Source organism: Acidovorax sp. 100, assembly GCF_003688355.1.
Taxonomy (GTDB): domain Bacteria; phylum Pseudomonadota; class Gammaproteobacteria; order Burkholderiales; family Burkholderiaceae_C; genus Acidovorax; species Acidovorax delafieldii.
In genome coordinates this window covers 1,814,928-1,870,907 of the sequence record NZ_REFD01000001.1, presented here as the reverse complement: position 1 = coordinate 1,870,907, position 55,980 = coordinate 1,814,928, and the positions used below count along the sequence as shown (strand labels likewise).

Sequence of the window (55,980 nt, the reverse complement as noted above, 5' to 3'; positions counted from 1 at the left end):
CGTATCAGTACATCGTCGAATCGCTGGGTCTGGATGAAAGCGAAATCTTCAACGCCTACAACGAAGTCCAGTCGATCCGCGACAAGGACGAATTCCTGATCCCCTTCATCGAAGCGATCATGGATCCGTCGTTCAAAACCGGCACGCCCGAGACCGACCAGACCCTGCTCAAGTCGCTGATCGTTTTCGCGTGTCTGATGGAAGGCCTGTTCTTTTACGTGGGCTTCACGCAGATCCTGGCATTGGGTCGCCAGAACAAGATGACCGGCGCTGCTGAGCAGTACCAATACATCCTGCGCGATGAGTCGATGCACTGCAATTTCGGCATCGACTTGATCAATCAGCTCAAGCTCGAAAACCCCCACCTGTGGACTGCAGAGTTCAAGGCCGAGATCAAGGCACTGTTCCTCAAGGCCGTCGAGTTGGAGTACCGCTACGCCGAAGACACCATGCCCCGTGGCGTGCTGGGCATGAATGCTTCCATGTTCAAGGGCTACCTGCGTTACATCGCCAACCGCCGCGCCACGCAGATCGGGTTGGAGACGCTGTTCCCCAATGAAGAGAACCCGTTCCCGTGGATGAGCGAGATGATCGATCTCAAGAAGGAGCGCAACTTCTTCGAGACCCGGGTTATTGAATACCAGTCCGGTGGTGCGCTGTCCTGGGACTAGCGCCTTTTTTGCAGACCACACCACCATGGATTTTTACACCACGCCCAGCAACGACAGCGCCGCAGAGCGCTGCCCTGCGGGGCGTTCCCGTGTTCATGGAGATGGAGTTTTCATCCATCTCCATGGATCGCTCTCTGTCCACTGCAGACAGGAAGTGCTCTTTGCAAATTGACCCAAGGAGAACATGATGGCAACTGCGAAAAAACCGGCCGCTAAGAAGGCTGCTCCCGCGAAAAAGGCTGCAACGGCCAAACCCGTAGCCGCCAAGAAGGCTGCACCTGCCAAGAAGGCAGCAGCACCGGCAAAGAAAGCCGCTCCTGCCAAGAAGGCCGTAGCTGCGAAGAAGGCTGCACCCGCCAAGAAGGCAGCAGCACCGGCAAAGAAAGCCGCTCCTGCCAAGAAGGCCGTAGCTGCGAAGAAGGCTGCACCCGCCAAGAAGGCAGCAGCACCGGCAAAGAAAGCCGCTCCTGCCAAGAAGGCCGTAGCTGCGAAGAAGGCTGCACCCGCCAAGAAGGCAGCAGCACCGGCAAAGAAAGCCGCTCCTGCCAAGAAGGCCGTAGCTGCGAAGAAGGCTGCACCCGCCAAGAAGGCAGCAGCACCGGCAAAGAAAGCCGCTCCCGCCAAGAAGGCCGCAGTAGCCAAGAAGGCCGCAGCACCTGCCAAGGCAGCCCCCGCAAAGAAAGCTGCCCCGGCCAAGAAGGCCCCCAAGGCGCCTGCCCCTGCGGCCGCTGCCCCTGCAGCACAAACCACGCTGAACCCTCAGGCAGCCTGGCCTTTCCCTACGGGCAACAAGCCCTGATCCTGGCGCGCCACGCGCTCAACCCGGTGCAAACGCACCGGGTTTTTTTTCGTCTGTATGCAAGTCTGGGCACTCCCAAGAGCTACCTGGCAAGCAAGCTGCGTTGTACAGCACTGGGCAGCACAACGCAGACGACACTGGCTCGGAGGATTAACCCAACGGATCGAAATCCAGCGTGTAGTTCTGTGGGCCACGTTGCGCGATCTTGAGAGCGCCAACCCGGTTGCCCAGCTCCGCACAACGCACGAGGGACCAGCCCTTTTCCAGACCAAACAGCAGCGCGCCGCGCCAGGCATCGCCGCAACCCGTGGGGTCCACCACCGCTGCAGGCGCCACAGAGGGCACATGGGTTTTTTCACCATCCACCCAGACCTCGCAGCCCTCTGCGCCCAGCGTCACCACCAGCCCCTGCACCTTGCGGGAGATATCGGCCAAAGACCAGCCGGTGCGGTCGCAGAGCATTTTCCCTTCATAGTCATTGACGGTGACCCAGGTGGCCTGGTCGATGAACTGCGCCAGCTCCTGCCCATTGAACATGGGCAAGCCCTGACCTGGATCGAACACAAACGGGATACCCGCCGCCACGAACTGGGCCGCATGCTCCAGCATCGCGTCACGCCCGTCCGGCGCGATGATCCCCACGCTGACACTTTTGTCTGCACCAATTCGATTGGCATGGGCCTGCATCATGGCGCCAGGATGGAAAGCCGTGATCTGGTTGTTGTCACGGTCCGTCATGATCATCGCCTGCGCGGTGTAGGTGTCCTGCACCTGCCCGACGTGTCGGGCGCTGATACCCAGCGACTGCAGTCGCTGCAGATAGTCAGCACCGTCACTGCCCAACATGGCCATGGGCAGCGGCTCGCCACCGAGCAGCTTGAGGCTGTAAGCAATGTTGCCAGCACACCCCCCGAAGTCGCGGCGCAACGACGGGACAAGGAAGGACACATTCAGGATATGGAGCTGATCCGGCAGGATCTGCTCCGCAAAACGCCCCTCGAAAGTCATGATGGTGTCGAACGCCAGGGAACCACAAATGAGGGCAGCCATAGATAGTGAAACTCAGTAAGTTGTTGGGAGAAAAATCAGGGATAGAACGCAAGCAGCCGGTAGCCCGCCACGCGCGCACCGCCGGTGGTCACGAGCACCGACACCGAGGTGCCCCACTCACCTTTCGCGGGCAGCTCCGCTGGAGCCGCCATGTCGGTAGGCAGCAGAACCCGCCGCAATACGGCCTGATCCTGCGCATCTGTAAGGGTCAGCTCCACCGCAGGCATGGCCAGTGGAATGGTGGCGGTGCTCTTCATCGTCAGCGCTAGTTGGTAACTGTCACCCCGGGCTTTGTTAAAAGAAGAACTGTCGATGACCACATCGGCAATCTGGCGCACAGGGGCAAGTTCGCAGCGCAAAGGCTCGCACAGTTTCACCAACCAGGGCCGGGTACGCACATCCAGGGCTGCAATGCGGTCACGCTCCTGCACCGCAATCTGCAAAGCCAGCCCCAGCAAGGAGACGATGAACCCCAGCCACAAAACCATCCGCACGACCGGCTTGCGCCAAAACGCCTTGCGGCGCGCAGCCACCACAAAACTGACCTCGGGGTCTGACGCCTGGTTGTTGGCCTCATCGTCGTCGTCAACAGCGGGTCTGGGGCGCGCCTGCAGGATGGCGGCATGCGAATCGTCCTTCACCAACTCCATCGCCGGAGCCTCTGGCGCAACCTCCTTCGACACAAAGTCCACAGAAGGCAACGCGGGCGCAGGCGGGGTGGGCACAGCAACGGGCGACGCAGGCACAGATTTCTGAGCATCGCCTGAAAGTCCAGCACCGATATCGGATGACGGAGCGAGAGCAATAGGCGCTACCGGAGACTGTGCAAACTCTGCTGAGTGACTCGCGCGCTGCTCTGTGGCATCCACATCCATGGTTGCGTTCAGCGCTACCTCGGAATCGCGAAGTTCGGCAAACGGCAGTTCATAGCCTGCCAGGCTGGGGGACGCAGGAACCGGTGGCACAGCTCCACCAAACAAACTGCCGCGTCCATCAGCGACATCCTGCGCCACGTCGGATGGCATCGTGACGGCGGCATGCTCTTGCCTGGCCACATGAACGGCAGGGGAGTGATCATCCAAGCGGAGCGCCGTGTCCGGTATCACCACCGGCTCTGGAGCATCAGCAGGCGCTGTGACGGATGGCGATGCCCCAGCCTCCGCCGCTGTCGCAGTCCGCGATGCACTGTGGGCTTTCCATGCAAACGGCGCGGCGACCGCCTCGCCTAAGACATCCGACGAGACTTCCGTGCGAGCCGCGGCAGTAAGAAAAGCAGGTACCGCAGGACTGGGAATATCGAGCACCGGAGCAGCAGGTAAATCACTGTCCATGCCATACGGAAATGCGTCCATGGCGGCGGTTGCGGCAACCTCGGTGGCGGAGGTTGAAGCACTGCGGATGGCGGGAGTGCCTGACTTGTCCACATCCTGCGGGGCAGGCGGGGTACCGGTGGGCGACTTGCCTCCACCCCAGGCTCCCAGTGCATCCGGCTTGCGCGCTATGGGCGCAGTGGGCGCGCGCAGGTCCGTGAGCGATACATCGGGCAGTAGCGCAGCCGGTGCCACAGGCAGCAAATGGGCCGAGGCATCGAATACCTCCTTGCATTGGCCGCAGCGCACCCATCCTTCAGAGATGCGCAATTGGTCCGCCACAACCTTGAAGGTGGTGGCGCAGGACGGGCAGCGGGTGATCTGGCTCATCAGCGATGGATTGTAGAGGCCGTGCCACGGCTGCCAGAACGGCGCTCGCGCACCTTCAGCGGCGCGCAGTCATCAAGATCCAACCGTCCTCGGCATCCGCCACTTCCAGCGGCAGCCAGGGCGCGTAGGCCTCCTTGAGCTCATCCGCCTGGCGCTCCAGAATGCCTGCCAAAACCAGATTCCCACCCACAGCCACATAACTGCACAGCAGTGGGGCCAATACACGCAACGGAGTGGCCAGGATATTGGCTAGCACGGTCTGGTATTCGCCTTGCGCCTTGTCGGGCAGGCCCGCTTTCAGCGTGACCTGATTGGCCTGGGCGTTTTGCACCGTGGACTCCACGGCAGCCGGGTCGATATCCACCGCATCGATGTCCGTGGCACCGAACTTGGCAGCACCGATGGCGAGGATGCCGGAGCCACACCCGTAGTCCAGCACGCGCCCCAGCAGGTTGCCCTGCTCAGGTTGCGTTGCGCCATGGCGCGCAATCCAGCGCAGGCACATGCGCGTGGTGGGATGGGTGCCCGTGCCAAACGCCAAGCCAGGGTCCAGCCGGATGCTCCGCACTGCCTGGGCGGGCAACTCATGCCAGGTAGGCACGATCCAGAAATCCGGGGTGATGTCCACCGGCGCAAATTGCGACTGCGTCAGCCGCACCCAGTCCTGCTCGGGCACCTGGGTGACACCCAGCACCTGGCAGCCCACAAAAAAGTCCTGCACCACCAGCAACTGCTGCGCTTCACGGGCTGCCACCTCGGAGGGGAACAAGGCCACCACGCGGCTGCGTTGCCAGCCATCCTTGGGCGGGGGCATGCCAGGCTCGCCAAACAGCGCCTGTTCAGCGTCGGTCTGTGCATCGGCGTCTTCCACCGACACGGACAGCGCATCCAGCGCGTCCAGCGCATCGCTGACCGCTTCAATCCGGTCCTCGGGGCACATCAGACTCAGCTCAAACATAGGCATCTCTCAGAAAAAGTGAAATGCTGGCACCCGTTGCCAGGAGCCAGCATGTGAATGACCTGCTGCGTGCCAGCTCAGCGTTTGTGCTGCGACAGCCACTCTTCCAGGTAGTGGATGTTGGTGCCGCCCGCCATGAACTTGGCGTCCACCATCAGCTCGCGGTGCAGCGGCACATTGGTGTTGATGCCTTCGATCACCGTCTCGGACAGGGCAGTGCGCATGCGGGCCAGCGCCTGCTCGCGCGTGTCGCCGTGCACGATGATCTTGCCGATCATCGAGTCGTAGTTGGGTGGCACGAAGTAGTTGGTGTAGGCGTGCGAATCGACGCGCACGCCGGGGCCACCTGGTGGATGCCAGGTGGTAATGCGCCCAGGCGAAGGAATGAACTTGTACGGGTCTTCCGCGTTCACCCGGCACTCGATGGCATGGCCACGGATTTCGATCTGGCGCTGGGTGAAAGGCAGCTTCTCGCCCGCCGCCACCATGATCTGCGTTTTCACGATGTCCACGCCCGTGATCCACTCGGTCACGGGGTGTTCCACCTGCACGCGGGTGTTCATCTCGATGAAGTAGAACTCGCCGTTCTCATACAGGAACTCAAACGTGCCCGCGCCCCGGTAGCCGATCTTCTTGCAGGCAGCGACGCAACGCTCACCGATCTTCTCGATCAGCTTGCGAGGAATGCCTGGAGCTGGCGCCTCTTCGATCACCTTCTGGTGGCGGCGCTGCATGGAGCAGTCGCGCTCGCCCAAATACACCGCATTGCGGTGCTTGTCGGCCAGGATCTGGATTTCGATGTGGCGTGGGTTCTGGAGGAACTTCTCCATGTACACCGCAGGATTGCCAAACGCGGCACCCGCCTCGGCCTTGGTCATCTGCACGGCATTGACCAGTGCGGCCTCGGTGTGGACCACGCGCATGCCACGGCCACCGCCGCCGCCTGCGGCCTTGATGATCACCGGGTAGCCCACTGCCTTGGCGATGCGGCGGATCTGCACCGGGTCGTCGGGCAACTCGCCCTCAGAACCCGGCACGCAGGGCACGCCTGCGCGGATCATGGCCTGCTTGGCGGACACCTTGTCGCCCATGATGCGGATCGACTCGGGCGTGGGGCCGATGAACTGAAAGCCACTCTTTTCGACGCGCTCGGCAAAGTCGGCGTTCTCGGACAGGAAGCCATAGCCGGGGTGAATGGCCTCGGCGTCGGTCACTTCGGCCGCCGAGATGATGGCGGGCATGTTGAGGTAGGACAGCGGCGAAGGCGCTGGGCCGATGCAAACGGCCTCTTCGGCCAGCTTGACATACTTGGCGTCGCGGTCGGCCTCGGAATAGACCATGACGGCCTTCACGCCCAGCTCATGGCAAGCGCGCTGGATACGGAGCGCAATCTCTCCGCGATTCGCAACAAGAATCTTCTTGAACATGAGCGCCTTATTCGATGACGAACAGCGGCTGTCCGTATTCCACGGCTTGGCCGTTCTCGCCCAGGATGCGGGTGACGGTGCCCGACTTGTCGGCTTCGATCTCGTTGAGGATCTTCATGGCCTCGATGATGCAGATGGTCTCGCCTTCCTTGACCTGGCTGCCCACCTCGACAAAAGCCTTGGCGCCAGGGCTGGACGAGCGGTAGAAGGTGCCCACCATGGGCGACTTGACGATGTGGCCGGTGGGTGCGGCGGCCGCAGGGGGCGCGGGCAATTCCGCCACAGGCGCGGCAGCAGGCGCAGCGGCAGGCGCTGCAACCGGGGCGGGCACATACTGCTGAACCACGGCACCACCGCTCTTGACGATGCGGACTTTGCCCTCGGCCTCGGTAATTTCGAGTTCGGACACGTTCGACTCGGACACGAGATCGATGAGGGTTTTGAGTTTTCGCAGATCCATGGAAGCTCCAACGGCTATAAAACTGAATAGGGCGCGAATTTACTCCAATTTCACCCTATCGCAGTCTTCCACACCCATTTTTCATGAACTTCGGCATGGGAATTGCCATCTCTCAGAGAGAAAGACGCACCCAGAAGGTCTGAAAGGCAGCTGCTTTTCGACGCGAACCCTCAGCCCATACCTGCCCAAAGCTGCAAGTCCTGGGTGGTCACTTGCCCCATTTTACGATGCAGCACCTTTCCCTCCCCACCAAGGACCACGGTGAAAGGCAGGCCTCCCGTCAGGTTGCCCAGCGACCGGCCCAGATCCGTGCCACCCAGTCCCGCCAGCCCCACAGGGAAATCCAGCGGGATACGCGTCAGAAACTTGCGTACCGCTGACGGCTGGTCAATGGCCAAACCCAGCACTTGCCAGCCTTTGGCAGATTGTTCGCGATAGAAGGCGTTGAGCATGGGCAGCTCTTCCACACAAGGCGGGCACCAGGTGGCCCAGAAATTGAGCAGCAACGGCTTGCCTGCCAATGACTTCATGGCCAAGGTGCCACCGGCGGGAGTGTCAAATTCCAGCCCCCAGAGCGCCTGCTCGGCCCCTTGCTCCACGGCGTGGGGCTGAAACTTCCACCATGCCAGGCCCGCCCCCCCCAAAGCGGCGGCGCCTGCCACCCCGGCATACAAAAAGCGCCTGCGAGCGGCGGTGGGCACAACGTCGCCAGGAGTCACAGGTTCGGGAGATTCAGCAGGCTGGGTCATGGGGTCGTGTTTTCTTGAAGCAAGCGGCGCACTGCCGTGATGTCACCACGCGGGGTTCGGCCCTTGGTGTCGGGCCGGAGCGCACCCCGCAGGTCGTCAAGGTCGTAAATCAGCAGGTGCACGCCGATCATTTCGTTGAGTTCGGGCGATTTGCTGCCAAGACTCAATGCCTCCACCGATTCACCGTGGAAGCCAGTGACCGTGCGGGGTTCGTAGTCCATATGATGATCGATCAGAGCGATCTCTGCCGATTTGGGGTCATCGCAGAACAACTGCAGGTAAATATCCGACAGACGTGTGGCCGTTCCGTGCCACACCGCACCCGCCAGATGCGGCCGGAAAGCCGCCATGCGCTCCATCCACACCAGGGCCAGCTGGCGCAGTGCCCGCAGCTCGCGCGGCTGGGTGTCAGCACAGAAGAGCTGGATGTACTCGCGCACAGCCTCTTCCACCAAGTCGTTGTCCGGCAGCGGGGTACGGGCCGGCAAACCCATCTGCCGCAGCGCACGGCGCTTGGCGGGGCCCCATTCCAGCCCTTCTTCCACCACCAAGCGGGCCGTGGTGTGGGCGATTTCTTCGCTCAAAGGTGTGTGCATGGCAGACAGAGGCAACTAAGGACCCTGCATTGTGGCGCGAAGCCATGACAGCACGGGCGATGCCCCTCAGGCACCCCTGGCAACCCCAACAACCGCCGCCCCGAAAGACTATTGTTTTGAGAGCAGTTCAGGCAGATGGAACAGGCGCCAGCTGCCACTTTTGCTTTGAACAGTGCGCGGAACCCCGGCTTTAGAATCAGCGCCCATGCATATACACATTCTGGGCATCTGCGGCACGTTTATGGGAGGCTTGGCGGCCCTTGCGCGCGAGGCGGGCCACAAAGTGACGGGCTGCGACTCCGGGGTCTACCCCCCCATGAGCGACCAGCTCCGCGCGTTGGGCATCGACCTGATCGAGGGCTTCGACGCCGACCAGCTCGCGCTCCAGCCCGACATGTTTGTGGTGGGCAATGTCGTCAGCCGGGCACGGCTGGCCGATGGCTCCCCCAAGTTTCCGCTGATGGAAGCCATTCTGGACGCCGGACTACCCTACACCAGCGGGCCCCAATGGCTGGCCGAGCACGTATTGCAGGGCCGCCATGTGCTGGCCGTGGCTGGAACCCATGGCAAGACCACCACCACATCGATGTTGGCGTGGATTCTGGAGTCTTCCGGGCAGCAACCGGGCTTTCTGATCGGCGGTGTGCCGCTGAACTTTGGCGTGTCCGCACGCCTGGGCGCTGCACAGCGCCCTGCCCCCGCCGCCGCGCCGCTCGGGGCCGCGCCGCTGTTCGTGATCGAGGCCGACGAATACGACACCGCCTTTTTCGACAAACGCAGCAAGTTCGTGCACTACCGGCCCCGTACGGCTGTGTTGAACAATCTGGAGTTCGACCACGCGGACATCTTTGACGACCTGGCGGCCATCGAACGCCAATTCCACCATCTGGTGCGCACCGTGCCGCCGTCGGGGCGCGTGGTGGTCAATGGGCTGGAAGAAAGCTTGGCACGTGTGCTGCACACCGGCTGCTGGAGCGAAGTGACCAGCTTTGGCGCTGCAATCAGCGACTTTCACGCGGTGGGCGACCCACAGGCATTTGATGTGGTGCACCAGGGGCATACCGTGGCGCGCGTGGAGTGGACGCTGACCGGCGTGCACAACCAGCTCAATGCGTTGGCAGCCATGGCAGCAGCCCACCATGTGGGCGTGGCGCCCGAGCAGGCGGCAGCCGCGTTGGGCAGTTTTCAGAACGTCAAGCGGCGCATGGAGCTGCGCGGCACGGTGGGCGGTGTGGCCGTGTACGACGACTTTGCCCACCATCCCACCGCCTTGCGTACCACCCTGGACGGCTTGCGCCGCACCCTGGGCCCGGGTGCCCGCATCCTCGCTGTGTTCGAGCCCCGCAGCAACACCATGAAACTGGGCGCGATGAAAAGCCAATTGCCCTGGGCCCTGGAGCCGGCCGACCTGGCCTTTTGCCACACGGCTGGGCTGGACTGGGATGCCGAGCAGGCTCTGGCACCACTGGGCGTCGGCCCCGGACAGCGCGCCCAGACGGCCCCGGACATCGATACGCTGGTGGCCCTGGTCACCCAGGCCGCGCGCCCGGGCGACCATGTGGTGTGCATGAGCAATGGCGGTTTTGGCGGCATCCACGCCAAACTGCTGCAAGCACTACAAAAATAATAGCTGCCAGCACATATTCCACTAGCACTAGCAGCCGATTTCTAGCCAATGGTGGTCAAAATGTGACTGCCATGCCCGGCACGTCCACGCGCACGATAGGCTTGGCCAGCGCGGCACTGGAGGCACGCGCAAAGTCGCGGGACCACACTGGGTCCTGCATCAGCGCCGCACCGGCTGCGCGTGCCACGGTCAGCACCTTGTCGGCCAGCAGCACCTTGCCGCTGGCGCGCAAGGGCTCGCAGTCCAGCGCGATGAACTGGTCGTCGAGCCAGCGCCGACCCGCCTCGTGGGCCATGGGCTCGGCACCCTCCAGATCAAAACGGTATTCCTGATTCGCGGCCAGTTTGACCGACACTTCGCTGTGCATGATGGATCGCCTTTCTGCGTTTTTGCGGTGACTCGGGCCGGCAGCTGCACGTGGTGTGCAGCGATAGGCCCAAGTTTAGATCTTGCGACAGGTCTGACGATCAGCGGGCGCGACGCGCCTTGACGGAGTCCGACAGCTCGGCCAGCGCCTGCAGCGAAGCGTCCCAGCCCAGGCAGGCGTCGGTGATGCTCTTGCCGTATTCGAGTGCCGAAGGATCGTCCTTGCCGGGTGTGAACTTCTGGGCGCCTGCCGTCAGGTGGCTTTCGATCATCAGGCCGAACACGCTGCGCGAACCGCCCGCCACCTGAGCCGCCACATCGCGGGCCACGTCCAGCTGCTTTTCGTGCTGCTTGCTGCTATTGGCATGGCTGCAGTCCACCATCAATGTGGCGGGCAGCTTGGCGGCTTCGAGGTCTTTGCAAGCCGCGGCCACACTGGCAGCGTCGTAGTTGGGCGTCTTGCCGCCGCGCAAAATCACATGGCAGTCCTTGTTGCCCTTGGTGTTCACGATGGCGACCTGACCGTTCTTGTGCACCGACAGGAAGTGGTGTCCCCGGCTGGCCGACTGGATGGCGTCGGTGGCGATGCGGATGTTGCCGTCCGTGCCATTCTTGAAGCCGATGGGGGCCGAGATGCCGGAGGCCAACTCGCGGTGCACCTGGCTTTCGGTGGTGCGCGCGCCAATCGCGCCCCAGCTGATCAGGTCGCCGATGTACTGGGGCGAAATCACGTCCAGGAACTCGCTGCCGGCAGGCATGCCCAGGCGGTTGATCTCGATGAGCAGCTGACGCGCAATGCGCAGGCCTTCGTCGATGCGGTAGCTCTCGTCGAGGTAGGGGTCATTGATGAGCCCCTTCCAGCCCACGGTGGTGCGTGGCTTTTCGAAGTACACGCGCATCACGATTTCGAGCGTGTCAGCGTACTGGGCGCGCACAGCCATCAGGCGGCGGGCGTACTCGACAGCGGCGGCGGGATCGTGGATAGAGCAAGGGCCAATCACCACCAGCAGGCGGTCGTCCTTGCCAGCCATGATGTTGTGAATGTTCTTGCGGGTCTGGGTGATCAGCGTCTCGACCGGCGTGCCGCCGATCGGGAAGAAGCGGATCAGATGCTCGGGAGGAGGCAACACGGTGATGTCCTTGATACGTTCGTCGTCGGTCTGGCTGGTTTTTTCGACGCTGCGGTACCAGGCATCGCTGGTGGGATTGGTAGTGGCCGTCATGGTTGCTTCCTCGTGGAGTCGGTTGGAGTGGATGGAAAAACGGGAGGGCTGAAAAACAAAAACCGCCGGGCTTTGCAGCGTCGGCGGTTGGTATGGGGAGGTTGTGTGTGCTTGCGCGTTTTCCTCTCATCCGCCGGGGACCGAGATAAAAAACCAAAAATAAAACGCGCTGCGAACTTGCATGGAAAGCAATGTAGCACAGGAGTGCGGCAGTTCAGCACCCTCGGCATGTTGCAAATGCACGACATCCACTCGCCCCAAAAGCGCCAGACCAGAGCGATTCACCGGCGCCCCCCCCGAAACCATGCACGCAAGCGCTGCAATGCCGAGGGCTTGCGCGGCGGCTGCACGTCTTGCAAGTCGCTCGCAGGATTGCTCTGGTGCTCGTACATGTCGATGAGCAGCAGCGCTTCGCCCAGGGTCCGCCAGGCCAGCAGCTCGAACTGGTCAAAGCTTTCGCTTTCCTTAGTGCTGCGCCGCTCCAGCATCAGTTGCCAGTCTGCAATGGCGTTGCGCAGCTCCCGCAGTGCACGCTGGTAGGCGCCAAACTCGTACAGCGCGTGCCACGCTGAGCCCAGGCCAGTCAAAAAAAGCTGGTGTTCCCGCGCGCTGTGCGACAAGGTCACCACGCGGCGCGTGATCTCGGTGGTGTCCGTGCTGGTGCGGCGGATGCGAACTGCCTCGTCGATCTGCGAGGACAACGCACCAAGGCTGTCACGCAGCTGGCGCGAGTCCTCGTCGGCAACGCCCTCGCGCAAAAAGCGGCTGATGTCTCCAAACGACTGGAGCGTCAGCAATTGACTGGGGCGCGTGGCAGGCATGGTGTCACCCATTGTGCGCTGGCCGACGCGCAGTACAAGCCCCGAAAAGCGGGTGAAAACGCGAAGTCACGCACCACCCCAGGTCTGCCGGCAGGCTGCCAACGCAACCCTCAGGCCGTACCGCCCACCGTCAAGCCTTCGATGCGAAGCGTGGGTTGCCCCACGCCCACAGGCACGCTCTGGCCTTCCTTGCCGCAGGTACCCACGCCGCTGTCGAGGCGCATGTCGTTACCGATCATGGTCACCTTCTTGAGCGACTCAGGGCCGCTGCCGATGATGGTGGCGCCCTTGACGGGATACTGGATCTTGCCGTTTTCCACCCAGTACGCCTCGCTGGCCGAGAACACGAACTTGCCCGAGGTGATGTCCACCTGCCCGCCGCCGAAGTTGCTGGCGTACAGGCCCTTCTTGATGCTGGCGATGATCTCTTGCGGGTCCTTGTCGCCGCCCAGCATGTAGGTGTTGGTCATGCGCGGCATGGGGATGTGGGCATAGCTCTCGCGGCGGCCGTTGCCGGTGGGTGCCACACCCATCAGGCGTGCGTTCAGCGAATCCTGGATGTAGCCCTTCAAGATGCCATCCTCGATCAGCACATTGCGCTGGCTGGCATGGCCTTCGTCATCCACGTTCAGCGAACCTCGGCGGTCGGCAATGGTGCCGTCGTCCAGCACAGTGACACCCTTGGCAGCCACGCGCTGGCCAATGCGGCCACTGAACGCACTGGAGCCCTTGCGGTTGAAGTCGCCCTCCAGTCCGTGGCCGATGGCCTCGTGCAGCAAGATGCCCGGCCAGCCTGAGCCCAGCACCACGGTCATCTCCCCCGCTGGAGCGGGACGCGATTCCAGATTGACCAAGGCCGCATTCACGGCCTCGTCAACGTACTTACCCATCTGCTCGTCGTCGAAATAGGCGAGGCCAAAACGGCCACCGCCGCCAGCAGAGCCCATCTCACGTCGGCCGTTCTGCTCGGCAATCACCGTGACCGACAGCCGCACGAGCGGTCGCACATCGGCCGCCAAGGTGCCATCGGCGCGCGCCACCAGCACCACGTCGTATTCACTGGCCAGCCCCGCCATCACCTGCGCCACGCGCGGGTCCTTGGCCCGGGCGCGCTGCTCCAGCCGCTCCAGTAGCGCCACCTTGGCCGTGCTGTCCAGCGAGGCAATCGGGTCCACGCCCGGGTACAGGCTGCGGCTGGATGCTACCTTTTTAGGAGCTACCCGCACTTTGCCAGCGTCCGCTATAGACGAAATAGACCGTACGGTGCGCGCCGCGTCCAGCAGCGATGCCTCGGAGATGTCGTCCGAATAGGCAAAGGCCGTCTTCTCGCCACTGACAGCACGCACCCCCACGCCCTGGTCGATGCTGAAGGAGCCTGTCTTGACGATGCCCTCTTCCAGGCTCCAGCCTTCACTGCGGGTGTACTGAAAGTACAGGTCCGCATCGTCCACCTGGTGGGTGCGGATCTCGGCCAGTGCGCGGGCGAGGTGGCCTTCGTCCAGGCCAAAAGGGGTCAGCAGCAGTTCACGGGCAACATCAATGCGCTGGCTGGTGGCCGCACGCTGGGGCGCGGCAGTGGTGGAGCGAAAAGTCATCGAAGCATTTTAGGCGCCTGACCAGCCCCTGCCCGCGTGGAGCCCACATGTCCCTATTTGACCCTGGCGCCCCGTCAGCCCCGCCCGCCGCCTTACGCTGCGGTCTGGTCATCCAGGCCGGCCTCGGCCGCATGGACCTGCACCGACTCGATGCCCGCGTCCCGGGCCTTGGCACCGGAGTACATCTGGCTTTGGCCAATCACCTGGCCATTGGCGGCTTTCAAGGTGAAATATGGCGCTCCGTTCTTGGCACTGAGCCTGCCAAAACGGCCATCGTTCGGAGCGTTCTTGCGCACCGCCTCGATACCACCCAGAGCGCTGGCGCGAGACTCGTACATCTCGCTGGTCAGGATGACCTGACCGTTGGCGGCCAGCAGGTTGAAGACAAACTTGTCGTTTTTCGACTTCTTGAGCTCGAACTTCGCCGCCATGGGGAAACCCTCCGGATGCTGAGCGGCCAAAACACGGTTGGCCAGCCGGTTTGTACCCCGAGGGCGTGTTCCAGGCAACCAGGCCCACAAGGCCCTACAGTGCTGCCGGAAGAGGATCCTTGGTTTCCTGTTTCTGGGATCGCGCCACCGACATCAGGATGCCCAGTGCCAGCCCCAGCGTCACCATGGCGGTGCCGCCATAGCTGATGAAGGGCAAAGGGACGCCCACCACCGGCAGGATGCCACTCACCATGCCCATGTTCACAAAGGCATAGGTGAAAAAGATCATAGAAACCGCCCCCCCCATGAGGCGGCCAAACAAGGTGGTGGCACCTGCGGCAATGGCCAGGCCCCTCCAGACCAGCAGCAGAAAACACACCAGCAGGAACAAGTTGCCCGCCAGGCCAAACTCTTCCGAATAGGCGGCAAAAATGAAGTCGGTGGTGCGCTCGGGGATGAACTCCAGGTGGGTCTGCGTGCCCGCCATGAAGCCCTTGCCCCATAGCCCGCCCGAGCCGATGGCGATCATGCCCTGGATGATGTGAAAGCCCTTGCCCAGCGGGTCGCGGGTGGGGTCCAGCAAGGTGCAGATGCGCTGCTGCTGGTAGTCGTGCAGCACCACCCATCGCACGCCATCCGCGCACAGCTGGTCGCCCAGCAGCACCAGGGTGGCAATGCCCACACCGCCAATCAGCACCGGGGGCAGGATCAGCTTCCAGGACAGGCCCGCAAAAAAGATCACCGAGAGCCCCGCAGCCAGCACCAGCAGCGAGGTACCGAGGTCGGGCTGCTTCATGACCAGGCCCACCGGAACCGCCAGCAGCAGGCCCGCCGCCGCAAAGTCCAGGGGACGCAGCGTGCCCTCGCGCTTCTGGAACCACCAAGCCAGCATCAGTGGCATGGCGATCTTGAGGATTTCGCTGGGCTGGATCACGATACCCACGTTGATCCAGCGCGTGGCCCCTTTTTTGGTGATGCCAAACAGCGCCACCGCCACCAGCAGGGCCACCCCGGTCAGGTACAGCGGCACGGCGCAAGCCATGATTTTCTGGGGGGGCACCTGGGCCACCATGAACAGGATGGCTCCCGCAATCAGCATGTTGCGCCCGTGGTCCACAAACCGCGTGCCGTGGTCATAACCCGACGAATACATGGCCAGCAACCCCGCGCTGGCCAGCATCAGCACCAGCAACAGGAGGGGAAGGTCAAAGCCCCGGAACAGGGGCGCCAGACGCTGGACGAGCGTGGGCTTTTCAAAAACGACGGCCATTCCCCGATTATCGGGGGATGCCGGGCTTCAGAGCAGCCAACGCCCCGGCAGGGCGATCGCCGACAGCGGCACTACCCTGCCTGCCGGAAGGCCATCACGGCCTGGTTGCGCAGGGTGCGCAGCAGGCCCAGGGCCTTGTCATCCACCACAATGCCCCCCGGTGTGGCCTGATCGGCATAGATGAGGGCAAAGGGCTGCCCCTTGATTTGCAGCGGCAGCAGCAGGAACGACGGTGCATTGACGCCCTTGCGGTACCACTCGGGCAGCCGCGCCTGCATGCGGGGCTCGGTGGCGTCGTTGATCAGGGTGTCTGCACCGCGCAGGCACACGGCGGCAAACAGGTCGCCCTGGGCCTTGAGGGGTACCTTGAGGGCCCGCACGGCCACCTCGCTGCCCTCCCCCAGGCCAAAGCGGCCGGTCAACATGTCGGTGCGGGCCTCGCGCAGGCAAAACACCATGCGCCGGAAACCCAGCGCGCGGAACATGGTCTCCAGGATCATGCGCAGTACATCGTTGAGCTGAAAACTCTCGACCATGGCATTGGTGATGTCCTGAATGCCTGCCGCCAGCACCTCATTGACCTGCGCCACCGACACCGCCCCTCCGGCCTGGGACTCCAGCACGGCAGGCAGGGGCTGGGTTTCGTTCACGCGCAACTCGTGGGCGCCCAGCGCGTCATCGGGGGCCACAGACGCACCCGCAGCCGACGGCAGCTTGAGCAGGCGGGCGGCTGGTGTGTCCTGCGCCACGCGCAGGTCCAGCGCCTCGGCCAGTGCCACCAGCTTGTGGCGCGCACGCAGGGTGGCTTCGGCAATGGCCTCAGCCGACAGCGCCAGCGTGCGTGCGTAGCGCGTGCCCACTTGGCCCAGCTGCCCCTCCAACTGAGCAGGTTCGCAAAACAGCAAGGCGCTGGCGACCTCGTTGGCCGCCATGGCCGCCCAGCGCAGGCGCTCCACCCCCTGCTCGGGCGCGCGCTGCATGGGTGAGCCCAGCGGCTTGCGCATGCAGCGCTGCAGGCTTTCGGGCAGACCCCAGACGCGCGCCACGCCCACTCCCAGATCCTCAAACCCCAGGCCCAGCACCTGTACCGATGCAGCCTCTTCCCCGCCCTCCATGCGCCCCGAGGCCACCAGGCTGCGCACCTGCCGGGCCTCTTCAGGAAAGTAGAACTCGCACAGCATGCGCCCCAGGTTCTGGAACATCGCCCCGATGAAGGCCTCCTCGGCCGCCTGGCTGGTGCTGCACAGCTCGGCCGCGACCGAGCCCGCCATCATGGCGCGCAAAAATTCCTCGCGCATCTGGCTGGCATGGGCCTTGTCCTGCATGTGGTCCAGCAACACCAGGCTCAGCGCCATGTTCCGCACTGCATTGAAGCCCACCAGGCTCACCGCGCGCGACACGGTGCTGATGGTGCCCCGGCTGGCGTGGGCGTAATGCACGCTGTTGACCAGACGCAGCAGCTTGTTGGTGAGCGCCACGTCTTTCAGGATCTCGTGGGTCAGGTCGCTGATGCTGTCGTCTTCCGAATTGGCCACACGCTGGATGCGGGCCACAGAATCCGACAAGGCCGGGAAGTCGCTCTTGTGGCGCATGCGCCGCAGCAAAAAGTCCAGCGTGGCGTTGCTCGCGGCCGATGGCGCACTGGCCGGAGCCGCCCAGGCACGCAGCGCATCCCGAAAGTCCGCCGCCGTGGCGTAGCGCTGCGCGGGGTCGCGTGCCATGGCCCGCTGCAGGATGGCGCGCAGGCCGTCGTCCACGCCGGAGCCCAGGTCGGCGGGCAGCGCCAGGTTTTCGTTGGCAATGCGGTACAGCGCCTGCCAGGTGTCTTTTTGGTGGATGAGGGGGCGCCCCGTCAGCATCTCGATGAGCACCAACGCGGCGGAATACACGTCCATCCCCGGGGTGGGCGCAGCGCCCGCCGCCGCCTCCGGTGCCATGTAGGCGGGCGTGCCGCTGGCCAGCTGGGCATCGGGCGCGGCCTGCACGGGGGCCGCCATGCCAAAGTCCATCACCCGGGCGTGCCGGTGCGCATCGATCATGATGTTGGACGGCTTGAGATCGCGGTGCACGATGCCCGCCTGGTGGGCGGCATGCAAGCCATCAAGTACATCCACCAAAAGCGCCACGGCGTCATGCGGCGTACAGCGCCCCTGCTGGGCCAGGTGTTCGGCCAGCGTGTGGCCTGGCACGTACTCAAACACGATATAGGGCTGCGAGCCCTGCACGTCGGCCTCGAACACCGGCACGATGTAGGGGTGGGCCAGGCGCCCCACATGGCGCGCCTCGCGCAGCCACTGCTCCAGCACGGAGGGGTCCTGGTCCTGCATGGGGCGCATGAGCTTGATGGCCACTTCGCGCTGCAGACGGGGGTCCAGCGCCAGCCACACGGTGGCCTGGGCGCCTCGGCCCAGCTGCTTCTTGAGCTCAAACCGACCCAGCGAGGCAGGCGGCTTATCGCCTGATCCGAGCGCCCATCGTCTGGCAGTGGAAAGCGGGGCAAAATCGGTCATGGTGCGGGTAGCAAAACCAGGCGCCGCACGGTGTGGCGCCCCGGTACGCACATCTTATGCCTGCGCCAGCCCGGTTAAAGCAGTGATTCCCCTGCCCCGATCACTTTCTGTCTCATGACCACCACCCACCTGCTGTACCTGCACGGTTTTCGCTCGTCCCCCTCGTCGTCCAAGGCCCGCCAGACCGCGGCCTATATGGCAGCCCACCACCCCTCCGTGACCTTCTGGTGCCCCCAGTTGCCGCCATCGCCGCGGGCCGCCATGGCGCTGGTGGCCCAGGGCATTGCCGATTGGCCCCGGCCGTCCATGGCCGTGATCGGCTCTTCGCTGGGCGGCTTCTACGCCAGCTGGGTGGCGCAGCACGCGGGTTGCCCCAGCGTGATGCTCAACCCCGCCGTGGACCCGGCACGTGATCTAGCCCGCTACATCGGCGAGCAGACCAGCTGGCATGACCCGAGCGAGCGCTTTTATTTTCTGCCGGAGTACATCGACGAGTTGCAGGCCCTGGACATGCGGGGTCGCTCGCCCGCAGCCCCTGAGCTGGCCATCGTTGCCAAGGGCGACGAAGTGCTGGACTGGCGCGAGATGGTGGGGCGCTACCCGCAGGCCAAGCAGGTGGTACTGGAGGGAGGTGACCACGCGCTGGGCAACTATGCGGACTACCTGCCCTTAGTGAGCCAGTTCCTGCGGCTGGCCTGAATGCGCGCAGGCCGTCCGCCGCGCATCCGGTCAGGGCTTCAGGTGTGACGAAATCCGCCGACCCTGCTCCCGCCACCGCTCATAGTCCGCCGGGTACGCAGCGCGGTATCGCTTGAGGTGAAACGCCGCCTCGTCGTCCAGCCCCAGCATCGTGGCGCTTTCGATCAGCGGCTCGATCACCCGGGGTTCGGGCGAGAAGTGCAGCAGCTTGTTGGCCACGGCAAAGACCTGGCCCGCGTTGCTGGGCGAAAGCTCGATGGTGGTCAGCAGCGCAAAATCGACCTGATCGGTGAAGAAAGGGGTGTTACCCACCTTGCGAACGGTGTCCTGGCGCAGGGACGGCGGCCGGTCGGCGAGCGGTTTGTACAGCTGGCCGACGCGATAAAAATCCCAGCCCACGTAGGCCCCTGTTGCCAGCGCGGCCACGATGATGCCGGCCGCCCCCCGGCGTGCGCCCAGCGAACTTGCCCAGCCGGGCAGCTGCCAGCGCCACAGCAACGCGACGGCCAGCACCGTGATCAGCTGGAACGGTCCGTACCACAGCGGAAACTCCAGAAGGCTGTGCAGACCCAGCGGCGCCAAGATGCCCCAGGCCAGTTGCCGCGCTGGATCGGTCTCGCGCCAGGGCTTTTCGCGCAGCACCCACACCACCACCGCGGCGCAAAAGATCAGCGCCACCGGCACGCCCAGCTCCACCGCAAGGTGCAGGGGCAGGTTGTGGGCGTTGTCCAGCAACACACAAAACCGCTCGCCCGGGAACACGGTGACGTAGTGCGCGTAGTCCAGCTCCCCCCAGCCCCAGCCCACCCAGGGCTTTTGGGCGATCAGGTGCAGCACATTGGCCCACAGCACGCGGCGGCTGGTGCAACCAGGCTCTTCGTCGAGGATGCGCACAAACAGCCCATCCGATGCGAACCCGGTCCAGTCCAGCAGTAAACGGGGCAGCAACCAGGCCGCTGCGCCATACAAAACCAGCCCCACCAGTCCCAGCCCCAGGACTAGGCGCCCCCACGACACGCGCCAGCAAAACATCAGCCCCAACATCAACAGCCACTGCACGGCCCCGGTGCGTGAGGCCGTGGCGGCACTCGACGCCGCCAGCAACGCCAACACCCAGGCCACTAGCAAACCCATCAACCACCCGGGCCAGGACTTCCCTCCCTGCACGGGGGTGGCGATGCCGGGGTGGTCCAGACCTGCCTGCATCTGAGCCAGGGCCCACAGCAGCGCCCAGACGCCCAGGCTCAGGAGCGTTGCCTGCTGGTTGCGCTGGCGCAGGTTGCCAATGGCCTGCCCTAGGGTAGAGGGCTGCACGCCGTGCAGGCCGGGGTCCCCCACAAAATACTGCAGCAGCCCAATGACCGCACTGGCCAGCGCTGCCACCAGAAGGCCCGCCGCCAGCATCCGGCTCGACACCAGGGCTGGCGCAACCCCGGTCTCCCCTTCCTGATACCGCCCAGGCGAACTGCCGCAGCGAGCCAGGGCCAGCAGCACCAGCACCGCGCCGCAGCCCCAGGACGCCAGCAGGGGCCAGAAGTTGTTGATGGGGGCCTGCGTGAAGCAGAACAGGAACGGCAGCGCCAGTGCCAGCAGTGTCAGCGGCGTGGCCATGGTGGCAAAGGGCATGGGATGGCAGGTCGGGCAGAAAGGGCGCGCCGTGGATCATATGCGCGGCTGCCCGGGTACCCGCTGGCGCCCATGGGACAATCGCCGCCATGCACGCATTGTTTGAAGAAGCCGGCAAATTTCTCGCCGGCCGTATCCTGTCCGAAGCCGATACCTCCGCCCAAGTGGAGCTGGACTCGGGCAAACGGGTCAAGGTCAAGGCCGCCCATATCCTCCTGAAGTTCGAAAAACCCGCCCCGGCAGAACTCATCGCCCAGGCCCAGGCCGTGGCCGAGTCCATCGAACTGGACCTGGCCTGGGAGTTCGCGCCCGAAGACGAATTTGGCTTTGCCGACCTGGCGCGAGACTATTTCTCCGAGAACGCCACCCTGATCCAGCAGGCCGGTGCGCTGTTCCGCCTGTACGACGCGCCCCACTACTTCCGCCGCGCGGGCAAGGGCCGCTTCAAGAAGGCCTCGGCCGAGATCCTGCAGCAGGCGCTGGCCGCCATCGAGAAGAAAAAGGCCATCCTGGCGCAGATCGACGAGTGGGCCGCAGCGCTCGGACGCGGCGAATGCCCGCAGCCCATCCGCGACCAGCTCTACAAGATCTTGTTCAAGCCGGACAAGAACGCGCCCGAATACAAGGCCGTGGTCGAGGCCAGCCGCGCCACGCACACCGCACCGCTGGACCTGCTGCAAAAAGCGGGCGCCATCGATTCGGCCTACCAGTTCCACTGGAAGCGTTTTCTGTTCGAGAACTTCCCCAAGGGCACGGGCTTTCCCGCGCTCACGGCGCCGGCCATTGCCGACGAACTGCCGCTGTCGTCCGCCCAGGCGTACTCCATCGACGACTCGCAGACCACCGAAATCGACGATGCGCTGTCGGTACAAGGCCTGGGCACCGGCACCGTGGTGCTGGGCATCCACATCGCCGCGCCGGGCCTGGCGATCCAGCCGGGCAGCGCCATCGACCAGCTCGGACGCGCCCGCCTGTCCACCGTGTACATGCCGGGCTACAAGATCACCATGCTGCCGGATGACGTGGTGCAGACCTACACGCTGGACGAAGGCCGCGCCAACCCGGCCGTGTCTCTGTATGTGACCATCGACGAGGCCACACTGGAGTTCAAGGGGTCCGAGACCCGGCTGGAGCGCGTGCATGTGGCCGCCAACCTGCGCCACGACCAGCTCGATGCGGTGGTGACCGAAGAATGGCTGTCCAACCCGGCGTTTGAGCACCAAAACGACCCCAAGCGCTTGTCCGAATTGCGCCCGCAGCTATCCTTTTTGCACCGCCTCGCCAAGGACCTCAAGGCCCGTCGCGAAGTGGTGCGCGGCAAGCCCGAGAACTTCAACCGGCCGGACTACAACTTCCGCCTGGTCGGCAACAACGGTGCCGAGCCCACGGGTGATGAACAAGTGCAGATCAGCGTTCGCCAGCGCGGCGCGCCGCTTGACCTGATCGTGGCCGAGGCCATGATCGTCGCCAACAGCACCTGGGGCAGCTGGATGGCCGAGCTGGGCGTGCCCGGCATCTACCGCAGCCAGGCCAGCATGGCGCCGGGCGTGAAGGTGCGCATGGGCACCAAGGCGCTGCCGCATGCAGGCATCGGCGTCAAAGCGTATTCGTGGGCCACCTCGCCCCTGCGCCGCTACACCGATCTGGTCAACCAGTGGCAGATCATTGCCTGCGCCCGCCATGGCAAGACGGCCGCGCTGGCCGCGCCCTTCAAGCCCAAGGACGCCGACCTGTTCTCCATCATCAGCAGCTTTGACGCCGCCTACAGCGCCTACAACGGCTACCAGGCCGGCATGGAACGCTTCTGGACGCTCAAATACGTGGAGCAGAACGGCATCACCGAACTGAACGCCACGGTCTTCAAGGAAGGCCCGGGCGGCAGTTTCCTGGTGCGGGCAGACGATATTCCGCTGGTCTTCCCCGTGCTGGGCGCACAAAACCTGCCGCGCGGTGCGCGCCTCAAGGTCAAGCTGGGCGAAGTGGACGAGATCACCCTCGACATCCACGGCACCGTGATCGAGCGCCTGGACGACCCCGCCGACACCAGCGACGATGGCCCGGTGGACGATGCCGAGGACGACGACACCGTGGCGGGGCCCATCGCCATTGCGGTGGACGTGAACGAGGCCCCCGCAGACGCCACTGCAGCAGCACCGGCCGCCTAAGCCCCGGACAGCCCCTGATAATTGCTGGCGATGAAACTCCCTGCCTTCCTCCGCACCTTCAGCACGCTGCAGCTGGCGCTGGGCGTGTCCATCGCCGTACACGCTGCACTCATCTCCGTGCGCTTCATTGACCCCGAGGGCTTCAACCGGGTGTTCCAGGACACGCCGCTCGAAGTCATCCTGGTCAACGCCAAGTCGAACGAGCGGCCCGACAAGGCTCAGGCGATTGCCCAGGCCAACCTGGCAGGCGGTGGCGATGCAGAGAAGGGCCGGGCCACCAGCCCCCTGCCCTATTCGGCCCTGACCACCATCGGTGACGACTACGAAGAAGCCCAGCGCAAGATGGACGCGATGCAGGAGCAGCAGGCCCTGCTGCTGGCCCAGTTGCGCAAGCAGCTGGCCACCATGCCCGCGCCCGATCCGCGCCAGGCCAGCCAGAGCGGAGAACAGGCCAGCGAGCAGGAAAAGCGCCGCCAGCTGGTCAAGCTGCTGGCCGAGATAGAAAAACGCATCAACGAAGAAAACTCGCGCCCCAAGAAGCGCTACATCAGCCCCGCCACCCGCGAGGAAGCCTATGCCGTGTACTACGACGCGCTGCGCCGCAAGGTCGAGGACAAGGGCACCGAAAACTTCCCGGAGCAGGGCGGGCGCAAGCTGTACGGCGAGCTGACGATGATCGTCACCGTCAACCACGACGGCCGCGTGCTGGGCACGGAGATCGTGCAGGGCTCAGGCAACGGCACGCTGGACCGCCGCGCCGAAGCCATTGCCCGCGCCGCAGGGCCGTTTGGCGCCTTTGATGCCGAGATGCGCAAGAAGGCCGACCAGATCGCCATGGTGGCGCGCTTCAAGTTCACCCGCGACCAGACCCTGGAAACCGTTGTGAAGTAACTGCCTGGCGGGTGCGCAGCGAGGCCCTTCTCGCAGGCCGCCAAGGCCTCCACGTCCACCTGCCCGCCCCACAGAACACACCGCACGGCCGCCCGTACCGCCCGCCCCACGCCGCCCTAGCCACCCATGACATTCCCCGCCTCCCCTGCCGACCTGTACTGCGTGATGGGCAACCCGGTCGCCCACAGCCGCTCGCCTGCCATCCACGCCCGTTTTGCCGAGCTGACCGGTGAACACATTGCCTACGAACGCCGCCTGGTGCCCATGGACGGGTTTGCCCAAGGCGTGCGCGCGTTCGCGGCAGAGGGCGGGCGCGGCTGCAACGTCACCGTGCCCTTCAAGACCGACGCACCGGGCCTGGCGACCGAGTGCAGCGAACGCGTGCGGCTGGCGGGCGCAGCCAACACGCTCACCTTTCGCGCCGACGGCAGCATCTACGCCGACAACACCGACGGCCTGGGCCTGGTGGCAGACATCACGCACAACGCAGGGGTGTCGCTGGCCGGGCGCGACGTACTGCTGGTGGGTGCCGGTGGCGCAGCCGCAGGTGTGCTGGGCCCGCTGCTGCTGGCAGGCGCCCGCCACATCACCGTGGCCAACCGCACCCTGGCCAAGGCGCAAGCGCTGGTGCAGTCGCACAGCGCCCTGGCGGCGCTACAAAAAGCAGAGCTGTCAGCACAAGATCCACTGGCGCTATCGGCCAATTTCGATGTGATCATCAACGCCACGGCCAGCAGCCTTTCTGGCGGCGGTGTGCCGGTCCCCGCCAGCGTGCTGCGCCCGGGCGCTCTGGCCTACGACATGATGTACGGCCCCGCAGCGCAAGGCTTCCTCGACTGGGCGCGCCAGCACGGTGCGGAGCCCCGTGACGGCCTGGGCATGCTGGTGGAACAGGCCGCTGAAGCCTTCTTGCTGTGGCGCGGTGTGCGCCCGCCTTCGGCCCAGGTGCTGCGCGAAATGCAGCAATCCATTGCGGCCTGAGCCCCGAGGACGCCCCGATGAAAGCCGTGCTGCGCTGGCTGGGACTGCTGGTGATCGCCTTCGTGGCGCTGCAGCTGTTCTTCGTGCTGCGCATTGCCGCCATGGTGGCGATCAACCCCCAATCCACCACCTTCCAGCGCTCTGAAGCCTGGACGCTGCTGGCCAGCAAAGGCCACGTGCCCTGGCGCCAGCAATGGGTGCCGTACGCGGACATCTCCGACCACCTCAAGCGCGCCGTCATCGCCTCGGAAGACGATGGTTTTGTGAACCACGACGGCGTGGACTGGAACGCCATCGAAAAAGCCTGGGAGCGCAACGCCAAGGCCGAAGCCCTGGCCAGCAAGGCGCAGGCCCGTGCCCCCGAGCGCCCGGTGCGTGCGCCCAAGATCCGGGGTGGCTCCACCATCACCCAGCAGCTGGCCAAGAACCTGCTGCTGTCGGGCGAACGCACGCTGCTGCGCAAGGGGCAGGAGTTCGTGCTCACGCTGGCGCTGGAGCAGTTGCTCTCCAAGCAGCGCATCCTGGAGATCTACCTCAACAACGTGGAATGGGGCGAGGGCGTGTTCGGCGCCGAGGCGGCCGCGCAGCACTACTTCCGCAAGAGCGCCAGCCGCCTGGGCACCGCCGAAGCCGCACGCCTGGCCGTGATGCTGCCTGCGCCCAAGCGCTTTGAGAAAACGCCCGGCTCGGCGTATCTGGCAGGACGGACACGCACAATCCTGGGGCGCATGGGCGGCGCAGAGCTGCCCTGAAGCCGGCTGTCGGCAGCGTCACCCACACGCCTACAGCGCCTCATCGCCCCTGCGGTGCCTCACGCCGCTGCAGCCACAGCGCAGACGCCCCCTCGGGCCGTAGTGTCACTTGAAACCTGGGGGCCCCCACGGCGCCCCCCGCCGGCAGCCGCACGGTGTACCGCTGCAGCAGCATCGCCGCCAGCAGCGTCATCTCCAGCATCGCAAAGTGCTGGCCAATGCACACGCGCGGCCCCAGGCCGAACGGAATCCACGCGCCCCGAGGAATGGACGGAGCGCCGTCCAGAAACCGCTCAGGCACAAAACGGTCCGGCTCGGCAAACCAGCGCGCATCGCGGTGCAGCACCCAGGGGGTGATGCGCAGCATGGCGCCCTGGGGCACCGGCACGCCGCCCAGCGTGATGGGCGCGGTGGTGCGGCGGCTCATCAGCGCGGCGATGGGTGGGTACAGGCGCAGCGCCTCTTTCAGCGTGGCGCCCAGCCAGGGCAGTTGGGCCAGATGCTCGGGGCCGGGGGTGCCGCCCCGCAGCACGGCATCAACCTCCGCCTGGGCACGCTGCGCGGCCTCGGGGTGTTGGGCCATGAGCAGGGTCCACCACAGCAGCGTGGTGGCGCTGGTTTCGTGTCCGGCCTGGAAGCTGACGATGCACTGGTCAAACACCTCTTGCGCGGACAAGGCCTCGCCGGTTTCCTCGTCGCGCAGGGCCAGCAGCATCTGCAGCAGGTCCGTGCGCGCAGGGGCATCGGGCGGGGGCACCTCGGCCTGGCGGGCATGGATGTGGCGCCACACCAGCCCCTTCAGCGACCGGATAGCCCGCCGCTTGGCCGCCTTGCCCGGCAGGGGCAGCCAGTCGGGCAGCGTGAAGGGCATGAACATCTCCTGGTAGGCCGTGGCCCCCAGCGTCTGCGTGGCCCAGGCGGCCTCGCGCGCATCGGCCTGCGCCGAGGTGCTGAACAGCGTGCGCAGGATCACGTCCATGGCCACGTCCGTCCACAGCACGTCCACGGCCACCTGGGCGCCGGCATGGCCCGGAGGCACGGCAGCGTCGAGTGCTCTGCGGGCGGCCTCGGTCATCAGCTGTGCGTAGCCTGCCACCCGCTTGGGAGCGAAGGCGGGCATCAGCATGTGGCGCTGGCGCTGCCAGGTGTCGCCTTCGGTCACCAGCACGCTCTGGCCAAACACTTCTTCAAACACCGCAATGCCACGCTCCCAGCGGATGAGCTGGTCGGCATGGGTGACGAGTGCCTCGCGCACGAGGTCGGGGTGCATCAGGTCCCACGCATCTTCATACCCTAGTCGCATGCGGGTGAGGTCGCCATGCTCGCGCTGCAGTTGGGTGACAAAGCCCAGGTAGTCGGCCCGCATGGCGCGCAGCAGCGGCAGGCCCCACCAACGGGTTCGCGGGCCGCGTGGCGTTGCAGGCGTGGGGGGATGAGTGGGAGAAGTAACAGAGGACGTGGTGGCTGTGGGCGAGTTCATGCCCCACATGCTGCGGCGCAGCGACGAGTCGGTATTGAACGATTGCGACAGCCCCTGTCGCCTACACTCGCGCCCCATGGCAAGCTTGGCCCCCCTTTCCCCCCGGCACCCTGCCGGGTTGATCCCCTCGGGCGAACTGTGGCTGCCGCGCGCCAGCCTCACGGCCTGCCTGCGTGCCGCCATGGCGCGCAGCACGGTGGGCCATGCGCTCAGCGATGCGCAGCGCATCAACCGGTTCCCCGCATCCCCCTTGTGCAGCCTGAGCTGGTGGTTTGAAGGCCGCAGCGAGGCCCTGGTGGCCGAGCGCCCCGACACCATGCCCACGGAACACAGCCCGCGCGAGGCCTACCCCGGCCGCTGGGTGCTGGCAGGCCCGCAGACGCGCCCCACTTCCAGCTACTGCGCAGGGCCCACGCACGCCATGATGGCGATGTTCATGCCCGACGCGCTGCACCAGCTCACCGGCGTAGACCCCGGCGCCCTGACCGACCGCATGGTAGACGCGCAATCGCTGCTGTCACCCGACTGGGTGGCGCTGTGCGAGGTGGTGCAGAACCTGCCCGACAACGCGGCCCGCCTGCAGCACCTGGAGGACTTCCTGGAGCCCCGCTGGCAAGCCTGCCGCCCCGCCCAGGCATTGCCCACACAGCGGTACGGCGACTGGGCCGCGCACCTGGCGCAGCGCGCCGCCCTGTCGGCCCCCGGCCGCAGCCTGCGCCAGCTGGAGCGGCGCATCAAGCGCTGGGCCGGGCTGCCCCTGCGCGAGCTGCGCGGCTTTGGCAAGGCCGAGCAGGCGTTCTTCGACACCATCGCGGCCGATGCATCCCAAGGCAGCGTCAAATGGGCGGATGTCGCAGCGGGCGCCGGGTTCTCGGACCAGTCGCACCTGTGCCGCGTCACGCGCCGCATCACGGGCTATGCACCGCAGGCGCTGTATGACGGCATCTATGGGGACGAAGCTTTCTGGGCCTATCGCATCTGGGTGTAGCGCTGCCCAGGTCCTTGCCTGGCATGCAGGCCCGGCGCCCGTATCATCCCCGCCATGCTTGCCAAGTTGATGAGTTTCCTTCTGCTGGGGATCGTGCGGTTTCTCACCGGCTCCCAGGCCCGCTGGTATGGCTGCCCGCCCAAGGCCGAGCAGCGTATCTACTTTGCCAACCACCAGAGCCACGCCGACATGGTGCTGATCTGGGCGGCGCTGCCCGAAGAGCTGCGCAGCATCACGCGGCCCATTGCCGCCAAAGACTATTGGACCAAGACGCCGTTCCGGCAGTGGATCACCACCGCCGTGTTCAACGCCGTGTATGTGGACCGCCAGGCCACGCCCGCGCGGCCGGTTGCGCCGGTGGCGGCCGAGCCCACTGGGGCACCAGCCACGCCGAGCGATGCAGACACGGCCGCCGCAGGTGGCCCAGACCCATCGCCCGAAGCCCCGCCGCGCGCGCCAACCCCCGAGGAGTTGCGTTCCGCCCTGCCAGAGTCCGACCCGCTGGCCCCGCTGGTGCGCGCGCTCGAGAGCGGCGACTCCATCGTGATCTTCCCGGAAGGCACGCGCGGCCATGGCGACGAGCCCCAGTCGTTCAAATCCGGCCTGTTCAAGCTGGCACAGATGTTTCCGCAGGTGGTGCTGGTGCCCGCATGGATCAACAACGTGCAGCGCGTGATGCCCAAGGGCGAGGTGGTGCCGGTGCCCATCCTGTGTTCGGTGACCTTTGGCGCGCCCATCCAGCTCGAAGCGGGTGAAGAGCGCCGCCCGTTCCTTGACCGCGCGCGCCGCGCCGTCATCGCTCTGCGGGAAGTCTGAGTATGACCTGTCCGAAGCCCCTGACCTTGCCGAATGCTGCGCCCCGGAGCGCGCGCTGACATGAACCAATTCCTGCGCAACCTCACCGCCACCCAGCAGATCGGGGCCTTGTTCCTGGTCGTGTTCGGCATCCTGTCCATCGTCACCGTGTGGGCCTTTGTGCGCAACCTGCGCGAGCACGCCAGCGACGACCCCGAAGCCGAAGCCCGGGCCCTGGAAGCCAAGCGCTTCTGGGGACTGCTCAAGACCTCCTGGGTCATGGCCACGGTGTTCTGGATCGGCTGGGTGCTGGGCGAAACGGTGGCCACGGTGCTGTTTGCCATCGTGGGCTTTTTTGCGCTGCGCGAGTTCATCACCCTGTCGCCCACGCGCCGGGGCGACCACCGCAGCCTGGTGCTGGCGTTCTTCGTGGTGCTGCCCTTGCAGTTCTGGCTGGTGGGCAGCAAGCACTTCGACCTGTTCACCGTGTTCATCCCGGTGTACGTGTTTCTGGCGCTGCCCGTGGTGAGCGCACTGGCCAACGACCCCCAGCGGTTTCTGGAGCGCAATGCCAAGCTGCAGTGGGGCATCATGGTCTGCGTGTACGGCATGAGCCACGTGCCTGCGCTGCTGCTGCTCGACTTCCCGGGCTACCGCTACAAGGGCGCGTTTCTGGTGTTCTTTCTGGTGTTTGTGGTGCAGACCTGCATGCTGGTGCAGCATCTGCTCGGGCGGCGCTTGCCGCACAAACCGGTGGCGCCGCAAGTGAGCCAGAGCTTTCAGTGGACCAGCTGGCTGGCAGGCGTGGCCGCCGGGGGCCTGGCAGGCGGTCTGCTGACCTTCATCACCCCCTTCAAACCCGGCCAGGCGCTGGGCATGGCGCTGCTGGCCTGCGTGGCGGGCAGCCTGGGGCACCTGGTGATGAAAGCACTCAAACGCGACCGCGGCATCACCAGCTGGGGCATGCAGGGCATGTCCGTCACCGGTGCCGGGGGCCTGCTTGACCGGGTGGATGCGCTGTGTTTTGCAGCGCCCGTGTTCTTCCATTCGGCACGCTGGTACTTCGGTTTGTAGAAGAATCGGCCGATAGCGCTAGTTCCCATTGCCCCAATAGCTATAAAAACGAGAGCAAATGCGCATCCTTGGTATTGACCCCGGCCTGCAGACCACCGGCTTCGGCGTGGTGGACATGGACGGCCACAAGCTCAGCTACGTAGCCAGCGGCACCATCCGCACCACCACCCTCGCGCTGGGCGACTTGCCCGGGCGCCTGAAGATCCTGTTCGACGGCATCACCGAGGTCGCAGCCCGCTACCAGCCCGATGTGGCCTCGGTCGAGATCGTGTTCGTCAACGTCAATCCCCAGTCCACGCTGCTGCTGGGTCAGGCGCGGGGCGCCGCCATCACCGCCCTGGTGGCCAGCAATCTGCCCGTGGCCGAATACACCGCGCTGCAGATGAAAAAAGCCGTGGTCGGCCACGGCCGCGCCGCCAAAAGCCAGGTGCAGGAAATGGTACGGCGGCTGTTGCAGCTGCCAGGCCTGCCGGGCACGGACGCAGCCGACGGCCTGGGCATGGCCATCACCCATGCACACGCCGGTTCCGCCATGGGCCGCCTGGGTGAAGCCGCCACGCTGAATCGGCGGCAGCATGCTATGTACAAGGATGGGCGGAGTTATTGAACCCGCCTGGGCGCCATACCAGACAAAAAATACCGCGCCCAAAGGCGCGGTACAGCCCCACCAGGGTCTTAACCAGAACGAGACGTCAGGCCAACTGCGTCTTCATCCGCTCCGCCCGCTCCTTCGGTGAGGGGTGGGTGGACAGAAAGTTGCTCGAATCACCGCCCGACATCGCGGCCAGCTTTTCCAGTGCGCTCACGCAGGCGCCAGGCTGGTAGCGCTTGGCTTTCATGAAGCCCATCGCGTAATCGTCGGCCTCGCGTTCGTTGCTTTGGGAGTGCTGGGCGCGCACCACTTTTTCAAACAGATCGCCCAGTTGCGAGTCGGCGATGGCGCCGGCGCGGCTGTTGCTGGACGAAACAGCATTGCGCAGGGCGCTGGTGCGCAGGGCCGCCTGGATGCGGGCCTTGCTGTGGCCCTTTTTGACGTGGCCAATTTCGTGGCCGATGACGTAGCGCACTTCGTCATCGGTGAACTTGTCCATCAGGCCCGAGTACACACGGATGGTGCCGTTGGCCATGGCAAAGGCATTGATGTCGGGGGTGAGGTAGACCTTGAAGTTCATCTTCAGGCCGTCATACGTGCCCAAGCCCGCCGTGAGTTTGTTCAAGCGCGTGGCGTAAGGGTTGCCAGCGGGAGCAATGCGGTTTTGGCGGTCGCTTTCAGCGGCCATCTGGTCAAAGGCAGCCTTGACCTCGTCGTCGGTCAGCGACTCGGATTTGGCCAGGTCCTTGCCCGCGTCGAGCATCTTGCCCAGGTCAAACTGTGCCCAGACGGGCGATACGGCACTCACGCCGGATGCCAGGGTCACAAGCGTCAGTAGTTGGCGGCGGTCCATCGAATTCCCTCTCTCTTGTCTATCGTTGCTTTAGGTATGGATGTTTTATTGAGCAACCTTGTGCAAGCAAAGGTTCTCAAGTGCGCCGAAATATAGCGACGCAACCCCCCGATTTCGGGGGCGGGTCCTGTCTGCAGATGTAAGAGCTGTGTGCCGATGCTCGGCGCGGTCAGTACGCCAAGGCGTCGTTTACGTGCGCTCTAAAAAAGGTATCGCTAGCGACACCTCCACCTTCGCGCGCCGCGACGCGCCCAGCGGCAGAGGATTGCGGCTTCAGAAGGCCAAACGGCTTGGCAAAAAGAATGCCACCACCCGGGGTGGTGCGGCTCAGCGCCCCAGCCCGCGCTTGAGCTCCTTGAGCAGCAGCAGCACCTGGTTGGATGCGTGGCGGCAGCTGCCGTTGAGCAGCTGCGCTGCCTTGGGCTGGTCGCCCGACTGGAAAGCTGTCACCACGTCGGCCGCCTGCTGGTGAAAGTATTTGTGCCGCGCCACCAGCATGTCGAACGCGGGGTAATGCCCCAGGCGCACCCGGCCCGTGCCGTAGAGCCATCGGCCCAGGTCACAGCGGTCGTCCTGGCAGATGCGTTCGGGCCGCATGACTTCGTCGGAGCGCCCGTTGACCATGTCTTGCAGCTGCAGGCGCCAGCGCTCGTGGCTGGCAATGGCGGCGTCGATGTCGATCTCGGTCATCAGCGTGGCCGCGTACTCGGCATCCAGCACCAGTTCACTGCCGTTGTCTTCCATGGCCCAGGTGGTCTCGGGGCTGGTGGGGTCCTGCTCCCGGATCTTGAACAAGCGGCTGAAAAAACCCATGCGTCATCCCTTTTGCGCGACTGGCCCGCGCAGCGCGAAATGGCAGCCGGCGCGGAAATGTCTTGAAACATTCTGTGGCGCCTCCGCCGTTTTGGCTACCAAAAAATGGCCCCTTCGTAAAAATGTGCGTGGGCAACCCTGCTGCCACTGCCAGCTCTGCGCCCACCGCCTGCACAAAAGCAACGGCAGCCGGACAATGCGCGCATGACTTCCACTCCCCGCCGCCCTGCCCTTTCCATGCTTGATCTGGTGGCCGTCCGCGAAGGCGGCACCGTGGCCGATGCGCTGCAGATTGCGCTGCGCACCGCCCAGCATGCCGAAAAACTGGGCTTTGCCCGCTATTGGCTGGCCGAGCACCACAACATGGCGGGCATTGCCAGCTCCGCCACCGCCGTGCTGGTAGGCCACATTGCCGGTGGCACCTCGCGCATCCGCGTCGGGTCGGGCGGCGTGATGCTGCCCAACCATGCCCCGCTGGTGGTGGCCGAGGCCTTTGGCACGCTGGCCGAGCTGTACCCTGGCCGCATTGACCTGGGCCTGGGCCGCGCGCCGGGCACCGACCCCACCACCATGCGAGCACTGCGCCGCAACCGGGTGGAAACCGAAGAAGACTTTCCGCGCGACGTGGCAGAGTTGCAGCGCCTGCTGGCCCCTGCCGAGCCCGGCCAGCGCCTGATTGCCATGCCAGGTGCGGGCACCAATGTGCCGATCTGGCTGCTGGGCTCCAGCCTGTTCTCGGCCCAGCTGGCAGCCGAGCGCGGTTTGCCATATGCGTTCGCCTCGCACTTTGCGCCGCGCCTGCTGCACCAGGCCATTGACCTGTACCGCAATCTGTACCGGCCCTCTGCCGCCTGGCCCAAGCCCTATGTGGCCATCGGCGTGCCGCTGATCGCTGCCCCGACGGACGAAGAGGCCGACTACCTGGCCAGCAGCACCTACCAGCGCGTGCTCGGCATCTTGACAGGCGACCGCCGCCGTCTGCTGCCGCCTATCGAGAACTACGCCGCGCGCCTGCAACCCCAAGAGCGTGCAGCGATTGGCGACTTTTTGGCTGCGGCCGTGATTGGCGGGCCGGACACGGTGCGTGCAGGGCTGGCCAGCCTGAGCGAAGCCACAGGCGCCGACGAGTTGATGCTGGTGAGCGATGTGTACGACCCTGCGCTGCGTCTGCGCTCGCTGGACATTGCCGCCAAGGCCCACGCCACACCGGGCCAGGCCGCCGTCGCGGCCTGAGCACCTGGGCAGCCGGGGGGCGCCTGGGTGCCGCTCTTGTTCTTCAGCGCGCCAGGTAACCGCCATCCACGGGGTAGTACGCCCCGGTCACAAACGACGCCTTGCTGGACGCGAGCCAGGTCACCAGCTCGGCCACCTCCTCGGGCTGCCCCAGGCGGCCGATGGGGTGGGCGCCAACCAGCATGGCGTTGATGCCGGCGTCCTGCTCCAGCCCGCTGATCATGGGCGTGTGGATGAAAGCAGGGCCCACGGCATTGACGCGCACGCCGTGCGCGCTGTATTCGATGGCCGCAGCCTTGGTCAGCCCCACCACGCCGTGCTTGGCCGCCGTATAGGCGGGCGCCGTGGCAAAGCCCACCGAACCCAGGATGGACGCCATGTTGATGATGGCGCCGCCACCGTTCTTCAGCATCGCGACGATCTGGTACTTCATGCCGTAGAACACGCCCGACAGGTTGATGTTGATGACCTGCGCCCAGCCGTCCAGCGGGTAGTCGGCCGTAGGCGCCTGCGGGCCGCCGATGCCCGCGTTGTTGCAGGCCACGTCCAGGCGGCCGTAGTGGGCGACGGTGCGCTGCACCAGCGCCTCGCAGTCCTCGGGCTTGCCCACGTCGGCCGCCACAAAGATCGCATCGCCCCCGGCTGCGCGCACCAGCGCGGCGGTTTCCTCGCCCGCCTGCACATTCACATCCGACACCACCACCTTGGCACCTTCACGCGCCCACACCAGCGCAATCGCGCGGCCGATGCCCGACGATGCGCCCGTTACCAATGCCACCTTGTTCTTCAGCATGAAAGACCCCTTGTTCGTTCCAAACGCCTGCAACCTGATGCCACAGATCAACTTTCATTCTGCGCGTGCCATGCGTCAGCGCCTTGACCTGTGTCATGCCCCGGGCAAGGGAGTCGAGTGGAAGCCCCCGGCCTTGGGTAGCGGCTACCATCAGGGTCTGCCAAGCCAGCGGCGGACATCCGTCCGTTGCGGGACTGCCTGATTTCCACGCTGACGCCCCACCACCCACGCCCGCATTTGCATGCCTGCTTTTTCCTTTGAAGCCCTGGACGCCCAGGGCCAGACCCGCAAAGGCCTCCTGGAGGCTGACACCGCCAAGGCCGCACGCAGCCTGCTGCGGGCCCAGGCGCTGGTGCCACTGGCGGTGGAGCTGGTGCAGACGGGCCAGTCGCTGGACGGCCGGTCCGCCAGCCTGGGCCAGCGCCTGTTCACCCGGCCGGTGTTCAGCGCGACGGGGCTGGCCATCTGGACACGGCAGATCGCCGGGCTGGTGTCGTCGGGCCTGCCGCTGGAGCGCGCACTCACCGCGCTGTCCGAAGAAGCCGACGATGAACGCCAGCGCCACCTGGTCGCCGCCCTGCGCGCCGAGGTCAATGCGGGTGCCACCTTTGCCCGCGCACTTTCGCAGCACCCGCGCGAGTTCTCTGACATCTACTGCGCCGTGATCGGTGCGGGCGAGCACAGCGGCAACCTGGGCCTGGTGCTGGAGCGCCTGGCCGACGACCTGGAAGAGCGCCAGGCGCTCAAGGCCAAGCTGGTGGGCGCTGCGCTGTACCCGGCCATCGTGACCCTGGTGGCCATCGTGATCGTGTTGTTTCTAGTGGGCTATGTGGTGCCGCAGGTGGCCAGCGTGTTTGCAGGCACCAAGCGGGCGTTGCCGTTCCTGACAGTGGCCATGCTGGGCCTGAGCGCCTTTGTGCGCAGCTATGGCTGGGTGATGTTGATTGCTTCCATCTTGATAGCACTTGGGACAAGATGGGCGCTCACCATCGGCCATATTCGCGAGAAATTCGATGCTGCGTGGCTCAATCTGCCCCTGGTGGGCAAACTGGCGCGCGGCTACAACGCAGCACGGTTTGCCGGCACGCTGGCCATGCTGGCAGGCGCCGGGGTGCCGATCCTGAAGGCCTTGCAGGCGGCTGCTGAAACGCTGAACAACCGCGCGCTGCGGGCCGACGCGCTCGACGCCCTGGTGCTGGTGCGCGAGGGAGCTCCGCTGGCCTCGGCCCTGGCCCAAAAGAAACGCTTTCCGGGCCTGCTGTCGATGTTTGCACGCCTGGGCGAACAGACCGGACAACTGCCCGTGATGCTGCAGCGTGCGGCCCGCCAGCTCTCGGCAGAGGTCCAGCGCCGCGCCATGGCCCTGGCTACGATCCTGGAGCCGCTGCTCATCGTGGGCATGGGCCTGATCGTGATGCTCATCGTGCTGGCCGTGCTGCTGCCGATCATCCAGCTCAACCAGTTTGTAAAGTGACTTTATGGCCGTGACGCTCGACGACAAGCTGGTAGTCGCCATCTCCTCGCGCGCGCTGTTCAATTTTGAGGAAGAGAACCGCGTCTTCGAAAAGGACAACGACCGCGCCTACGTGGACATGCAGCGCCAGCGGCTCGACGTACCTGCTGCGCCGGGCGTGGCGTTTTCACTGGTGCGCAAGCTGCTCGCGTTCAATACCTCCGAGCACCAGCGCGTGGAGGTGGTGCTGCTGTCGCGCAATGACCCGGTGAGCGGCATGCGCGTGTTCCGCTCGTGCCATGCCCATGGTCTGCCCACCATCCAGCGCGGTGTGTTCACGCAAGGGCGCGACCCGTTTCGCTACCTGCGGCCGCTGGGTGCACACCTTTTCCTGTCCGCCAACGAGGCCGACGTGCGCGAGGCCTTGCACCTGGGCTACCCCGCCGCGCGGGTGGTGACGGAGTCGGTGCAGGCGGGCGACTCCAACCCCAACGAAGTGCGGATTGCCTTTGACGGCGACGCCGTGTTGTTCTCCGATGAGGCCGAGCGCGTGTACCAGGCGGAGGGGCTGGCCGCCTTCCAGCAGCACGAGACCGACAAGGCCGCACAGCCCCTGCCCGACGGCCCGTTCAAACCCCTGCTGGCCGCCTTGCACCGCCTGCAGTCTGCGGGCGAGGCCGGTGGCACCGGCATGCGCATCCGCACCGCGCTCGTCACCGCCCGCAGCGCCCCCGCGCACGAGCGCGCCATCCGCACCCTGATGGACTGGAACATTGCAGTGGACGAAGCCATGTTCCTGGGCGGCCTGCCCAAGGGCGAATTTCTGCGCGAGTTTGAGCCCGATTTCTTCTTTGACGACCAGACCGGCCACGTCACCTCGGCAGCGCGCCACGTGCCTGCGGGCCATGTGAACAGCGGCATCTCGAATCCGGTGCGGGTCGCGGGGAACTGACCCGCAGGAGCCTCGGCTGCAGGCTGGCGCGCTGTGCCACCCTGCACCCGCGCTTGGGAAAAGTTCTGCAAAGACTTGCAACGCCCGGTGAAAGCCTGCAAAGCCCCGGTTGCAAACCACCGACCTCGCCCCCCATGTGCCACCATGGCCGTTGAGACTTCGAAGGAGAACACTTTGCGCATTCGCACATCCCTGGCGTCCATGGGGTTGCAAAGGCCGGTCCTGGCGACGGTGGCCCTGTTGGCAGCCTGTGCAGCACTGGCACAAACGCCCCCACCAGCACCGGCCCCTCCAGCGGAGACACACGCCGCCACAGAGCCCGCAGCGGCAGTGAGCCCGGGCGAGCTGAAGGCACAACGTGAATTCAAGATGCTGGACTTCAACGGAGACGGCAAGCTCAGCCGCTCTGAGGTAAAGCTGTTCCCGCGCCTGGCGGCAGCCTTTGACGAGGCCGACACGGATGGCGATGGCTTTGTGTCGTATGCCGAAGTCCGTGCCTTCGCCGCCAAGTACCGCGCCGAGCGTGATCGCCAGCGAGCGGCGGCACAAGCGGCTGCGACGTCGGCGGCACCGGCTGCGCCGCCCCCTGCGCCATAGACCCGTCCGTGAGGAACGCTGGTTGCACTTTGCCAAGCGGCAAAGCCAAAAAAACCAGTCCAATCGACTTGGAGCGCTAGTGCAATATGCGCTGCCAGCTATCTAATTAATAGCAAATAATACCTGACGCATCAAGGCAGTACCCACAGCTTCCGTGCGCACGGCACCGTGCACCCACTGCATGCAGCGCCTGTACGTCACAGTTTGCCGCTGCGCAGTGGCTTCGCTGCACTGCACCGGGCTCGCCACCGCACGCAATGGGCCGCCTTCAGGGCAGTCAACCCGGCAGTGCCAGCTGCTCAGGCGCCACCGGTGCGCTTGACCTTGGGGTCGGTGTAGGTCAGCGGCTCGTTCTTGGCCTGCTGGGCCAGGCGCTCCTGCAAGGTCATCTTGTTGACGTCCTGCGCTACCTCTACCGCGCTGCCGCTGGCGCGCCACATCGACTGGATGAACTCCAGCAGCTGCTTGTAGATCGGCTCTTTGGGAGGCTCCGGCGGCTCTTCGACGGTGTCTTTCTTTTTTACCGCCGTCCAGTCCCGGTTGGGCGCCTCGGGCGCCGAGGGTTTGTCCGGCTCGCGCACGATCGCCCCCTCACCCATCCGGTCCATGGACTCGACAGGGTTGGGAGCGTTGATGGGACGCACCGGAGGCGCACCCGAGGCGCCAGTGGAATACAAATCAGCGCCCTGAGGACGCCAGGACGGCGATCGATCGACAGGTGGCATTTGCATGACATTGGCCCGTAGTTGAACAAAAGGTACAGAGGGTCTTTCGGCCTCTTCGTACATTCATTACGGCAAAAAGAAGGGTGAATTTAGGTCTTTTTCACCGATTGAACGAAATTTAGGGTTTTCCCTAGTAAAAAGCCAGCTTTTTGGGACGGTTCAGCGTCAGGCAGGGACCATGAAGGTGCCAAACAGTGCCCCGAATGGGCCGAATCGGCTGAACAGCGCGCGGGGCATGCGCCGAATGTCGCAACAGCACCACGCCGTCAGAAGGCCGGGCGCCCGCAGGCCATCGCCCGCTGCAGGGGAACAGGCAGAAAAGTAAGCGGCTCGGGCCGTGCGCAAGGAATGCGCAAGAGGGGGGGCTCAGCCGGCCCCCATTCCCGACAGAGCATGTTGACGGCCTTGCTAGGAGCGCAGACAGGCTCCTACGGCTGGCAGGACAAGGTCCGAGCCCAGGACGGAGCCGGCTTGACTCCGCCTTACAAGGTCAAAGAAAGCGTTCGAGCAACCGGCGCGAATGCTTGTCCAGCGCCGTGGTGTCCTTCACACGGAACTGCAAGCCGTCGCCCCCGGCAATCAGCAGCCGGGTGCGCCCGCCCAGGCGGCGGATGTCTTCTTCGGCCTTGAGCACCAGGCGGGCAGGCCCCCGGTCGGTCTCCACATCCCAGGTGCTGGGGGTCGAGAAACTAGAAACGGCGAGGATTTTCTGGATAGTGGGCACAAACTCGCGCACCTCCAGCTCTTCATCAATGAGCTGCCGGGCGGTGCCCATCACGGCCTCCAGCCGGGGAACCCACAGCAGCTCATGACCGTCGGTGCCCACCAGGGACAGCCCCTCGCCCGGCGCGGCGATGGGAAAAGCACGCACGGGAGTCACGCCCTCATGGGCCGTGCCATCGGCCAGGGTCAGGACGAGGCGGCCGTGCGGGTTGCGCGTGAGCTGGAAGGCGGGGGTGGACGACGATGGTGTCAGGGAAGCATTCATGGCAGGGTCGCTCACAGCGTCTCAGGGGTTGCCGGCGGGGTGGGCCGGGTGCAGCAGGCTGCTGTCGATGATGACGCCTGCGGCCTGCGCGTCTTCTTCGGCACGGCGGGCCTGGGCTTCGTACAGCCGCCAGTAGGCGCCCTGCTTTTCCATCAATTCATCGTGCGGGCCCACTTCCACCACCTCGCCGCGGTCCATGACCACCAGGCGGTCGGCCTTGCGCAGGGTGGACAGGCGGTGGGCAATGGCGATCGTCGTACGGCCTTGCACCAGGTTATCGAGCGCCTTCTGGATTTCCTTTTCGGTCTCGGTGTCCACCGCCGAGGTGGCCTCGTCCAGGATCAGGATGCGCGGATCGATCAGCAGAGCGCGCGCAATGCTGATGCGCTGGCGCTCGCCGCCCGACAGGCCCTGGCCGCGCTCGCCCACCAGCGAGTCGTAGCCATGGGGCAGGCGCAGGATGAATTCATGCGCATGGGCGGCACGGGCGGCGGCCACGATTTCCTCGCGCGTCGCTTCGGGTTTGCCGTAGGCGATGTTCTCCGCGATGGTGCCAAAGAACAGGAAAGGCTCCTGCAGCACCAGGCCGATGTGGCGGCGGTAGTCGGCCACCGCAAAGCGGCGAATGTCGATGCCATCGACCTGGATGGACCCGTCGCTCACGTCGTAGAAGCGGCTGATCAGGTTGACCAGCGTGCTCTTGCCCGATCCGCTGTGGCCCACCAGACCGATCATCTCGCCGGGGCGGATGTCCAGATCCAGCCCCTTGATGACCGCGCGGCTGCCGTAACGGAAGCCCACGCCCTGCATGCTGATGGCGCCCTGCACCTTGTCCACCTTCACGGGTTGGGCCGGGTCGGGCACGTTGCTCACATGGTCCAGGATGTCGAAGATGCGCTTGGCGCCTGCAGCGGCCTTCTGGGTGACCGAAACGATGCGGCTCATCGAATCCAGCCGCCCGTAAAACCGCCCGATGTAGGCGATGAAGGCGGTGAGCACACCCACCGTGATCTGGTTGCGAGACACCAGCCAGATGCCGAACGCCCAGACCACCAGCAGCCCGATTTCGGTCAGCAGCGACACCGTGGGGGTGAACAGGCTCCAGGTCTTGTTGAGCTTGTCGTTCACCTCCAGGTTGTGCTGGTTGGCATCGCGAAAGCGCTGGGCCTCGCGCTTTTCCTGGGCGAAGGCCTTGACCACGCGGATGCCGGGAATGGTGTCGGCCAGCACATTGGTCACCTCGGACCACACACGGTCGATCTTTTCAAACCCGGTGCGCAGGCGGTCGCGCACGGTATGGATCATCCAGCCAATGAAGGGCAGCGGCACCAGCGTGACCAACGCGAGCCACGGGTTGATGGAGAACAGGATCGCCGCCGTCATCACGATCATCAGTACATCGGTGATGAAGTCGAGCGCGTGCAGCGACAGGAACACGTTGATGCGGTCGGTCTCCGACCCGATGCGCGCCATCAGGTCGCCGGTGCGCTTGCCCCCAAAGTAGTCGAGCGACAGGCGCAGCAGGTGCTCGTACGTGGTGGTGCGCAGGTCGGCGCCGATGCGCTCGGACACCAGCGCCAGGATGTAGGTGCGCGCCCAGCTCAGGCCCCAGGCGGCCAGCGCCGACAGCAGCAGGCCGCTCAGGTACAGCAGCACCAGGCCAGGTTCGATCTGTTTGCCGTTCTGGAACGGAATCAGGATGTCATCCATCAGCGGGATGGTGAGGTAGGGCGGCACCAGGGTCGCTGCCGTGGACGCCAGCGTCAGCGCAAAACCGGCCGCCAGCTGTTTGCGATAGGGCCGCGCAAAACGCCACAGGCGCAGCAGCACCCAGGTGGAGGTCTGGGGTGGCTGGGCACGAGCGCAAGCCGGGCACTCCTCGGTGTCGGGCGGCAGCGGCGTATGGCAGGTGGGGCAAGCAGGCTCGTCGGCTTCGTCCTCGGCACCGCTGTCGCCCCGGGCGCTTTGCTGCTCAAAACGTTGCACCAGGCGCAGCGCCTGCGCATGGTGCGCCAGGGTAAAGCGCCACTGGGCCAGGCGCTCCTGGGGGTTGTGCAGCTCGAGCGAGCCCACTCCGCCATGGTCATGCAGCTTGAGCGTCAGCCCTTCACCCGGGGGCCAGCTGCGCCAGGTCGTGGTGCCCGGGTCGCAGGCCAGCAGCCGTTCGGAGGTCACCACCACCCACCCCGCCGCAAAGCGCAGTGTGGCGCTCAGGTCAACCGGCAAAGCCGCCAACACGTTCTCTTTGGAAGCGAGCATGGCCCGCAGATCGGCCCCCACAGGGCCAGAAAAGACACCCGAGGCGTCCACAGAATGGTGATGTTGCATTTTTGGTTGGGTTTTCCGCCACCGGCTGCCTGCGGTGGCCGCTCTCGCGAAAGCAAGAATTCTCACCGATACTGCACGCCACGGTGCGACGGCATCCTCCTGTAACGTCTGTGGCGGCCTTTTGGCTGACACTGCGCACAGGCCCTGGACTGGCGCACAATCATCGTCCACAAAATTCCCTTTCGTCCCTCTACCGCACAGCCCTTACCAAGGCCGGAACCACAACCGCTGCAATCCATGGCGAAACTCAACGACATCCAACTGCTTCGCATCAACTACCTGCGGGGCCCCAATATCTGGACCTACCGGCCGGTCCTGGAAGTCTGGCTGGACCTGGGCGAGCTGGAGGACTATCCCTCCAACACCATCCCCGGCTTCAATGACCGCCTCACGGCCTGGCTGCCAGCGCTGATCGAGCACCACTGCGGCGTGGGCGAGCGCGGCGGCTTCCTGCAGCGCCTGCAGGAAGGCACCTGGTGCGGCCATGTGCTGGAGCACATCGTGATCGAGCTGCTCAATCTGGCAGGCATGCCCACCGGCTTCGGCCAGACGCGCAGCACCAGCCAGCGCGGCGTGTACCGCATGGTGTTCCGCGCCCGCGACGAAAGCGTGGCCCGCGTGGCACTGGCCCAGGGCCATGCACTGATCATGGCGGCCATCAACGACCAGCCTTTTGATGTGCAGGCCGCCGTGGCGCGCGTGCGTACCGAGGTGGACGACCAGTACCTCGGCCCCAGCACCGCCTGCATCGTCACCGCCGCCACCGACCGGGGCATTCCCCACATCCGCCTGAATGACGGCAACCTGGTGCAACTGGGCTATGGCGCCCGACAGCGCCGCATCTGGACCGCTGAGACCGAGTACACCAGCGCGATTGCTGAAGGCATTGCCAGCGACAAGGATCTGACCAAGGGCCTGCTCAAGTCCTGCGGCGTGCCCATCCCCGAAGGCCAGGTCGTCAACAGCCCCGAGGAAGCCTGGGAGGCCGCACAAGACATCGGCCTGCCCGTGGTGGTCAAACCCTCCGACGGCAACCACGGCCGGGGCGTGACGCTGGACCTGCGCAAGCAGGAAGACATCGAAGCGGCCTACCACGTGGCCTACCCTGAGGGCAGCGACGTGATGGTGGAGCGCTTCATCCCTGGCGACGAGCACCGCCTGCTGGTGGTGGGCGGCAAGGTGGTCGCCGCAGCACGCGGCGAGTTGGTCACCATCACCGGCAACGGCCGCTCCACCGTCAAGGAACTCATCGACACCCAGCTCAACTCCGACCCGCGCCGGGGTTACGAAGAAGAGTACCCGCTCGAAATCATCGACCTGGCCACCGACACCAAGGTGCAGCTGGAACTCAAGCGCCAGGACCTTGAAGCCGACTCGGTGCCCGCCGCTGGCCGCCAAGTGGTGGTGCAGCGCAATGGCAACGTGGCCGTGGACTGCACGGACGACGTGCACCCTGAAGTGGCGTACATCGCCCAGCTTGCCGCCAAGGTGGTGGGCCTGGACATCGCAGGCATCGACATGGTGGCCCGCGATATTTCCAAGCCCCTGCACACCCAGGGCGGCGCGATTGTCGAAGTCAACGCAGGCCCTGGCCTGCTCATGCACCTGAAACCCGCCGTGGGTGCGCCGCGCCCTGTGGGCCAGGCAATTGCCGAGCACCTGTTCCCCTCCGACGCCGATGACGAAGGTCAGGCCGGTCGCATTCCGCTGGTGGGCGTGGCCGGCACACGCAGCACATCGACCATCTCGCGCGTGGTGGCCTGGCTGCTGCACCTGAGCGGGCACCACACCGGCCTGGCCTGCCGCGAAGGGCTGTTTCTGGATCGTCGCTGCGTGGAGGCCACCGACTGCGCCCACTGGGAAGCCGCCCACCGCCTGCTGATGAACAAGATGGTGCAGGCCGCCGTGATCGAAAGCGACGCCCGCACCATCCTGCGCGACGGCCTGGCGTATGACCGCTGCCAGGTGGGCGTGGTGACCGACATGGACGGCGTGGAAACGCTGTCCGAATTCGATGTGCACGAACAGGACCAGATGACCAAGGTGATGCGCACCCAGGTGGACGTGGTGCTGGCCGAAGGCGCTGCGGTGCTCAATGCCGCCATCGCCCAAGTGGCCGACCTGGCCCCCCTGTCCGACGGCGACGTGGTGCTGTATGCGCAGGACGGCACGCTGCCCGTCATCGCCGAACACCGCGCCAAGGACAATGGCCGCGCCGTCTTCGTGAAGAACGGCCGCGTGGTGCTGGCCACGGGCAGCGCCGAGCATGTGCTGGGTGCCCTCTCCGACCTGACCTTTGGCCGCAACGCCGTGGTGCCAGACACCGACGCCCTGCTGGCCGCCATCGGCACGGCCTGGGCGCTGGACATTGCCCCCGACCTGATCGGCGCAGGCATCAAGACCTTCGAGCCCGAACTGGTCCCCACCGCCGCCCTGCGGTCGTGATGGCCTCTCGTGCATTTGCCTTTGTTTGTTGTTTGACCCCACATCCCACGACCTGAACAGGGCCCCAGCGCTCTGATGGACCACTGAAAGAGACTTCCATGGATGTAACCCGCACCCGGGCCCTGCGCGGCCCCAACCTCTGGAGCCGCCACATGGCCATCGAGGCCGTGGTGACCTGCGCCGAGAACGAGCGCGCCGTGGGCCAGATGGCCGGATTCGAAGCCCGCCTGCGGGCCCTGTTCCCCGCCATCGGCGCCCTGCACCCGGAAACCGGTGGCGGCGATGTGTCGCTGGCCCACGTGCTGCAGACCGCAGCACTGGCGCTGCAAGCGCAGGCCGGCTGCCCCGTGACCTTTGCGCGCACCACGGCCACCAGTGATGTCGGTGTGTACCAAGTGGTTGTCGAATACAGCGAAGAAGCCGTGGGCCGCAAGGCGTTTGAAGACGCACAGCAACTCATCCAGGCAGCGCTGGGCAACGGCAGCTTTGACGCCGAAAAGGCCGTCGCCGACCTGCGCGAGCTGGACGAAGACGAGCGCCTGGGGCCCAGCACGGGCTCCATCGTCGAGGCCGCCGTGGCCCGGGGCATCCCCTACCGCCGCCTCACACGCGGCAGCCTGGTGCAGTTTGGCTGGGGTTCCAAGCAGCGCCGCATTCAGGCAGCCGAGGTCGATTCGACCAGCGCCGTGGCCGAATCCATCGGCCAGGACAAGGACCTGACCAAGCGCCTGCTGCACGCCGCTGGCGTGCCTGTCCCGCTGGGCAAGCCGGTGGAGACTGTGGACGAAGCCTGGGAGGTCGCCCTCAAGGTCGGCCTGCCCGTGGTGGTCAAGCCGCAAGACGGCAACCAGGGCAAGGGCGTCACCGTCAACATCACCGACCGCGCACAGCTTGAAGAAGCCTACAAGAACGCGGCCGACTACGGCACCGTGATGGTCGAGCGCTTCTTGCCCGGCCACGACTTCCGCCTGCTGGTGGTGGGCGACCAACTGGTGGCCGCCGCCCGCCGCGAGCCGCCCCAGGTGCTGGGCGATGGCGAGCACACCGTGCGCCAGCTGGTGGACGTGGTCAACCAGGACCCCCGCCGTGGCGAAGGCCACGCCACCTCGCTGACCAAGATCCGCCTCGATGACATCGCTGTGGCCCGCCTGGCCATGCAGGGCCTGACACCCGACTCGGTGCCCGAGAAAGGCCAGCGCGTCATCTTGCGCAACAACGCCAACCTGTCCACCGGCGGCACCGCCACCGATGTGACTGACGACGTGCACCCCGAGGTTGCGGCCCGCGCCGTGGCCGCCGCCCAGATGGTGGGCCTGCACATCTGCGGTGTGGACATGGTGGCCGAGACCGTGCTGCGCCCGCTCGAAGAACAAGGTGGCGGCTTTGTGGAAGTGAACGCCGCCCCCGGCCTGCGCATGCACCTGGCCCCCAGCTACGGCAAGCCCCGCAACGTGGGCCAGGCCATGGTGGACAAACTGTTTGCCCATGGCGACGACGGCCGCATCCCTACCGTGGCCGTGACCGGCACCAACGGCAAGACCACCACCGCCCGCCTGATTGCGCACCTGTTCACGGCCCAGGGCCTGCGCGTGGGCATGACCAACACCGACGGCGTGTACGTGAACGGCCGCCAGATCGACAGCGGCGACTGCAGCGGCCCCAAGAGCGCCCGCAACGTGCTGCTGCACCCCGAGGTGGACGCCGCCGTGTTCGAGACCGCCCGTGGCGGCATCCTGCGCGAGGGCCTGGGCTTTGACCGCTGCCAGGTGGCCGTGGTCACCAACATCGGCGCGGGCGACCATCTGGGCCTGAACTACATCACCACGGTGGAAGACCTGGCCGTGCTCAAGCGCGTGATCGTGCAGAACGTGGCCCCCACGGGCTACGCGGTGCTCAATGCCGCCGACCCCATCGTGGCGGCCATGGCTTCGGCCTGCCCCGGCAAGGTGATCTACTTTGCGAGTGACCGCCACCACCCCGTGATGGTCACGCACCGCGCCCAGGGCCACCGCACCGTCTACGTGGATGGTGACTCCATCGTCGCCTCCGAAGGCTCGTGGCGCGAAACCATCCACCTGCGCGACGTGCCCATCACGCGCAACGGCAAGATCGGCTTTCAGGTCGAGAACGTCATGGCCTCCGTGGCTGCCGCCTGGGGCGTGGGCATGCCCTGGCAGACCATCCGCCGCGGCCTGTCGGGCTTTGTGAACGACAGCGACAACGCCCCCGGCCGCTTCAACATCATGGACTACCGGGGTGCGACGGTGATCGCCGACTACGGCCACAACCCCGACGCCATGCGCGCCCTGGTGCAGGCCGTGGACGCCCTGCCCGGCAAGCGCCGCAGTGTGGTCATCAGCGGTGCGGGCGACCGGCGCGACGAAGACATCCGCGAACAGACCGTGATCCTGGGCGCCGCGTTTGACGACGTGATCCTGTACCAGGACGCCGCCCAGCGCGGTCGCGCCGACGGCGAAGTGATGGCCCTGCTGCGCGAAGGCCTGGCCGGTGCGCCGCGCACCACGCATGTGGAAGAGATCCGTGGCGAGTTCATCGCCATTGACACCGCCCTGGAGCGCCTGCAACCCGGCGACCTGTGCCTGGTGCTGGTGGACCAGGTCGAAGAAGCGCTGGCCCACCTGGCCCAGCGCTGCACCGAAGGCGAGACCGCGGCATGACCGCTGCGCGCACGTTGGCAACCGCCGCCGTTGTGGCGCTTGCGGCCCTCACGGGCGGCACAGTGCAGGCCGCATCGGGCGAAAAAATCGGCACCGTGGACACCGCGTTCCAGTGGATCGGCCGCGACCACGACATCATCGTCGAGGCCTATGACGACCCGGGCGTACGGGGCGTCACCTGCTACGTCTCGCGGGCACGCATTGGTGGTGTCAAGGGCACGCTGGGCCTGGCCGAGGACCGCGCCGAGGCCTCCATTGCCTGCCGCCAGGTCGGCCCCATCAGCATTCCCGAGCCACTGAAGAAACAGGAGGAAGTGTTCAGCGAACGCATGTCCATCCTGTTCAAGCGCCTGCGCATCGTGCGCATGGTGGACCCGGCCCGCAACACGCTGGTGTACCTGACCTACTCTGAAAAGCTCATCGACGGCTCCCCCCAGAACAGCGTGACCGCCGTTCCCGTGGACCGCGCCACCGCCATTCCGCTGCGCAAGTGACGGTAGCCCGGTGTGGCCGGGGCATCGCTCAGACATCAAAAAAGGGGCTCCAGGCCCCTTTTTTGATCGTACATGCCAGTAGCGCTAGTGCAATATACCTGAGCAGCTATCAAATAAATAGCATCTAGCCCTGCGCGGCAATCTGCCGCAGCGCCTGCTCAAACACCTCCACCGGCTGCCCACCCTGGATCAGGTGGCGCTCGTTGACGATGATCGCGGGCACCGAATGGATGCCGTTTTGCAGATAGAACTGCTCGCGCTCGCGCACCTCGTCGGCGTAGCGGTCTGAGGCGAGCAGCGCACGCGCCTCGGCCACATCCAGCCCCACCTCGCCCGCCACACGCGCTAGCACCTCGTGGTTGCTCGGGTCCTGCCCGTCGGTGAAATACGCCGTGAACAGCGCCTTCTTCAGCGCGGGCTGCACGCCCTTCTCTTCGGCCCAGTGCAGCAGCCGGTGCGCATCAAAGGTGTTGTGGATGCGGCTGCGCTTGTCCATGCTGAAGGTAAACCCCAGCGCCGCCCCACGCGCCGCGATGGCCTCGCGGTTCTTCAGGCTCTGCTCGGGCGTGGCGCCGTACTTTTCTTGCAGGTGCTCGCCAATGTCCTGACCCGCAGGCCCCATCTGCGGGTTCAGCTCGAAAGGCTGAAAGTGCAGGTCCAACGCGACCTCACCCTGCAGCCGGTCCGCCGCCTGCTCCAGCGCCTTGAGGCCGATGATGCACCAGGGGCAGGAGACATCGGAGACGAAATCGATTTTGAGGGTGGTGGTCATGGGTCGAGTCTGTGGATGGCAAGCCAGGATGGTAGGACGGGCTGCAAAACCGCGGAGGCCGCAGGCTTAATGGTGCACCAACCAAAGCCTGCTTCGGGTATCACACCACCATGGGCGTTGCTGCGCCGTCCATCGTCAGAACCACGCCCGTGACATAGCTGGCACGCTCGGACGCCAGAAACAGCACCACGTTGGCGACCTCCGCCGGCTGCGCCAGGCGACCCAGCGGCACCTTGCTCGTCGCCTGTGCAAGCGCTTCCTGCTCCGAGATATTGTGCATGCGTGCCGTGGCGATCATCCCTGCCTGCAACCGCTCGGTGTGGGTGGCGCCCGGGTTGACGGCATTCACGCGTACACCCTTTGGCCCGTAGGCGGCAGCCATGCCCGCGCTCATGAGCATCAGCGCCGCATTGGCCGCCCCGCCAGGCATATGGATGGGGCTGGCGACCTTTCCTCCGGCGCCCACCACATTGACGATGGCTCCCTGGCCCCGCGCGCCCATCTTCTTGACCACCAGATCCACCATGTGGACGTAGGTGAAGAATTTGGCGTTCATCGCATCGTGCCAGGCCTGCGCGCTCAGTTCCTCGGGCGGGGTGCGCCGGGCAGCCCCTGCAGAGTTGACCAGCACATCGACGTCCCCAAAGGCGGTTTCGGCAGCCGACAGCGCTTTCGCCGCCGACTCGGGCTGCTGCAGGTCAGCGGCATGGACGCTGATGCGCCCAGCGCTGCCATGGACATCCACCGATAACCGACCACGTGCGGCCTCCAGGTGTTCGGTGCTGCGCGATACCAGGCTGACGCGCGCCCCTTCGGCCAGAAACGCCGCCGCACAGGCATAACCAATGCCTTTGCTGCCCCCCGTGATGAGGACATGTTTGTCCTTCAGATTCAGATCCATGGACTTGCTCCGAGAAAGGTGAAGTGTGCAGAACCAGCCGCCTTATTCGATCGAGATGCCAGCCGCCTTCACCACGGCACCATACCGGTCCAGGTCCCGCTTGATTTCATCGCGGTATTGCTCGGCTGTGCCGGGGGTCGGCTCGATGCCCATTACACGCAATTTCTCACGCACGGCGGCATCGTTCAGCACCGCGTTCAGTTCAGTGTTCAGGCGCGTGATCACCGCCGCAGGCGTACCCACCGGTGCCAGCAGCCCCACCCACGAGTTGACAACAAAGTCGGGTACACCGCTCTCGGCAAACGTGGGCACATCGGGCAAGGCGCTGGTGCGCTGCGCACTCGACACTGCAATGGCCTTGAGCTTGCCGGACTTGATGTGTCCATGCGCGCCCGCCACCGCCGTGTACACCAGCGGGATCGTGCCCCCCAGCACATCGGTCATGGCTTGGCCGCCACCTTTGTAGGGCACGTGGGTCAGGTTGGCACCTGTCCGGATCTTGAGCAGCTCACCGGCAATGTGCGGTGTGCCCCCCGTCCCCGAGGTGCCGAACGAGAGGCCTCCCGGCTGGGTCTTCGACAAGGCAATCACATCGGCCAGGCCCTTGACCGGCACGCCGGGGTTTGCCACCAGCACCAGGGTGGCATCGCCAATCTTGCCGACTGGCGCAAAGTCTTTGGCCGTATCAAAAGGCAGTTTCGAAAACACATGTGGATTGATCACCATGGTGCCGTCAAAACCCAGCACCAAGGTGTAGCCATCTGCTGGCGCAGACTTGGCCAGCGCTGTGCCAATGTTTCCGGAGGCGCCCGGCTTGTTGTCCACCACAACCTGCTGGCCAAGGCGCTTGCCAAGACTTTCGGCAATCAGACGCCCGCTGGTGTCGGTGACGCCCCCGGGCGTGAAAGGAACAATCAGCCGAAGGGGTTTGCTGGGCCACACGTCCTGCGCGTGCGTGGCCGTGGGCATACCGGCCACCACGCCCAGGCACAGTAGGGCTGACAGGGCCAGCAGCTTGCGCCGACGCGGCATGGCGGACGCAAGCGGCACATGGCTGTGTTGGATGAGAAATGGATGGGGCTTCATGTTTGTCTCCTTCGTGTTTTGCTTTGGGATCGTCTTGTCGAGGCATGAAAGGCTTCAGCTGGCGCGTGCTTCGCCAATCAGGGTGTCTCGGCGTACTGGCGTTCAAACGCCCAGACGTCCTCAAAACCCATGAGCTGCGTCAATTCCGCGAAGGGCATCAAGCCAGCGTCGCTGTTCACCGACGAGCCCGTGCGCTGAAACTGCGCATACACCGTCTTCATGGCCTGGGTGGCAGCCAGCAAGGCCGTCACCGGAAAGATGGCGAGCTTGTAGCCAATGGACTCCAGCTCGCTGTGCGACAGCACAGGCGTCCGCCCGCCCTCCACCATATTGGCCAGCAGGGGCTTGTCCACGGTTTGGCCGATCTTTCGCATCTCGTCCTCGCTCTCGGGCGACTCGACAAAAAGAATGTCTGCGCCAGCGCGGGCGTACGCCTCTGCCCGGCGCAAGGCTTCGTCGAGACCAAAGCTGGTACGGGCGTCCGTGCGCGCAATCACCAGGAAATCGGACGAACTGCGGCTGTCGACAGCGACGCGAATCTTGCGCACCATGTCTTCCATGGGGATCACCCGGCGGCCAGGGGTGTGGCCACATTTCTTGGGGTATTCCTGGTCTTCCAACTGGATGGCTTGCGCGCCAGCAGCCTCGTAGCCCTGCACCGTGTGGCGCACGTTGAGCAAACCGCCATAGCCCGTATCGCCATCCGCAATCAGCGGGGAGCGGGCCATGCCTGCCATGGCTTTTACCCGCCCCACCATGTCCGAATACGTGGCCAGCCCGGCATCTGGCAAGCCCAGGTGCGAGGCCACCGTGCCAAAGCCCGTCATGTACAAGGCATCAAAGCCGAAGGTATCGGCCAGCCGCAGCGACACCATGTCGTACACCCCGGGGGCAATCACCAGCCCGGGCTGGGTCAGGCGCTGGCGCAAAGAGATAGGAGCGGGCATGGAGGGCTTGGAAGAAGGAGCAGATTCAGACATGGCAATGGAGTGATGTTGCAAACAGGGTGGTATCAAGGCAGCTGTTGCACAGTACGTGCCAGCCCGTCAATCTGCCGTAAGCCATTGATTTGATTGACTTTTTCCGCAACAACGTCGTACAGCAGCGGCGTGCATGTTTCACCATTCGCCCCAATGTTTCATATTTGTGTTTCACTCAAGAAAGAATAAAACGCAACGACCTGTCGTTGAAACGCTTGCACAGCCCACGCATCGTCCGCACAACCGTCCGCCCTATGCCAACCCCCGTCACACCACTTGCCAGCCGCCCCCGCCTTTGCTTCATGAGCTATCGCCAGATCCGGCTGATGGCCATGCCCATCGTGGCGGAATACCGGGACAGAGCGGATATCGAGGTGATCGACGGCAGCTTTGAGGTGGCGCTTGAGCTGGCCCGCCAGCGCCTGGACAGCGGGCATGTCGATGTCTTTGTGAGCGCGGGGTCCAACGCCAGCCTGCTGCGCAGCGGGATCAGTGCCCCGGTGGCCACCATCCAGTTGAGTGGCTTTGACATCCTGCAGGCGCTTATCAAGGCGAGGGCAACGGCCGACCGCGTGGGCATCGTGATGTACGGCCACAAGCTGCCGGAGCTGGAATCCGTCAAGGGCCTGCTGAACATCGACATCCACCAGTACGCCTACCAGACGCCAGACGCGGCCCGCGCGTGCATCCGCCAGCTGCATGGCGATGGAATCCGCGTGGTCGTGGGGTCCAGCCTGGTGGTGGAACTGGCAGAAAACGCAGGCCTCGTTGGATTGCTGGCGTATTCGCATGCCAGCATCCGCCAAGGCTTTGAAGACGCCCTGGAGCTGGCGCGGGTGGCGCAGCTGGAGGCCGGGCGATACGAACAGCTCAACACGGTGCTGCACACGCTGCAAGAGGCGGTCCTGGCGGTGAATCAGTCCGAACAGATCATTGCCATCAACCCAGCGATGCAACGCATTTTGGGCCTGGTGCGTGCGCCGCGCTTGGGCGAACTACTCGCGTCTGTCACCACCGATCTGTCGCTGCGCGAGACGCTGGAAGGCGGCCAGCCCGAACATGGCGCAGTGCTGCGCCTGCAAGGCCGCGACTGGATTGCCAATCGCACGCCCATTTACGAAGGCGGCCACACCATGGGTGCGGCGCTGACCTTGTACGACGCACGCACCATCCATGAGGCCGATAACAGCCTGCGCATTCAGCACCGCCGCAGTGACCACGCTGCGCGCCACCGCTTTGAAAGCCTGGCGGGGCAAGCCCCCGCGTTTTTGCAAGCCATCGCCAGAGCCCGCCGGTATGCCGCCACCGACTTCAGCGTTCTGATCACCGGCGAGAGCGGCACCGGCAAAGAACTCTTTGCACAGGCCATGCACAACGCCAGCCAAAGGGCGCGTCGCCCGTTTGTCGCCATCAACTGCGCGGCGTTCCCGGAAACGCTGCTCGAAAGCGAGCTGTTCGGCCACGAGGAAGGCGCTTTCACCGGTGCGCGCCGCGGCGGCAAGCGCGGGCTGTTTGAAGCAGCCCACACGGGAACCCTGTTTCTGGACGAAATCGGCGACATGCCACTCACGCTGCAAACCCGCTTGCTGCGCGTCTTGCAGGAGCGGCGCATCACCCGCTTGGGGTCCGTCACGTCCATCCCGGTCGATGTGCGCGTAATAGCGGCAACCCACCAGCCACTGCTGCAGATGGTGAACGCGCGCCAATTCCGCCAGGACCTGTACTACCGCCTCAACACCCTCACGTTGGCATTGCCTCCGCTGCGGGATCGCAAGGGCGACGTCCAAGTCTTGGCTGCGCGTTTGCTGGCCCACAGTCTGAGCCGGGTCGGCGTGTCGGGTGTCACCGCCGCTGAGGTGTTGGCCCAATGGGGAGGTGCCATGGAACAGCACCCATGGCCCGGCAACGTGCGCGAGCTGGAAAACATGTGTGACCGCATCGCCGTTTGGCTGTCTCAGTACCGGCACATCGACAAGGTGGAGTGGAGCGAGCTACGTCACGAATGCCCGGAACTCCTTGCGGCACGGCCAGACATCGAACAGGCCCTGGCTGCTCTGGCGACACCGGAGCAACCGCCAGAACAACCCGATCGGCACACACAGGCCCTGGCTGCGCTGGAGCGCCATGGCGGACGCACTGGTGCAGCCGCTGCAGAGCTGGGGATCAGCAGGTCGACGTTCTGGCGATGGTGTCGGAAACCGACCCACAAACCGTCTGAACTTGCGCGCGCACCTGCCCACGAGCGGTCATCCGATGAAGATGGGGCGTGATGGCGGGCTGCCATAACACCCCACTGCCCACAACATCGCCCCGCCGCAGCACTACCCCTTGCCCCGCAGCTCCGTCTTCAACACCTTCCCATAGCTGTTCTTCGGCAACGCCTCCACCCACCGGTATTCCTTCGGCCGCTTAAAGCGAGCAATGTGCTCCAGGCACAGCGCATCCAGCACGGCATCGGCCACCGCACCGCCCTCCCCTGCAACCAGGAAGGCGACCACCACCTCGCCCCATTCCGCATCGCGCTGGCCCACCACGGCCACCTCGCGCACCTGGGGGTGGAGCAGCAGCACCTCTTCGACCTCGCGCGGGTAGATGTTGCTGCCGCCGGAGATGATGACGTCCTTGGACCGGTCCTTGAGCGTGAGAAAACCATCGGCATCCAGCGCGCCCATATCGCCGGTGTAGAGCCAGCCGTCGCGCAGCGTCTGCGCCGTGGCGGTGGGGTTGTTCCAGTAGCCGGGCATCACGGTGTCGCCGCGCACCACCACCTCGCCGGTCTCTCCGGTCGGCAGAGGCTGGCCTGCGGCATCGACCACGCGCACCTCCACCAGCGACTGCGCCACTCCCACCGACACCATGCGCTCGGCCCAGCGCGGGTGGTCGCGGTCGGCCAGCTGGGCGCGCGACAGGGCGGTGATGGTCATGGGGCTTTCGCCCTGGCCGTAGATCTGTGCAAAGCGGTTGCCCATCACGGCCAGGGCGTTGCGCAGGTCGTCGGCGTACATGGGGCCGCCGCCGTAGACGATGGTCTTGAAGCCTGAGACGTCGGCACCCGTGGCACGCACATGGTCCACCAGGCGGTGCACCATGGTGGGTGCTGCAAACAGCGTGAGCTGGCCCACGCTGGCCGCGAGCTGCACCAGTTCAGCCGGCTCGAACCCGCCCGACAGCGGCACCACATGCCGCTCGCCGCGCAGCACCTGGGCGTAGTTGTAAAGCCCCGCGCCGTGCGACATGGGTGCGGCGTAAACCATGGCGTCACCGGGCAGGATGTCGTCCACATCGGTGAAGTAGCAGGCCGTCATGGCCAGCAGGTTGCGGTGGGTCTGCATCACACCCTTGGGTCGGCCGGTGGTGCCCGAGGTGTAGAACAGCGAGGCCACGTCATGCGGCGCGCGGTCGCACACGTCCATGGGCGTGTGGGCGACTGCGGCGCGGTATGCGTCGGAGCCAAAGACCAGCACCGCGTCTTGCGGCGCCCCGGCCTCGCGCACGGCGGGTGCCAGCGCTTCAGAGGTCAGCACCACACGCGCGCCAGAGTCGGTCAGCACGTAGGCGAGTTCTTTGGCATGCAGCTTGTAGTTGACCGGCACCGACACCGCCCCTGCCCACAGGATGGCGTGCAGGGCTTCCAGGTATTCGGGCGCATTGGCGGCATAGATGGCCACGCGGTCGCCCGGGGCCACGCCACAGCGTGTGCGCAGATGGGCGGCCAGCGCGGCGGTGCGGGCAGCCAGCGTGCCGTAGCTCCACAGCACCTGGTCGCCATGCAGCAGCGCGTGCTGGTGGGCGTGCAGCAAGGCGCTGCGGCGCAGCAGGTGGGCGATGTTCATCGGGCGCGCTCCAGAATGCTCACGTAGTTGGCCACGGCCGAGCCGCCCATGTTGAACACGCCCGCCAGGGTGGCACCCGGCACCTGCAGGTCGCCCGCCTCGCCCACGAGCTGCATGGCCGACACCACATGCATCGACACGCCCGTGGCGCCGATCGGGTGGCCCTTGGCCTTGAGCCCGCCCGACGCGTTGACGGGCAGGCGGCCGCTGCGCAGCACGGTGCCGTCTTCCAGCAGGCGGTGGCCCTGGCCTGCGGGCGCCAGGCCCATGGCCTCGTACGTGAGCAGCTCGGCGATGGTGAAGCAGTCGTGCACCTCGGCCAGCGACAGGTCGTGCACCGCGCACCCTGCCTGCCGCAGCGCCTGCTGCCAGGCGCGCCGGGGCCCTTCAAAGTCCACCACGCGGCGGCGCGCCATGGGCAGGTAGTCGTTGACCTGCACCCGCGCCCGCAGGCGCACGGCGCGGGGGAAGTCGCCCACTGCATCATCGGCCGACAGGATGAGCGCTGCGGCACCGTCGGACACCAGCGAGCAGTCCGTCTTGCGCAGGGGCGCGGCAATCATCGGGTTGCGGTCGGACACGGTGTTGCAGAACTCAAAGCCCAGATCCTTGCGCATGTGGGCCCAGGGGTTGAGCGCGCCGTTGGCGTGGTTCTTGGCCGCGATGCGTGCCAGGGTGGCCGAGTGGTCGCCATGCGCGGCAAAGTAGTCCTGCGCGATGGAGGCAAAAATGCCCGGGAAGCCGCCAAGCGGGTGGCCCGCCTCGCCGGAGTAGCCGCAGTCGCCCAGGATGCGCGTGGTCTCGGCGCCGGAGACAGCGGTCATCTTTTCAGCGCCGATGACAAGGGCAACCCGGGCGCGGCCGGCTTCGATCGCGTCACACGCGGCATAGAGGGCCGCCGAGCCCGACGCGCAGGCGTTCTCCAGCCGTGTGGCGGGTTTCCACCGCAGGGCGTCGTCGCACTGCAGGGCCAGCGACGAGGCAAACACATCGGGCGTGAAGCCGCCGTTGAGGTTGCCCAGCCACACGCCATCCACCGCTGTGCCGTCGATGCCCGCGTGCTGCAGGGCCTCGCGGCCCGCGCGGGTGATGAGGTCTTCCAGGCCCATGCCGTCCAGCCGTCCAAACGGCAAATGCGCCCAACCCACGATCGCTACGCCCATGTCCATCCTCCGTTGATGTGCGCCAAGACGGCGCGATGGCAAGCACTGTAGGCAAGCGACGGCCCTCCGCACAGTCGCCGAACTACCCAAGGGAAAACCCGAAGTGCTGGCGCCACGCACAGCCCGCGCCATCAATCCCCCACACGCTGTGGCGTTGAAACCGCATTGCCTAGACTGCACCTAAGAACCTGTTCACAAGCCACCGCACAACACACTGCAAGCAGTGTGCAACCCCTCCCCCCCTTTTTTCCGCACGACGACCATGACCCTGGACCAGCAAAAATCCATCCTCACCATCGCCCTTCTGGCAGCATTTGCCGATGGCAACAAGGACGATGCCGAACGCGAAGAGATACGCCGCATTGCCGAGTCGCTCGCGGGCGACGGGGGCGTGGCCGACCTGCCGCGCATCTACCAGGACGTGCTGCTGCAGCGCACCAGCGTGCAGGCCGCCGTGCAGGGTTTGAGTGAGCCCATGCACCGCCAGCTGGCCTACGAGATGGCTGTCTGCGTGTGCGATGTGGACGGCCGCCAGACCGCGGCGGAGCGCGAGTTTCTGACCCGCCTCAAGGCGGCCCTGCAGCTGGGCGACCCGCA

Annotated in this window: 49 protein-coding genes and 1 pseudogene (2 of these 50 running past the window's edge); 21 read left to right on the top strand and 29 right to left on the bottom strand. The window is 65.5% G+C overall.

Annotated elements, in window-relative coordinates:
* Both C8C96_RS08735 and C8C96_RS08730 read left to right on the top strand, forming a co-directional pair.
* Window positions 1-671 carry the 3' portion of a ribonucleotide-diphosphate reductase subunit beta gene (locus C8C96_RS08735; RefSeq protein WP_056066330.1) on the top strand. Its footprint begins 526 nt before the window's first position, so 671 of the gene's 1,197 nt are visible here — the last part of the coding sequence; its start codon lies beyond the left edge, outside the window; the stop codon is at window positions 669-671.
* 187 nt (window positions 672-858) lie between these two features.
* A complete protein-coding gene (locus C8C96_RS08730; RefSeq protein ID WP_121942059.1) occupies window positions 859-1,470 on the top strand; it encodes a histone in 612 nt (203 codons plus the stop codon).
* A gap of 150 nt (window positions 1,471-1,620) precedes the next feature.
* Here the strand turns inward: C8C96_RS08730 and C8C96_RS08725 are convergent, their stop codons facing one another.
* The 8 genes and pseudogenes from C8C96_RS08725 to C8C96_RS08695 form a co-directional block, all read right to left on the bottom strand.
* Window positions 1,621-2,520, bottom strand: a complete 900-nt coding sequence (locus C8C96_RS08725) for a carbohydrate kinase family protein (RefSeq protein WP_121942058.1) — start codon at window positions 2,518-2,520, stop codon at window positions 1,621-1,623.
* Between the two features lie 35 nt (window positions 2,521-2,555).
* Window positions 2,556-3,872, bottom strand: a complete 1,317-nt coding sequence (locus tag C8C96_RS08720; RefSeq protein ID WP_233584313.1) for a DUF3426 domain-containing protein — start codon at window positions 3,870-3,872, stop codon at window positions 2,556-2,558.
* A 282-nt stretch (window positions 3,873-4,154) separates the two neighbouring features.
* Window positions 4,155-4,220: pseudogene (locus C8C96_RS25410) on the bottom strand (zinc-ribbon domain-containing protein); the annotation flags it as partial.
* 55 nt (window positions 4,221-4,275) lie between these two features.
* The gene (gene prmA / locus C8C96_RS08715) at window positions 4,276-5,178 is read right to left on the bottom strand and encodes a 50S ribosomal protein L11 methyltransferase (RefSeq protein ID WP_056066342.1); all 903 of its coding nucleotides are present in this window, start codon (window positions 5,176-5,178) and stop codon (window positions 4,276-4,278) included.
* Window positions 5,179-5,255: 77 nt separating this feature from the next.
* Entirely contained in the window at window positions 5,256-6,605 is a 1,350-nt protein-coding gene (gene accC, locus C8C96_RS08710; protein WP_056066345.1) for an acetyl-CoA carboxylase biotin carboxylase subunit, read from the bottom strand.
* Between the two features lie 7 nt (window positions 6,606-6,612).
* Window positions 6,613-7,065 carry an acetyl-CoA carboxylase biotin carboxyl carrier protein gene (gene accB / locus C8C96_RS08705; RefSeq protein WP_056066347.1) on the bottom strand — a complete coding sequence of 151 codons (453 nt, stop codon included), beginning with the start codon at window positions 7,063-7,065 and terminating at the stop codon, window positions 6,613-6,615.
* Between the two features lie 170 nt (window positions 7,066-7,235).
* Window positions 7,236-7,814 (bottom strand): TlpA disulfide reductase family protein, encoded by a 579-nt coding sequence (locus C8C96_RS08700; protein ID WP_121942056.1) that lies wholly within the window; start codon window positions 7,812-7,814, stop codon window positions 7,236-7,238.
* A complete protein-coding gene (locus C8C96_RS08695) occupies window positions 7,811-8,410 on the bottom strand; it encodes a hypothetical protein (RefSeq protein WP_121942055.1) in 600 nt (199 codons plus the stop codon). Before C8C96_RS08695 ends, C8C96_RS08700 begins: the two co-directional genes overlap by 4 nt.
* A gap of 205 nt (window positions 8,411-8,615) precedes the next feature.
* On the opposite strand from C8C96_RS08695, the gene mpl reads away from it, so the two are divergent.
* Window positions 8,616-10,037, top strand: coding sequence for a UDP-N-acetylmuramate:L-alanyl-gamma-D-glutamyl-meso-diaminopimelate ligase (gene mpl / locus C8C96_RS08690; RefSeq protein WP_121942054.1), 1,422 nt, complete (start codon window positions 8,616-8,618; stop codon window positions 10,035-10,037).
* Between the two features lie 55 nt (window positions 10,038-10,092).
* Here the strand turns inward: mpl and C8C96_RS08685 are convergent, their stop codons facing one another.
* The 7 genes from C8C96_RS08685 to C8C96_RS08655 form a co-directional block, all read right to left on the bottom strand.
* Complete coding sequence (locus C8C96_RS08685) at window positions 10,093-10,404, bottom strand: hypothetical protein (RefSeq protein WP_060985133.1); 312 nt, start codon at window positions 10,402-10,404, stop codon at window positions 10,093-10,095.
* A 100-nt stretch (window positions 10,405-10,504) separates the two neighbouring features.
* Window positions 10,505-11,626 (bottom strand): 3-deoxy-7-phosphoheptulonate synthase, encoded by a 1,122-nt coding sequence (locus C8C96_RS08680; RefSeq protein WP_121942053.1) that lies wholly within the window; start codon window positions 11,624-11,626, stop codon window positions 10,505-10,507.
* Window positions 11,627-11,907: 281 nt separating this feature from the next.
* Window positions 11,908-12,447, bottom strand: coding sequence for a hypothetical protein (locus C8C96_RS08675; protein WP_099731994.1), 540 nt, complete (start codon window positions 12,445-12,447; stop codon window positions 11,908-11,910).
* 110 nt (window positions 12,448-12,557) lie between these two features.
* Window positions 12,558-14,042, bottom strand: a complete 1,485-nt coding sequence (tldD, locus tag C8C96_RS08670; RefSeq protein WP_121942052.1) for a metalloprotease TldD — start codon at window positions 14,040-14,042, stop codon at window positions 12,558-12,560.
* 92 nt (window positions 14,043-14,134) lie between these two features.
* Window positions 14,135-14,473 (bottom strand): YegP family protein, encoded by a 339-nt coding sequence (locus C8C96_RS08665; protein ID WP_056746915.1) that lies wholly within the window; start codon window positions 14,471-14,473, stop codon window positions 14,135-14,137.
* Window positions 14,474-14,567: 94 nt separating this feature from the next.
* The gene (rodA, locus tag C8C96_RS08660; protein ID WP_056746916.1) at window positions 14,568-15,743 is read right to left on the bottom strand and encodes a rod shape-determining protein RodA; all 1,176 of its coding nucleotides are present in this window, start codon (window positions 15,741-15,743) and stop codon (window positions 14,568-14,570) included.
* Between the two features lie 71 nt (window positions 15,744-15,814).
* Window positions 15,815-18,253, bottom strand: coding sequence for a serine/threonine protein kinase (locus tag C8C96_RS08655; protein ID WP_121942051.1), 2,439 nt, complete (start codon window positions 18,251-18,253; stop codon window positions 15,815-15,817).
* Between the two features lie 114 nt (window positions 18,254-18,367).
* Between C8C96_RS08655 and C8C96_RS08650 the strand changes: the two genes are divergently transcribed.
* Window positions 18,368-18,952 carry a YqiA/YcfP family alpha/beta fold hydrolase gene (locus C8C96_RS08650; RefSeq protein WP_121942050.1) on the top strand — a complete coding sequence of 195 codons (585 nt, stop codon included), beginning with the start codon at window positions 18,368-18,370 and terminating at the stop codon, window positions 18,950-18,952.
* 30 nt (window positions 18,953-18,982) lie between these two features.
* On the opposite strand, the gene C8C96_RS08645 is transcribed toward C8C96_RS08650, so the two are convergent.
* On the bottom strand, window positions 18,983-20,578 hold the full coding sequence (locus tag C8C96_RS08645; protein WP_121942049.1) for a Wzy polymerase domain-containing protein: 1,596 nt from the start codon (window positions 20,576-20,578) through the stop codon (window positions 18,983-18,985).
* Between the two features lie 89 nt (window positions 20,579-20,667).
* On the opposite strand from C8C96_RS08645, the gene C8C96_RS08640 reads away from it, so the two are divergent.
* The 4 genes from C8C96_RS08640 (at window position 20,668) to mtgA (ending at window position 25,367) form a co-directional block, all read left to right on the top strand.
* Window positions 20,668-22,743: a ribonuclease catalytic domain-containing protein gene (locus C8C96_RS08640; RefSeq protein WP_121942048.1), complete on the top strand. Its 2,076-nt coding sequence runs from the start codon at window positions 20,668-20,670 to the stop codon at window positions 22,741-22,743.
* Window positions 22,744-22,773: 30 nt separating this feature from the next.
* The gene (locus C8C96_RS08635) at window positions 22,774-23,634 is read left to right on the top strand and encodes an energy transducer TonB (protein ID WP_121942047.1); all 861 of its coding nucleotides are present in this window, start codon (window positions 22,774-22,776) and stop codon (window positions 23,632-23,634) included.
* Between the two features lie 126 nt (window positions 23,635-23,760).
* The gene (gene aroE, locus C8C96_RS08630) at window positions 23,761-24,615 is read left to right on the top strand and encodes a shikimate dehydrogenase (protein WP_121942046.1); all 855 of its coding nucleotides are present in this window, start codon (window positions 23,761-23,763) and stop codon (window positions 24,613-24,615) included.
* A 17-nt stretch (window positions 24,616-24,632) separates the two neighbouring features.
* Complete coding sequence (mtgA, locus tag C8C96_RS08625) at window positions 24,633-25,367, top strand: monofunctional biosynthetic peptidoglycan transglycosylase (protein ID WP_056066393.1); 735 nt, start codon at window positions 24,633-24,635, stop codon at window positions 25,365-25,367.
* A 40-nt stretch (window positions 25,368-25,407) separates the two neighbouring features.
* On the opposite strand, the gene C8C96_RS08620 is transcribed toward mtgA, so the two are convergent.
* Window positions 25,408-26,847, bottom strand: a complete 1,440-nt coding sequence (locus C8C96_RS08620; RefSeq protein ID WP_233584193.1) for a cytochrome P450 — start codon at window positions 26,845-26,847, stop codon at window positions 25,408-25,410.
* A 76-nt stretch (window positions 26,848-26,923) separates the two neighbouring features.
* Here C8C96_RS08620 and C8C96_RS08615 point away from each other — a divergent pair, with 76 nt between their 5' ends.
* From C8C96_RS08615 to ruvC, 4 genes are read left to right on the top strand one after another with little or no spacing between them, the layout of a single operon-like run.
* Window positions 26,924-27,835: a helix-turn-helix domain-containing protein gene (locus tag C8C96_RS08615; protein WP_233584192.1), complete on the top strand. Its 912-nt coding sequence runs from the start codon at window positions 26,924-26,926 to the stop codon at window positions 27,833-27,835.
* A gap of 54 nt (window positions 27,836-27,889) precedes the next feature.
* Entirely contained in the window at window positions 27,890-28,651 is a 762-nt protein-coding gene (locus C8C96_RS08610; RefSeq protein WP_056746924.1) for a 1-acyl-sn-glycerol-3-phosphate acyltransferase, read from the top strand.
* A 60-nt stretch (window positions 28,652-28,711) separates the two neighbouring features.
* Entirely contained in the window at window positions 28,712-29,704 is a 993-nt protein-coding gene (locus C8C96_RS08605; protein WP_121943936.1) for a phosphatidate cytidylyltransferase, read from the top strand.
* A 58-nt stretch (window positions 29,705-29,762) separates the two neighbouring features.
* A complete protein-coding gene (ruvC, locus tag C8C96_RS08600; RefSeq protein WP_056066401.1) occupies window positions 29,763-30,311 on the top strand; it encodes a crossover junction endodeoxyribonuclease RuvC in 549 nt (182 codons plus the stop codon).
* A gap of 85 nt (window positions 30,312-30,396) precedes the next feature.
* Here ruvC and C8C96_RS08595 read toward each other — a convergent pair whose 3' ends face one another.
* Entirely contained in the window at window positions 30,397-31,149 is a 753-nt protein-coding gene (locus C8C96_RS08595; protein ID WP_056066410.1) for a M48 family metallopeptidase, read from the bottom strand.
* Between the two features lie 327 nt (window positions 31,150-31,476).
* Window positions 31,477-31,962 carry a CZB domain-containing protein gene (locus C8C96_RS08590; RefSeq protein WP_015015652.1) on the bottom strand — a complete coding sequence of 162 codons (486 nt, stop codon included), beginning with the start codon at window positions 31,960-31,962 and terminating at the stop codon, window positions 31,477-31,479.
* A 204-nt stretch (window positions 31,963-32,166) separates the two neighbouring features.
* Here C8C96_RS08590 and C8C96_RS08585 point away from each other — a divergent pair, with 204 nt between their 5' ends.
* Window positions 32,167-33,195: an LLM class flavin-dependent oxidoreductase gene (locus tag C8C96_RS08585; RefSeq protein ID WP_056746927.1), complete on the top strand. Its 1,029-nt coding sequence runs from the start codon at window positions 32,167-32,169 to the stop codon at window positions 33,193-33,195.
* 43 nt (window positions 33,196-33,238) lie between these two features.
* Here C8C96_RS08585 and C8C96_RS08580 read toward each other — a convergent pair whose 3' ends face one another.
* Window positions 33,239-33,988, bottom strand: a complete 750-nt coding sequence (locus C8C96_RS08580) for an SDR family NAD(P)-dependent oxidoreductase (RefSeq protein ID WP_056746990.1) — start codon at window positions 33,986-33,988, stop codon at window positions 33,239-33,241.
* 241 nt (window positions 33,989-34,229) lie between these two features.
* On the opposite strand from C8C96_RS08580, the gene gspF reads away from it, so the two are divergent.
* From gspF to C8C96_RS08565, 3 genes are all read left to right on the top strand, one after another.
* Window positions 34,230-35,462: a type II secretion system inner membrane protein GspF gene (gene gspF / locus C8C96_RS08575; RefSeq protein WP_108497454.1), complete on the top strand. Its 1,233-nt coding sequence runs from the start codon at window positions 34,230-34,232 to the stop codon at window positions 35,460-35,462.
* A 4-nt stretch (window positions 35,463-35,466) separates the two neighbouring features.
* Window positions 35,467-36,393 (top strand): 5'-nucleotidase, encoded by a 927-nt coding sequence (locus tag C8C96_RS08570; RefSeq protein ID WP_056746929.1) that lies wholly within the window; start codon window positions 35,467-35,469, stop codon window positions 36,391-36,393.
* A 201-nt stretch (window positions 36,394-36,594) separates the two neighbouring features.
* Window positions 36,595-36,990, top strand: coding sequence for an EF-hand domain-containing protein (locus C8C96_RS08565; RefSeq protein WP_121943935.1), 396 nt, complete (start codon window positions 36,595-36,597; stop codon window positions 36,988-36,990).
* A gap of 299 nt (window positions 36,991-37,289) precedes the next feature.
* On the opposite strand, the gene C8C96_RS08560 is transcribed toward C8C96_RS08565, so the two are convergent.
* The 3 genes from C8C96_RS08560 to C8C96_RS08550 all read right to left on the bottom strand — a co-directional run bounded on the left by C8C96_RS08560 (window position 37,290) and on the right by C8C96_RS08550 (window position 41,031).
* The gene (locus C8C96_RS08560) at window positions 37,290-37,721 is read right to left on the bottom strand and encodes a hypothetical protein (RefSeq protein WP_056746930.1); all 432 of its coding nucleotides are present in this window, start codon (window positions 37,719-37,721) and stop codon (window positions 37,290-37,292) included.
* Between the two features lie 484 nt (window positions 37,722-38,205).
* Window positions 38,206-38,703: a DUF1854 domain-containing protein gene (locus tag C8C96_RS08555; protein WP_121943934.1), complete on the bottom strand. Its 498-nt coding sequence runs from the start codon at window positions 38,701-38,703 to the stop codon at window positions 38,206-38,208.
* A gap of 21 nt (window positions 38,704-38,724) precedes the next feature.
* Window positions 38,725-41,031 (bottom strand): ABC transporter ATP-binding protein, encoded by a 2,307-nt coding sequence (locus C8C96_RS08550; protein WP_121942045.1) that lies wholly within the window; start codon window positions 41,029-41,031, stop codon window positions 38,725-38,727.
* Window positions 41,032-41,268: 237 nt separating this feature from the next.
* On the opposite strand from C8C96_RS08550, the gene cphA (C8C96_RS08545) reads away from it, so the two are divergent.
* From cphA (C8C96_RS08545) to C8C96_RS08535, 3 genes are all read left to right on the top strand, one after another.
* Window positions 41,269-43,476: a cyanophycin synthetase gene (cphA, locus tag C8C96_RS08545; RefSeq protein WP_121942044.1), complete on the top strand. Its 2,208-nt coding sequence runs from the start codon at window positions 41,269-41,271 to the stop codon at window positions 43,474-43,476.
* Window positions 43,477-43,574: 98 nt separating this feature from the next.
* The gene (gene cphA, locus C8C96_RS08540) at window positions 43,575-46,154 is read left to right on the top strand and encodes a cyanophycin synthetase (RefSeq protein ID WP_099729296.1); all 2,580 of its coding nucleotides are present in this window, start codon (window positions 43,575-43,577) and stop codon (window positions 46,152-46,154) included.
* Complete coding sequence (locus C8C96_RS08535; RefSeq protein ID WP_121942043.1) at window positions 46,151-46,648, top strand: CreA family protein; 498 nt, start codon at window positions 46,151-46,153, stop codon at window positions 46,646-46,648. Before cphA (C8C96_RS08540) ends, C8C96_RS08535 begins: the two co-directional genes overlap by 4 nt.
* A gap of 124 nt (window positions 46,649-46,772) precedes the next feature.
* Here the strand turns inward: C8C96_RS08535 and C8C96_RS08530 are convergent, their stop codons facing one another.
* The 4 genes from C8C96_RS08530 to C8C96_RS08515 form a co-directional block, all read right to left on the bottom strand.
* A complete protein-coding gene (locus C8C96_RS08530; protein ID WP_121942042.1) occupies window positions 46,773-47,420 on the bottom strand; it encodes a DsbA family oxidoreductase in 648 nt (215 codons plus the stop codon).
* 100 nt (window positions 47,421-47,520) lie between these two features.
* Window positions 47,521-48,321 carry an SDR family oxidoreductase gene (locus C8C96_RS08525; RefSeq protein WP_121942041.1) on the bottom strand — a complete coding sequence of 267 codons (801 nt, stop codon included), beginning with the start codon at window positions 48,319-48,321 and terminating at the stop codon, window positions 47,521-47,523.
* 42 nt (window positions 48,322-48,363) lie between these two features.
* Window positions 48,364-49,407 (bottom strand): tripartite tricarboxylate transporter substrate binding protein, encoded by a 1,044-nt coding sequence (locus tag C8C96_RS08520; RefSeq protein ID WP_121942040.1) that lies wholly within the window; start codon window positions 49,405-49,407, stop codon window positions 48,364-48,366.
* Window positions 49,408-49,484: 77 nt separating this feature from the next.
* Window positions 49,485-50,354: an oxaloacetate decarboxylase gene (locus tag C8C96_RS08515; protein ID WP_121942039.1), complete on the bottom strand. Its 870-nt coding sequence runs from the start codon at window positions 50,352-50,354 to the stop codon at window positions 49,485-49,487.
* Window positions 50,355-50,641: 287 nt separating this feature from the next.
* Here C8C96_RS08515 and prpR point away from each other — a divergent pair, with 287 nt between their 5' ends.
* The gene (gene prpR, locus C8C96_RS08510) at window positions 50,642-52,657 is read left to right on the top strand and encodes a propionate catabolism operon regulatory protein PrpR (RefSeq protein WP_255424895.1); all 2,016 of its coding nucleotides are present in this window, start codon (window positions 50,642-50,644) and stop codon (window positions 52,655-52,657) included.
* A 51-nt stretch (window positions 52,658-52,708) separates the two neighbouring features.
* Here the strand turns inward: prpR and C8C96_RS08505 are convergent, their stop codons facing one another.
* Together C8C96_RS08505 and C8C96_RS08500 are read right to left on the bottom strand one after the other, a co-directional pair.
* The gene (locus C8C96_RS08505; protein WP_121942038.1) at window positions 52,709-54,220 is read right to left on the bottom strand and encodes an AMP-binding protein; all 1,512 of its coding nucleotides are present in this window, start codon (window positions 54,218-54,220) and stop codon (window positions 52,709-52,711) included.
* Window positions 54,217-55,383 (bottom strand): acetyl-CoA acetyltransferase, encoded by a 1,167-nt coding sequence (locus C8C96_RS08500; protein WP_121943933.1) that lies wholly within the window; start codon window positions 55,381-55,383, stop codon window positions 54,217-54,219. Before C8C96_RS08500 ends, C8C96_RS08505 begins: the two co-directional genes overlap by 4 nt.
* Before the next feature lie 262 nt (window positions 55,384-55,645).
* On the opposite strand from C8C96_RS08500, the gene C8C96_RS08495 reads away from it, so the two are divergent.
* Window positions 55,646-55,980: the start of a YcjF family protein gene (locus tag C8C96_RS08495; protein WP_121942037.1), read on the top strand. The gene runs 640 nt beyond the window's last position; 335 of the gene's 975 nt are visible here — the first part of the coding sequence; its start codon is at window positions 55,646-55,648; the stop codon falls past the right edge of the window.

Bases quoted from the DNA above. Each gene is read 5' to 3' on its own strand.
- C8C96_RS08560 (WP_056746930.1), bottom strand. From the start codon at position 37,721: ATGCAAATGCCACCTGTCGATCGATCGCCGTCCTGGCGTCCTCAGGGC.
- C8C96_RS08585 (WP_056746927.1), top strand. From the start codon at position 32,167: ATGACTTCCACTCCCCGCCGCCCTGCCCTTTCCATGCTTGATCTGGTG.
- mtgA (WP_056066393.1), top strand. From the start codon at position 24,633: ATGAAAGCCGTGCTGCGCTGGCTGGGACTGCTGGTGATCGCCTTCGTG.
- C8C96_RS08680 (WP_121942053.1), bottom strand. From the start codon at position 11,626: ATGACGGCCACTACCAATCCCACCAGCGATGCCTGGTACCGCAGCGTC.
- C8C96_RS08520 (WP_121942040.1), bottom strand. From the start codon at position 49,407: ATGAAGCCCCATCCATTTCTCATCCAACACAGCCATGTGCCGCTTGCG.
- C8C96_RS08570 (WP_056746929.1), top strand. From the start codon at position 35,467: ATGGCCGTGACGCTCGACGACAAGCTGGTAGTCGCCATCTCCTCGCGC.
- C8C96_RS08615 (WP_233584192.1), top strand. From the start codon at position 26,924: ATGGCAAGCTTGGCCCCCCTTTCCCCCCGGCACCCTGCCGGGTTGATC.
- aroE (WP_121942046.1), top strand. From the start codon at position 23,761: ATGACATTCCCCGCCTCCCCTGCCGACCTGTACTGCGTGATGGGCAAC.
- C8C96_RS08700 (WP_121942056.1), bottom strand. From the start codon at position 7,814: ATGACCCAGCCTGCTGAATCTCCCGAACCTGTGACTCCTGGCGACGTT.
- tldD (WP_121942052.1), bottom strand. From the start codon at position 14,042: ATGACTTTTCGCTCCACCACTGCCGCGCCCCAGCGTGCGGCCACCAGC.
- C8C96_RS08525 (WP_121942041.1), bottom strand. From the start codon at position 48,321: ATGGATCTGAATCTGAAGGACAAACATGTCCTCATCACGGGGGGCAGC.
- prmA (WP_056066342.1), bottom strand. From the start codon at position 5,178: ATGTTTGAGCTGAGTCTGATGTGCCCCGAGGACCGGATTGAAGCGGTC.
- cphA (WP_121942044.1), top strand. From the start codon at position 41,269: ATGGCGAAACTCAACGACATCCAACTGCTTCGCATCAACTACCTGCGG.
- C8C96_RS08730 (WP_121942059.1), top strand. From the start codon at position 859: ATGGCAACTGCGAAAAAACCGGCCGCTAAGAAGGCTGCTCCCGCGAAA.
- C8C96_RS08720 (WP_233584313.1), bottom strand. From the start codon at position 3,872: ATGGACGCATTTCCGTATGGCATGGACAGTGATTTACCTGCTGCTCCG.
- C8C96_RS08650 (WP_121942050.1), top strand. From the start codon at position 18,368: ATGACCACCACCCACCTGCTGTACCTGCACGGTTTTCGCTCGTCCCCC.
- C8C96_RS08620 (WP_233584193.1), bottom strand. From the start codon at position 26,847: ATGAACTCGCCCACAGCCACCACGTCCTCTGTTACTTCTCCCACTCAT.
- C8C96_RS08610 (WP_056746924.1), top strand. From the start codon at position 27,890: ATGCTTGCCAAGTTGATGAGTTTCCTTCTGCTGGGGATCGTGCGGTTT.
- mpl (WP_121942054.1), top strand. From the start codon at position 8,616: ATGCATATACACATTCTGGGCATCTGCGGCACGTTTATGGGAGGCTTG.
- rodA (WP_056746916.1), bottom strand. From the start codon at position 15,743: ATGGCCGTCGTTTTTGAAAAGCCCACGCTCGTCCAGCGTCTGGCGCCC.
- prpR (WP_255424895.1), top strand. From the start codon at position 50,642: ATGCCAACCCCCGTCACACCACTTGCCAGCCGCCCCCGCCTTTGCTTC.
- accB (WP_056066347.1), bottom strand. From the start codon at position 7,065: ATGGATCTGCGAAAACTCAAAACCCTCATCGATCTCGTGTCCGAGTCG.
- C8C96_RS08505 (WP_121942038.1), bottom strand. From the start codon at position 54,220: ATGAACATCGCCCACCTGCTGCGCCGCAGCGCCTTGCTGCACGCCCAC.
- cphA (WP_099729296.1), top strand. From the start codon at position 43,575: ATGGATGTAACCCGCACCCGGGCCCTGCGCGGCCCCAACCTCTGGAGC.
- C8C96_RS08580 (WP_056746990.1), bottom strand. From the start codon at position 33,988: ATGCTGAAGAACAAGGTGGCATTGGTAACGGGCGCATCGTCGGGCATC.
- C8C96_RS08605 (WP_121943936.1), top strand. From the start codon at position 28,712: ATGAACCAATTCCTGCGCAACCTCACCGCCACCCAGCAGATCGGGGCC.
- C8C96_RS08530 (WP_121942042.1), bottom strand. From the start codon at position 47,420: ATGACCACCACCCTCAAAATCGATTTCGTCTCCGATGTCTCCTGCCCC.
- C8C96_RS08595 (WP_056066410.1), bottom strand. From the start codon at position 31,149: ATGGACCGCCGCCAACTACTGACGCTTGTGACCCTGGCATCCGGCGTG.
- C8C96_RS08725 (WP_121942058.1), bottom strand. From the start codon at position 2,520: ATGGCTGCCCTCATTTGTGGTTCCCTGGCGTTCGACACCATCATGACT.
- C8C96_RS08665 (WP_056746915.1), bottom strand. From the start codon at position 14,473: ATGGCGGCGAAGTTCGAGCTCAAGAAGTCGAAAAACGACAAGTTTGTC.
- accC (WP_056066345.1), bottom strand. From the start codon at position 6,605: ATGTTCAAGAAGATTCTTGTTGCGAATCGCGGAGAGATTGCGCTCCGT.
- C8C96_RS08535 (WP_121942043.1), top strand. From the start codon at position 46,151: ATGACCGCTGCGCGCACGTTGGCAACCGCCGCCGTTGTGGCGCTTGCG.
- C8C96_RS08655 (WP_121942051.1), bottom strand. From the start codon at position 18,253: ATGACCGATTTTGCCCCGCTTTCCACTGCCAGACGATGGGCGCTCGGA.
- C8C96_RS08685 (WP_060985133.1), bottom strand. From the start codon at position 10,404: ATGCACAGCGAAGTGTCGGTCAAACTGGCCGCGAATCAGGAATACCGT.
- C8C96_RS08550 (WP_121942045.1), bottom strand. From the start codon at position 41,031: ATGCAACATCACCATTCTGTGGACGCCTCGGGTGTCTTTTCTGGCCCT.
- C8C96_RS08635 (WP_121942047.1), top strand. From the start codon at position 22,774: ATGAAACTCCCTGCCTTCCTCCGCACCTTCAGCACGCTGCAGCTGGCG.
- C8C96_RS08500 (WP_121943933.1), bottom strand. From the start codon at position 55,383: ATGGGCGTAGCGATCGTGGGTTGGGCGCATTTGCCGTTTGGACGGCTG.
- C8C96_RS08695 (WP_121942055.1), bottom strand. From the start codon at position 8,410: ATGCACACACCTTTGAGCGAAGAAATCGCCCACACCACGGCCCGCTTG.
- ruvC (WP_056066401.1), top strand. From the start codon at position 29,763: ATGCGCATCCTTGGTATTGACCCCGGCCTGCAGACCACCGGCTTCGGC.
- C8C96_RS08590 (WP_015015652.1), bottom strand. From the start codon at position 31,962: ATGGGTTTTTTCAGCCGCTTGTTCAAGATCCGGGAGCAGGACCCCACC.
- C8C96_RS08515 (WP_121942039.1), bottom strand. From the start codon at position 50,354: ATGCCCGCTCCTATCTCTTTGCGCCAGCGCCTGACCCAGCCCGGGCTG.
- C8C96_RS08645 (WP_121942049.1), bottom strand. From the start codon at position 20,578: ATGCCCTTTGCCACCATGGCCACGCCGCTGACACTGCTGGCACTGGCG.
- C8C96_RS08565 (WP_121943935.1), top strand. From the start codon at position 36,595: ATGGGGTTGCAAAGGCCGGTCCTGGCGACGGTGGCCCTGTTGGCAGCC.
- C8C96_RS08675 (WP_099731994.1), bottom strand. From the start codon at position 12,447: ATGCCTGCCACGCGCCCCAGTCAATTGCTGACGCTCCAGTCGTTTGGA.
- C8C96_RS08640 (WP_121942048.1), top strand. From the start codon at position 20,668: ATGCACGCATTGTTTGAAGAAGCCGGCAAATTTCTCGCCGGCCGTATC.
- C8C96_RS08555 (WP_121943934.1), bottom strand. From the start codon at position 38,703: ATGAATGCTTCCCTGACACCATCGTCGTCCACCCCCGCCTTCCAGCTC.
- gspF (WP_108497454.1), top strand. From the start codon at position 34,230: ATGCCTGCTTTTTCCTTTGAAGCCCTGGACGCCCAGGGCCAGACCCGC.